Below are 57671 nucleotides of genomic sequence, written 5' to 3' on the forward strand. Positions count from 1 at the left end.
GGAATTTAAAAAAGATGACTCCGGTAGAATACCGGAATCATCTAATCGCTGCTTAAATAGCAAGGTTGCTTTTATTAAACTGTCCAAAATTTAGGGCGCAGTTCACATGGAATTCGTTCTTTTTATTATCAACTAAATGTTTTAATGAATTTCTAGATTACTCATTTTCCATGCTTCCAAGTAGAAGTTTATACACTTTTCGCAGAAGACTTTAAGACTGTAACATTATTAGAAGTTGCTTGTTTCGCATCCGCATAGTCTGCTCGATTTTCACGGATCAGACTCATTGCAATTGCACCGAAAATTGCAGCAATACCAATGGCAAAGAAGTAAAATTGCGGTTGCAAGTTAAATGTTAACAGAATCCCCATATAAGTTGGCGCAACAATCGAACCGATGCGTCCAAAAGCCATTGTACTACCAAGTGCAGCTGCTCGAACCTCTACTGAATAATACTGAGCCACATATGCATTGGACATATTTTGTAAACCAACAGAAGCTGCTCCTATTAAAGCAATTAGCCCGTAAGCAATATATATATTTTCTGAGAAGCCAATTAGTACTAATGATGTTGCCCCTACTAAATAAAGAGGGATAAGGACACGTTTGAAACCTAGGAATTGAATTAAGTTTCCGAATATCATCGTTCCAATTATGGCACCTATTTGAAGTACTGCAACAAATAATAAGCTTGATTTTAAATCATAGCCTGCATTCATCATTAATGTTGGAAGCCATGTATTTAAAGAATACATTAGAATAAATGTACAGAAACAAGATAACCAGAACATCATTGTACTTAAACCAAGTTTGTTTTTGAAAAGATCACGAACCGACGATTTTTGTACCTGTTCCTGTTCGACATACTTAAATTGTACATCCTCCGAAAGATTTGGCTCTATTTTACGAAGGACAGCAACCAGATTTTTTGTATCTTTTTGTCTCACTAATGAACTAATAGATTCTGGGATGATGCGTACAAACAATGGTAACAGAAGGAGTGGAATCCCCCCGAGCCAGTAAACTGGCTGCCACCCAAAGTTTTCGAGTAGTATTTGGCCGCTAAATGATGCACTCATCGCACCAACGGAATAGCCGCAAAAAATTAACGAAATAATGGCAGCACGATGTTTTGCCGGTGCATATTCGGAAATTAATGCAGCGATATTGGGCATAACACCACCAAACCCCAGCCCTGCAATAACACGACAAATAATAAAGAAAATAGGTGATGGTGCAAATCCAGATAATAATGTAAAGAAACTAAATAAGAATGTTGTTAAAATAATTATACGCTTTTTTCCAAAACGATCTGCATATAGACCGAACAAGACTGCTCCGATTGCTGTACCAATCGTCGTATAACTGCTGATCCCTCCTGCTACAATATCGGAAATTCCCCAATCCTCTTTTAAAAAAGGAATTGTCGCACCATAAATAACAACATCATAGCCATCAAACATCATGATAAAGAACAAACAAATAACGAGAATGTAATGGAAACCTTTTAATTTACTCTGATTAACGATTTCAATGGGGTTCACTGTATTCATAGAAACCACTCCGATTCGAATTTTATTTAGTAGATAGAGATCATCATATACTTTTCAAAATGTATAATTTTTAAAAATATATGATGGCTTTAATCTACTATTGTTTTTCTATTTTTCTTGTACGCAGAAGATATGGTTGCGCAAAATAGCTTATTGCCAAACTTCCTCTGCAATTTCTTTCACGAATCGAAGTTTCTCCCATTGTTCTTCTTCCGTTAATATATTGCCTTCTTCTGTTGAAGAAAAGCCGCATTGTGGACTTAAGCAAAGTTGTTCAATCGGTACATAAAATGCCGCTTCTTTAATACGCGCAATAATCTTAGCCTTATCTTCTAATTCTCCTGACTTAGAAGTAATTAATCCTAGTACGATCCTTAAATCTTTACGATTAACAAATTTTAATGGTTCAAAGCTTCCTGAACGCTCGTCGTCAAATTCCAGGAATAATCCATCTACATTCAAGCCACCAAATATCACTTCCGAAGCATAGTCATAACCGCCACTTGAAAAATAATTCGACTTATAATTACCACGGCAAATATGCATTGTCACAATTAAATCTTCTGGTTTATGCGCAATGGATTCATTTATCATAGTTTGCATAACGTTCAGTTCCTCCGCAGGATCTAAACCTTTTTGCCTCAGCTTCTTGTGCCCTTCTTCAGAGAATAAATCTGCCCATGCCGTATCATCTAATTGTAAGTAACGGCAACCAGCATCATAAAATGCTTGAATTGCTTTTTGATAAGCTTTAATTGTATCTTGCAGAAATGCTGCTCTGTCCTGATAAATGTCTTCGTTTAAATCAGCACGATAGACAAGCATATTTGGACTTGGAATGGTTTGTTTAACAATCATGTCACCAGCATGCTGTTTTAAAAATTGGAAATGCTGAATGAATGGATGTTCTGAAAAATCTATTTTTCCGACTACACGAATTCCTTCCTTACGAGTCTCCATATTGTGAAAGTTCAGGCCAGTCTCTTTTTCGTAATATTCAATACCATCAAGCCCACCTAAAAAATCAAAATGCCACCAGCTTCTGCGGAATTCGCCATCTGTAATTGCAAGGACGCCATTCTCTTTTTGCTTTTCAATCAGGCGGATAATTTCACTATTTTCTATATTTGCTAGTTCGTCATTAGTAATTGACCCTGAATTATATTGTTCACGTGCCTGTATTAAATTTTCTGTACGTAATAAGCTTCCTACATGGTCATAGCGAAATGGTAAAGTTGTATTTTTTACTGTCATCGTATATAAATCTCCTCTAATTGTAATGTAAGGAAATTGTATCACGATAATTTTGGTAGCATATAACACATATAATTTATCTCTAGCTATAGTTTTAAACTATGGCTAAACTTGTTCTTCAGCAATTGTTTCTTTTAAATACTCAATATAAATATTCGCCAAAGGTGTATTTTCTATATTTTTGTGTGTGATATACCCAACCGTAATCCGTTCATCTACCCGTAAAGGCACCGAAACAATATCTTTACCATTTAATTTTTGACTAATCACACCCGTAGAAATTGTATAACCATTAAGGCCAATTAATAAATTAAAGAGTGTAGCTCGATCACTAACCCGAATATTTTTAGGTCTAGAGATAGTACTTAATATTTCCTCAGAAAAATAAAAAGAATTATAATCTCCTTGTTCAAAGGAAAGATACGGATAGGGAATTAAATCTGATAACGTCACAAACTCTTGCTTTGCGAGTGGATTTCCCGAACTAATAAATACATGCGGCTTTGCCTCAAAAAGTTCGTGAAAAACGAGATTACCTTCTCTAAGAAATTTATTGATCACGTTGCTATTGAAATCATTTACATATAAAATGCCAATTTCACTTCGCAGATTTTTCACATCCTCAATAATTTCATAGGTCCGTGTTTCTCTTAATGTAAATTCGTACTCATCTCGTTTGTAATCTTTTAGTAGGCGTACAAATGCACTTACTGCAAATGCATAGTGCTGAGCTGATACAGAGAAGTGTTGTTGTATTGATTGAGTATTCGTATATCGATTCTCAAGCAGGGCAACTTGTTCGACGACTTGCCTGGCATAACCTAAAAACTCTTCCCCTTCAGGAGTCAGTATAATGCCTTTATTTGTTCTCATAAAAATCCTGATTCCAATTTCTTTTTCCAATTCTTTTAGTGCATTTGAAAGGCTTGGTTGACTAATAAATAGATTTTGAGCAGCTTTACTGATTGAGCGACTCCTCGCCACCTCAATTACATACTTTAATTGTTGCAGTGTCATCCTTCTTTACTCCAATCTGTAATCGAATTTTACTGTTTATCCTATTATCGAGGACCTTGCAATTTTTCAAAAGGGGTTCGGAATGAATTTAATTCCGAACCCCTTTTCATAATCAAAGAGGATGTATCTTAGCCTAATCCCCTTATGGCGAATAAATTTACAATTCTATTAGAATAAAGCATTGATCATCATTGTTATATTTTTCGAATTTATTTTCTCTATTTTCCAACGCATTTTGAATAATGCCTCTTGTCTCCGCAACAGCATTAGATAACGAATCGTGTAATAGGTAGTTTAAGGTGTTTAACTCAAAAGCTTCAGAGACACCGTCCGTATATAAAAGAATTCTTGTACCACTCGTATAGTTAATCTTTTTTGATTTATAAGAAATGTTCTCAAATGTCCCTAATGGAGGATTCGTTGCAAATATTTCTTGCTGATTCCCCTTTTGATCTTGAAGAATCGCAGGAGGATGTCCAGCATTAATGTATTCTATCGTCTGTATACTTGTATCAATATTAATATAAATAGCAGTGCAATAATGCCAAGCATCTTGTTTATTTCTGAATAATTCGTGTAAGTATTGGTCTAATTCTTGCATGATATTTTCAGCAGCTACTCCTTGTGAAATTAACTTTTGAAACAGCGATTGAAGTGACATGGTAATCAAGGCAGATGAAATCCCATGTCCCATTACATCTAATAAAATAATTCCGTATTTTTCAGGGGTAATCTGATAAAACCCATAAATATCACCCGATAATGCTTTTGAAGCATGGTAATAGGATAGAATTTGTATATTTTCATTTATAATATCTTTTGTTAGAGTTGTTTCCTGAATTTTTTTGGCAAGCTGTAATTCGCGTTCTGTATCCAACTTATATTTAGCATTTTGTTTATTGGCCTCGATGAGCTCCTGTTGTTTGCCCTCTAATGACTTAAGGGCACACTCTAATTCTATAAGTGCCTTTTCTTTTTCACGATAAGCATCTTCAGCCATCTTTTTTGCATGAATAATCTCATCTTCAAATGCATTTCGATTGTGCATTGGTAAGATCACACATACAATTTCATTATTTTCCTGCAGGGATGCATTTAATAATACAGGGATTTCCTCTCCGTTTTCAGTAATTAACGAAACATACATTTCCTCAACATAGTGCTTTGCTTTAATAAGCGGGAAAAAATAAAGCTGAATAAAAATTTGAGCGGAATTAGCTAGTGTTACATTAAAATGTTTCCCTATAAGCAGCTCAGGTGATGGGCATTGTAAGATTTTCAGCAATGTCCCATTAATGGATTGAATTATACCATCCCTCGATAGTGTTAAGAATCCACATGGTGCATTTTCTATTAATTCGTCCATTTAAATTTCACCTACACCCTCCCCAACCAGTGATGTAGATTGATTAGTTAAGTATTTTTTTATAGATTGAATGGTTTCATCAGGATCACTCATATGCGGGCAGTGACCGATAGCCTCCATATATGTCAGTGTACTGTTTGGCATATTCTTATTTAAATACTCGCCAACTTCCTTAGGTGCAATAACATCTTCAGAGCATTGTAAAATAAGAGACGAAACAGGTGCTTTTGCGATATACGGCCGACTATCGGTAAAGAAACATGCCCTTGCAAAAGTATTTACAATTAAAGGATCTGTAGAGCAAAAACGATTTTCCAGGTCTTTTGCAACATCCGAACGTCTATTATTATTTAAAAGGTTCATAGAGAAAATATTAGCCCAACCTATATAGTTTTTCTCCATCATAGCTAATAAATTTTCTAAGTCTTCTTTTTCAAAACCACCATAATACTCAGGAGGATCATTCAAATAACAAGGCGATGGTGCGATCATAATAAGACTTGAAAAATATTCAGGTTTTTGAATTGATGCCAATAAACCAATCATACTACTTACGGAATGTCCGACAAATATTGCATCCTTTAAGTTTAAAGCAGCACAAACATCTAACACGTCCTGTACGTAACCGGTGAGTTCACTATATTTAGTAGGCTCAAAAGCTGAAACATCCGAATTACCTAAACCAACATAATCAAATGATATAACTTGGTATTCATCTTCAAATGCAGGTAAAACATCATTCCAAACTGTTTGGTCGCATCCAAACCCAGGCGCGAAGATAATCGATTTCTCTCCCACGCCACTAATATTTACATTATTACGTTTAATAGTATCTTGGCTCACAGTCCAACTCTCCTTTCAAATGGTACTAACTCTATCAATATCATATCACTTTTTGATTAATTAATTATATTTACACATTTTTTTATATTAATTCTATTAAAGATCAACCGTACAAAAATAAAGTATGTACTCGTGTAATTAAACTCTAACATAATATGTAACTTAATGTTGGTTTTACTTACCTTCACACTAATAAAAGAGCGATTGTTCAAATTGAACAATTGCTCTTTTTGGAATAGGAAATAATTTAAAACTAAGTGTATATAGATATAAAAACAATAGTAAAGCCCTATTTCCTTTTTTATGAATTACCTCTTCTTTTTTCCTTAGAAACATATTTTGCTAGTGCATCCGGCAGCGCCATCAATGCCGGAACAAAGAGCGGCAATAATATAAAGCATAGGACAATCAATCCTGTGATGACTGCAATTGCCAATTCCGTTAACAGTATTATTCCAGCCGGCATCAATGTGGCAAAGGTACCGCCAAGAATAATAACTGCCGAAATGATGACGCCTCCAGTATGCTTAGAAGCTAATACAATTGCTTCTTTTGGCGCTAGCTCCGGATATTCCTTAAAGCGCATCATTAAGAAGATACTATAATCTACTCCAAGGGCAACAATGATGATAAAGGAGAAGAATGGGACAAAGGAAGATATTCCATCGTAACCCAATAGATTCAGGAAAATATATATAGAGTTTGTTTTAAAGCAAAAGAAGGCAACAATCGAAACTCGATGTTACCTTCTTAATTACATTTTATCTATAGATAATCTTATTTGATAATACGTTTTGAAAATAGATAATTCTTCGACCAATAAGGATTTTTCAAGACATTGGTTGTAATCATAACACCCTTTGAAGTAGAGGCGTGAATCATATTTCCATCACCCATATAAATACCAACATGTGCTACTCTTCCATCTGTATAGGTGTCATTCATTGTGAAGAACATTAAATCTCCAGCTTGTAGATTTGAAGCGGAAACCGCCACACCTGTACTTGCTTGATCTCTGGATACTCTCGGTAGCTGAACGCCGGCTTTTCCAAAAACAAATTGCGTATAGGATGAACAGTCAAATAATTTTGGTGCTTCAGCTAATGTTGCTCCGTATTTATATTTTGCTCCAATGTAGTTTTTTGCATCATCAAGAATTTTCTTTACTTGTTGCGCTAAAGTGTCTTGGCTATTGTTCTTGACCGGTTCTTGCTCTTTTGCGGGCTCCATTTCTCCTTTTGATGCGTCTGAGTTAGGTATATTCAGGACTTGCCCATCACGAATCACGTTGGATGTAAGATTGTTTGCTCTTTTTAACTCCTCAACACTCATATGGTGAATGCGAGCAATATTATAGAGTGTATCTCCCTGATGCACTACATATTTTTTGGCAGGATTTTGTATTTGAATAGAGCCATTTTCCTTTTTGAACGTAATGTATGAGTTAAATATCGCTCCACCAGCATGAAGAGTGACATACGCCGTTTCATTAATCCATCTAGGCGGCTCGATATTTATATATTCATTACCCTTTCTAGCCCTTGTTCCACCCATTGTAATCCGTATAGTAGTCGACCCATCCGTGATCTCATAGGTCTTTGTATTTTCTTCAAATTTAATGCTATTATAATTTAAGATTTTGGCAAGTTCTATAAATGGCAAGTAGTACACGCCATTTTCTATAATCGGATTAATTCCGCTAACAACTTTTCCATTGACGAAAACACCCGCATTAGGAACAGGTTGGACTTGGGCATTGGTACTAATCGTTCCACTTATACAAATGCCAAAGACTAACATACATACAATTGCCAATCGTAATAAATTCCTCATCGCTTCCTCCTTATATACTTTTTTTATGACTCACAGGGTTATCTTGGCTTTTCATCATTTTTTTATGCTTCTCAATTTTTCAGTTTCTAATATCGGATAATTTAGCTAAAACAGAAAAACGTATTCCTGTGTGAGGAATACGTCCAGTTCGTCTTACCATTTATTCTGTTATCAAACTGTAAGCAGAGATTTTCTTAATTTTTAAAGAAACAAACATTGAGACAATATAGGCTAAAATAAGGATTCCTGCACAAAGGATTAGAATACTTGGCAAATGCATTGTAAAATCCAAACGTTTCACCCCTGCACTTGATAGCAATACGGATAGCATAGGATTAGTGAAAACTATTCCTAACAAACCACCTATTATAACACCTGAAATGATTACAGGCAGAAAACTGATTGAAATTTGATTCATCAATTGAATCGTTGAATATCCCATTGCTTTCATTACGCCAAACTCTTTCTTGCGTTTTGTGATCATCGTTTTAATGACTAGATATAGAATCATTACAACAACTAGAACATTTATCGTCAAAACCATCACCATAACCGCAAATACTGCAGCTGTATACATACTTGTTTGGCTTTCTATATTCTCATCGATATCTAAGGTTTCAACTATAGAATTCCCGTACTGTTCCTGAACATTCTGAATAAAGTCCTTGTTCGATATTCCGTCTAAATATACATAAAGTGTCGTACCTTTATAGTTTGATTGTAATTGTTGAATACCTTCCATTGTTAATGAACCAATCTGTCCGGAATTACCAATTGATTGACTAAGGCCCGTTACAAGAAAACTAGCTGTTTTATTCCCATATTCAACTTCAACCGTGTCGCCAATTCCTTTATTGATTTGATTTGATATTAACCAAGAGATGGATATTTCATTTTCGTGTTTTGGCTGGCGACCTTCATAGACGATATTATTCTCCAGCTGGTTGTAGTGATCCGTCACATTTGTGTAGACATTTTGATCATCAACCCTAGTCTCGATTGTATCGAATATATTCACTTTCCTAACATAATCCATTTGTTCAATACCGCTCATCAGCACTCTAGTGTCTGCATCCGGCTTAACCGCTATATAGACATTTGCCGGTTCAGATCCAAATAAGTCAACAAATGCGGATTTGTCTGAAGCAATGTTGTAATACAGCACAACTGAGAAAACTGTGGCAAAAGTTAATGCCATCACAATTAAACTAATCATTATATTTTGTTTCGAATTTGAAAGCATTGACTTAATAGCAAGCAGAAAATGAAGACCACCTTTCGCTCTTGCCAAAGGAATATGGTTTTTTCTAAAACTATGGGTTTGGATACCTCCACGAAGTGCGGCAACAGGCAAAATTTTTCGTACACGCAAGGCGGATACTAACGTTACGATGACAACACAAATCGTCACAATTACAATGCCTATTAAGTTAACGACCATATCAAGGTTTTGTGTCCATATTAATCCGGATATGGTTGAAATAATACTTCCAATCAATGGCATGAGCGCGTATGACAATGCTATTCCGATTACACTCGCACAAAGGGCAATAAGATTATATTGAAGAATAATCGATGAAAGAATTTGCCCACTTGTATAGCCAATCGATTTTAGTACTCCGATATTGGCCATTCCATCTTCAATATTATTGGAAACACGGAATTTAATGACAATGAGTGAAACAAGTACGATAATTGCTGCAAAAGCTACTAATATTGTCGCTATGATATTGATAGTCAATGTGTTTACACTTTCAACCATTTCAATATTTATACCAAAAATGTATGGTGTATCTTTCTCCCCTTGAGATTTCCTTACATCTTGGATGAAATCATTTTCCAATCTCGCAGAGTTTGTACTGTCTTTCATCACTGCAGAAAGACTTATCCATTTCGATTGATTTTCTAGTTCATCTACTAATGATTGATAAGAATTTTGCGGCAACATAAATTTCATAACACCAATATTATTTGTACCCATCATGGTTGTTTCGAAAAATCCAGCAACACGATATTCATAATCCTTATCTTGTAATGTGATGGTGAAGTCATCACCTAATTCGTAACCCCCAACCGTTTTAAAGCTGTAAGGAACAAATATATCATTGGCACTCGATGTATTTAATTTTTCTACTAACTTAAGCGGTCCAATATTCCGATTAGCATCTGCATTATACATAACGGCACTGTTCGTTAGCTCACCATTGCCAAATTTATAATTAGCTAGGTTCATATGGATAATCTCTTCTGTTTCCGCCTCTTTTATTCCAGGATAGTTCGCCAAAAACTCTTCATGAGTCGAATTATAATTTGCTTGATCCATCACTATTGTCACATGAGGATCATTTAATTGTTCTGCTTTCTGGTCAAAAAACATATTTAGTTGAGTAATAACCATTAGGCCGATATTAAGAAGAAGCGCCGCAACCAAAATGAAGATAAATAAAGAAACGGTAGCAGATTTACTTTTTTTTATATTCGCCATAGCAAGGTTCATAATTTTCACCCTACCACCCCATTTCTGCCAGGAAAGTCTTAAGTTCATTAAGTCGTTCTACATTCCTTTGTTCGCTGTATCCACCTAACTGTAAATCTCCACAAATGATTCCATCTCGCAAATATAAAATTCGATTTCCGCGCAAGGCGGTTTTAATATCATGCGTGACCATGACAATACTCTGACCGTTTCGATTTATATCTGTTAAAACATCTAACACGCTATCACTAGAAGCAGAGTTTAATGCTCCGGTTGGTTCATCCGCAAAAAGGATTGTTGGGTTGTTTATTAAAGCACGAACAATTCCAACCCGTTGAGCTTCACCACCAGATAGTTGGGTCGGAAATTTAGACCATGCGTTTTCATTGATTCCCACCTGTATCAATAAATCTTTCGCTTTTTGTACGATTTCACGCTTATTCTTATTTACTAAAAGTCCACTTGCCAGTACATTATCGAGTACGCTCATATTGTCTAGTAAATATATTTGTTGAAAGACAAAACCACAATTGTTTCTCCTAAAAATCGCTAGTTGATCGTTATTTAGCTTAGATAAGTTTTTACCGGCAAAATCGATTTCACCTAATGTCGGTTTATCCATCCCACTCATTGCGTAAAGCAGCGTGGATTTCCCTGATCCAGAACTGCCCATTATGATGGTAAAATCCTCTTCTATTAAACTGATATCCAGGTTTTTCAAAACATGCTGTTGAATTCCACCACTGGAAAAGGTTTTACATAGTTTTTCCGTTTTAATAATTGTCTTTGACATATTTTTAAAGCACTCTCCCTTATTTTCAACTCAAAGAAAAAAGACCGTAATGGTGATTACAGTCTTATCATACAAAACGAATTCTTATTAAATCTTTATGCAATTCTTAAATAATTCTTAAATATTGAAGCGGTGGACTTTTGATGATTGAAGTTAATATGCAAGCTTGATTTTCAAGACGACAGTAAAGCCATCCTCCCTGTTGAAACAGCTGATTTGGCCATACATATTTTCCATGAAGTACTTCGATATATAAAGACCAAGACCTGAACCATTCTTGCCTTCGACATTTTTTCCGCGATAATATTTATTGAACAGTAGAGGCATTTCTTCTTCGCTAACTCCTGCTCCGAAGTCTATAATGTGGAGTTCAAGATACCCTTGTATGATTTGAAATTTAATCGTCACATTTGTACCTGCGTATTTATAAGAATTACTGATAATATTGTCTATTACCTGCTGCATACGCACGGAATCCATTAAAATAATACATTGTGGAATTGGATTATGGACGATTTGGTTATCATAATTAACGTTCTCAATCATGTCCGCAAGCACTTCGCTCATTTCTTCAGCTACCGTTAATTTTAATTGTTGAAGTTCTTCTAGTGTGGCGTGAAACATATCCGTAACAAGCAAGTTAATTTGCTCTGCTTTGGTATAGATTGTACTCACTTGCTTAATCACCTTATCGTCTTTTGCCTGCAATAGCATTAGTTCACTAATGGCTTTAATTGAAGCGATTGGCGTCTTAATATCGTGACTTAGAGTGGCAACAAGCTCTTTCTTGCTACGATTGGACTCGTACTCTCGTTGACGAGCAGCACCAAGTTCTTCACGCAATAAATCAAAGCTTTCCGTGAATGCACCAAAGTAATTGTTTTTGTCCATATTTAATGGAATGTCTAAATTCCCTCTAGCCACATTCACTGCGAAACTTTGAAGCTGCTGAAACGGTTTCAATAACGTTCTGTCAATATAAGCAATAATCAGTATAGAAATCATCAAGAATAGTCCGAAAATCAAACTGATGGACGTAATTAGTTCACGTTTCATTTGTTGCATTATTTCTTGTTCGTTGTTACGAATAATTAACTTCCCTACAATTTCGTTATTCTGCCGAAGATCGATGAATGTATCTCTATTTTTTATCGCTTCGTTTATATTGTTAAATTGATTGCCTGGTGTATGGTAAATCACGTTTCCCGAGTGATCGATAATAGAGAATGGTTGTATTATGTCGCTGTTGTGAAAAGTTTCTTCGTTAAGTTTTCCCCAATTTTTTTCAACTGTTTTCACTACATCATTTATGGCTACAAGATCCATTTCAGGAGTATTTTTATTATTAATAATTGTAAATGACATTGTAATTCCAACAGCAAAAAACGCCACAATCATGACCACCAGCAATTTAATTCTCAATGTTCTGCATCCTCTAAAACATATCCTGTTCCCCATACAGTTTTTATAAATTTCGGCTCTTTTGGGTTACGTTCAATTTTCTCACGCAAATGCCGGATATGTACATTTAGGGTTCCATCCCCTACGAAGGAATCTTCCCATACATTTCGAAACAGCTCATCTTTTGAGATGATACGATTTTTATTTTTCGCCAAATAATATAAAAGTTTATATTCCATAGTTTTTAGTTGAATATCAATACCATTTACTCGGACACGATGAAGTTTCGGATCAATTTGAATCTGGCCAAACTCTAAAACTTCTTGCTGTTTGCTGGAACTGCTGCCATATCTTTTGAGTACTGCTTTTACTTTTGCCAATAAGATACTCAGTGTATATGGCTTTTGTATGTAATCATCGCCACCTATGTTAAGCGCGATTAAAACATCGTCATCACTGGAACGGGCACTTATAAATAGTATCGGAATCTGCGTTGTTTTACGCAATTTTTTACACAAGTCAAATCCCGATTCGTTACCCAGATTGATGTCCAGCAGAAGCAATGATGGTTCATGTTCCTCCAAAAAACGTTCGCACTCCACCGCGCTTGCCACAAATGCCGTTTTGACTTCAAACATATTAAAATATTCACAAGTTGTTTCAGCTAAAGCGATTTCGTCATCTACAATTAAACAATCTAATTTCATGGTAAATCTCCTAGAGTAAGACTTCCCTACTGGTTTAACAGGATATTAAAAGTATACAATAAATCGGATAAGTAAGTGTAAATTTATGGATATATGTAGTGATTAAAGAAGCTGAATTTGAAAAATTTCTCGCTCTCATAGCATATCTTTAACCTTCACACAGTTTCATTTCAATTCAAATCTCTTTATTTAAAGTGAAGAGGGGATGCTTTCTATGTGAAGCATCCCCTCTTGAAAATTTGCTTTTAAGCATTTTTTCGAATATCCAGATTTTCTTGCTTCGTAAATAATTGGTTCATAATTGGGTTAGATTTACGATTGATTTTCTTAACAAAAAGCGGATTTAGAATAACAAGTACCAGGACATTTGCTAATAGTCCCCAGAAACCTTCATAAATACCGAATGTCATTCCAGTTCCAGATACAGTAAACGTAACAACTAATCCAACAATTAGCCCAATTATAGTTGCTTCTTTAGTTTGGTTTCTCCAGAACAAACTAAAGACAATGGCAGGGAAGATTTGAACCATTCCAGATACCCCCAGAAGTTGAAGCGATACAAGTGCAGTTGGGAACAACATTCCGAATATCAATGCCAATCCGATAACGACAAATACCATTGAACGTGTAATGAGCGTTAATTTTGCAGGTGCTACCTTCGGATTAATGAAATCACGATAAATATTATTCGCAAACAGATTGGAAGCACCGATTGCCATGATGGAACATGGAATAAGTGACGCGAGTGCAATGGTAGCATAGGCTAGTCCTTGAATCACCCCGCCGTAAGACACTTGAATTAAATTTAATAATGCAAAACGAGGATCGCTCCCCTCTGGCAACACATGAAATGCAGCAAACCCTAGAAAAACAACAAGAATCAACACAATATTATAAAGTGGCAGATAGATGGCATTTTTTCGTAGTGTATCAGCATTTTTCGCCGTGAATACGCCAGTTGCACCATGAGCCCACATAAATAACGCTAGTCCAGAGACAAGTGAAGCAGTCAGGAACCAAGGAATTCCTTTTGGTCCAGTCGTCGGGATAGTGAGAAGTTCAGGAGATTCGACCACAATTTTATTAATCATGGATCCCCAACCGCCAAAATGGATGATTGGAATAGATACAACAAGGAACAACATAATAACCCATATTAAAATATCTTTAATAATAGCCGTATAGGTTGGTCCTTTGATTCCACTAAAGAAAGTATAAAGTGCCACTAATAGGAACGATATGATAACAACAACTTGAACATTAATAAACCCCGTACCAGCTACTCTTAATGTATCTTGTATACCAGCTAACTGTAAATCAATATATGGGATAAGCATTAATACACCTACAACCGCTATAAGAAGGGATAAAAATTTACTGTCAAATCTCCCCTTTGCATAATCGGCAAGTGTGGTAAATTTAAATTCTTTAGAAACCTTCCACAACTTTGGTAAATAGAAATAAGAAATAAAGAAAGCAATAATAGTATAAGGAATAGCAAAAAATGCAAGGCTTCCACCTGTATAGGCTGTACTCGTTAAACCCAGGAAAGTATAGGCTGTATATAAATCAGCACCTACTAAAAGCCAAACGAGCAATGGTCCAAATTTCCTTCCGCCTACTGACCACTCTTCTACAGAACTCCTGCTCGATTTATCTCTTCCAGCTATAAATCCAATTACTACAACTGTAAGTACAATAAAGCTTGTGACTAACAAAGCTGTTAAATTTCCTTGCATTATTCAATGCTCCCTTCGGATTTTTGTATTCGATAAATGAGATATGTACAGACTGGAACAATAATCATACCTAAAAATAGCCAGAAATGAAAAAATGGCAATCCTAGAATAATAGGATGAATCCGATTCACAAAAGGTATGGCCCCTAGCATAATAACAAAAGGTAAAATAATTAAAATTAGAATTATCAGTCTCTTCACTATATATTTCCTCCTTCAAAATTATCGAAATAGTATATTATATTGAAATAGTTAGAATTTAATAATAATAACATAAAGTTCACGTAAAACAAGAAGATGTTTTTTAAAAAAGAAGAATGTGGTCTAAGAAGGCTTATTATTGTTTCCACTTCTACAAAAATAAAAAAAGGCAACTTCCATTTACGGTTAGTTGCCTTCTTTTAAGCTGGTACCTTCAGCTACATATGATATTAAAATTTATGTTGAGTACATTTTATTACTAAGGTTCCGAGATGTTTTTATTCTTTCACATGCATTAAACCCAAGATAGGTTCCATATCTAACCAAACCCATAATGAAAATTAGCTGGAATGAGTCCGGTTCAATACCGAAGTCACACCAGCCAATCTACCGCATAATATAAACTGTAACTTTTTTAGGATTACATTATACAACTCTTCCAGTCCCATCAAGATTCTTTTTCAAAGTTATCAAGTAATGCACGCACTTCATCTGTTGACTTCGTGCTCATCAATTGATTTCTTAGTTCACCAGCTCCTCGGAATCCTTTGACATAAATTTTGAAAAAGCGATGAAGCCCCGTGATTGAACGTGGCAATTCTTCCGCATATTGATCTTGAAGATCAAGCTGATATCGTAGGAGGTCCAAGTACTCCTTACTACTATGCTCTTTCGGCTCTTTTTCAAAAGCAAAAGGATTTTTAAAAATTCCGCGTCCAATCATCACGCCATCTACACCATACTTTTCTACAAGCTCTAGCCCTACTTGACGGTCAGGAATATCTCCATTAATTGTTAATAGAGTGTTTGGTGCGATACGGTCACGCAATTTTTTGATTTCAGGAATCAGTTCCCAATGGGCATCTACTGCGCTCATTTCTTTTCTTGTACGTAAATGAATGGAAAGGTTCGTAATATCTTGTTGTAAAATATGCGTTAGCCACTCCTCCCACTCATTTATATCCTCAAAGCCAAGTCTTGTTTTCACACTTACAGGCAATCCGCCCGCTTTCGCTGCTTGGATAAGTTCTGCCGCTGTATCTGGACGCAGAATAAGGCCACTACCTTTCCCTCTCGATGCCACATTCGGTACAGGGCAGCCCATGTTAATATCAATGCCTTTAAACCCCAGTTCTGCCATGCCAATACTCATTTGACGGAAATAGTCGGGATTATCCCCCCAAATATGCGCCACCATTGGCTGTTCATCTTCTGTAAAATGCAAACGGCCACGAACACTCTTCATTCCCTCTGGATGACAATAGCTATCCGAGTTAGTAAACTCGGTAAAAAATACATCCGGTCGACCGGCTTTACTAACTACATGACGGAAAACAGTATCCGTCACATCTTCCATTGGCGCTAATACAAAAAATGGACGTGGTAAATCACGCCAGAAATTATCTTTCATTCAAATCAAATCCTTTCATGTGCATTTCGGGATAAACTGTCAAACTCCCATCCCAAAATTAAAAGCAATAGGTGCCACATCTATTCTGTTATTATTATTTTATAATAAATACCCAAACCAACAATCAATTTCAGAGGTCCCTGGTTTAAGTAATTCGGTCATTATTATAGTATAACCTAGCTTATTAAGTTTATCTTCACACAGTTTACTCTTCAACTAGAATTTTATTTGAGAATTAGCTATAATTGGCACTTTCGTTCTTATTCTGGAAATTTAGAAGATCAGTAGGTGATCTTGTTTGTTTAGGAACTTTATTATGCTATTATCTTCTCTTATATCTATTAAATGCAAACCAGTATCTCCTGTAGCAAAGATAGTTTTACTGTTGTTTGGCAGATTGAGAACACCCTTTAAGAAATTAGAGATAAGTCCTCCATGTGATACGATTGCTACTCTTTTATACTGTTTATAATCTACAATAATCTTATTAAATACTCTCTCAGCCCTAAAACGTAAATCTAACTCTGATTCACCATCTTTAATCGGCACATGAATTGGCCTTCCTCCATCAGGAAAAGGATATTTAATGGATGCCTCTTTCCTGGACATTCCTGCTAGTACACCATTATTAAACTCCATGAGATCATCTACTTCCACAAGCTCACAACCTATTACTTCTTGCAGGAGATCTGCAGTCTTTTTTGCTCTCTTCAGAGGACTTGTCAGAATAATTTCGGGTCTAACATTCCCTTCTACGTATTGAGCCATTAATCTAGCTTGTTCCTCCCCCAACTCCGTTAAGGGATAATCTGCTCTCCCTCGTGAACTTCTAATATATCCGCTTCAGATTGTCCATGTCTTATGATTAATAATTCCATTCCCTGGCCTCCTTAATTTAGTACTTCCTTTAACTATAAAAATAGAGAGATTTTATATCTCATAATGAAATTTTTGATGACGATTTGGGCATATTTTTCTTCAACTATCCCATATTGTACCAGCCTGCCTCGTTCATTCAATTACTTCAACAAAACTAACTTTATTTCTTTTTAATGTACAACAAGAAAAAAAGAACGAATTTTCCCAACGGGTATTCGTTCATTTCTCATTATACTATTTCTAACCGAGCGACTGCTTCACAATGTGCAGAGTGTATGTGGCAACACAGTATGAGGTACTGGTAAGATTTGAATTTAGTATTTTTAATAATGAATAGTGCAAATGCTGTAGATTGAGTCATTTGTACTTTAATTAAAATTTATTTAAATTTATCTCTATTAATTCTCACCCAAAAATATAATAGCAATTAATATTAACGGACATTACCATATAGCAACCAGTTGGATGAATTACATGAAATAACTTTGTAAACAATCTTCTGGCTAACACCTAAATACGCATCAATGTGCCATTTGGTTTTGGTAACTCTTGAGCTGTGATTTGATTCATTTTACAAAAATGTTTAAAAAATTGTTGTGCCAGCTCTCGCTCCTTCGGGTCACTTTTCAACGAAGCGATATCAAGCAAAATTTGAGCCATCCATAAATTATCAAAATAACGGTGTTTACCTGTATTCCATGTCATTTTGTCGGGGGACTTCTCATTTATATAATACTCCCAGAAAAGCAGCTGATCCGATTCCTGTTCTGTAAGTTGGAGTTTGTATTTTGAATGGGCAGGAACATATCCATCTTCACAAAGTTTTCCGATAAAATCTTCATTCACCATATAGACACCTAAAATACGTCTGTCTTTTTCCGGCATGCGAGAACCTATTGATGTTAGTAGGACAGCGCTATTTTGATGCAAGCGGATAGGTTTGTTGGGTTTCCCCTTGTTATTACCACTTTTTATTACGCCTGAAAAAATCCTCCACTCTGAAAAAACTTTATTCTGTTCTTCTGTGTCACACCAAAAGACCAATTGTGATTCCGGATGCAGTTTATGATTTTTCATTAGTTTTTCGTGTTCTAAGCGAAGTTCCTGGTTTTTTCGTTGCAGTTTTCTATCCTCTTCCTTTTTCCATTCTTCCTCCTTTCGTTCATTTTCCTTTTTTTGTATTATATTTTCGAGTGATATAGCATCACTAGTATCATGAAGTTTTAAGTGCTTTCCGAATACATCCGGAAAAACAAACATTTTGTTTTCCGATGCGAATTGTATTTCAATACTAGAATCATTATGTTTAACTATGCTACCCATGCCAAAAAGCTTGTGTGTAACTTTCTTATTGATTAAGTTCATTATTTTAGTCCTCCTTGTAGAATAAAAATAGGAAATTGATAATTTTATTCAACTAACTTCTTTTATAGCTCACACAAATGTTTGGATTTTTTCCTCGGTTTAAAAAAGGAAATAAAAAAACGCATCCTTAATTCGATCTACAAAAAACAGCGGAATTAAGAATACGATTAAAAACAATTGCAAGTCCATTGTAACACTTTTCTGAAAATAATACAAATTTATTATTGACACTACATTTTATTGTGAGGTAAAATGTAATTTTATTCTTTAGACTACCTCTAAATACTATGAAATAATGGCTTCTTTGATTTAAAATTCTGAATCCCATTACCTGTACTACTAATCATATAAATCCCCTATTTTCACTTGGATTATATTTCTAAAGTCCTGCTACTATATTGATTTTCGGAATAAAAAAACCTTGAAAATTCCGTCAGTAAACATTTTTCAAAGGTTTTGATTATTATTTTAACTCCAGAATCGCGAGTGCTTCACAGGGGGCAGAGTGTATGTGGCAACACAAGGATGTTGGTGGGTTAATTATTTTGATGTACTTTGTCCATCAAATATTCTTCTCTCCAAAGTTATCAAGCAATGAACACATTTCATCTGTTATTTCAATTTTATCCATTACCAGCCCCGCGTTGTTCCACCTCCAAGATATAAATCGTTTCAATAGCCTTATTGCTGGCAATTGGGGCAAAAGTAAGTTTTCCGTGATGAAATTTCTTTTTTTATAATGATAGTATCGCAACGAGAACATTCTTTGCCTTCTTTATCGTAAACATAAAATTGGTAGCCTCCTGTTTTTCCATCGCCCTTATATAACGGATTATCCATATAACCACCTTGTTCTATTCCTTTTTTAAGGATAAATTGAATCGAATGATAAAGCCTGGTTAATTGTTGATCGGCTAGCTCATTGATTTTTTTATCAGGGCGAATCTCTGCATGCCAAAGAATCTCATCAGAATACCCATTCCCTATTCCGGCCAGCACTTCTTGATTGATTAATGTTGTTTTTATCGTTCCTTTTCTTTTTTGCATTAGCTGTTGAAAGGCATCCAATGTAAAATCAGGATGGAGTACTTCAGGTCCCAGTTTTTCTAACTCTTCTTTAACCTCTTCAGGTGATAAAAGATGCAGGTAGCCTAATCGCAGTCCAATGAAATATAAATGCTGTTCCCCAAACGAAAGCTTTACTTGAATGGTCCTGTTTGGTTTATCCTCTTCTTTGCCAAAAAACATCCATCCACCAAGCATTAAGTGTAACAGTAAACATGAATCATCCTGTAGTTGGAAAATTAAATACTTAGCTCTTCTATTAATCGTTTTTATAGCTTGATTTGAAACTTGCGTAGTAAACCGCTCCACTGGTACATTAATAGACTTTTCCCGTCCAATCTCTACATCAGAAATTTTTTGCCCATCTATCAATGACCCCAATAATGTTTTATATGTTTCCATCTCTGGCAATTCAGGCATACTTCCGTCCTCCATTTTACAATCTGTTTTTACAGTATTACCTGCTGGAGGATTATTATGAATAGTGTGGTTAAGGAACGTTACTAAACAATTTAGCCCTGATTAGTTGAAAACACACTCTCCGTAACAAGCAAAAGAACGAATTCCTATATTAAGAATCCGTTCTTGACTAATGTTTATACGATTTCCAACCATGCAACTGCTTCACTGTGCCCAGAGTGTATTTGGCAACACAGAATTTGTTGTTGGGTTTATGTAGTTAAGCAAGATTCCTCTATAGTTTCATCTAGCTTATTCTCATTTATATTTTCTAGTTTGTATTTTCAAGCACTCTGTTTAGTATGCGCCCATAGTTTTTTTCTCCTATCGTAATTGCAATTTCAGTATTCCTATTATAATTATCGATACTTTATCTTCATAGAAAAATTTACTACTATTCTATACGCCCCATTTTAAAATGATGATAATTTATCATTTTATATAAAAAATGCGAAATTTACACTATATTCATATTCTAGTAACCTTATCTATACATTTACTTCCTATAATTCAAACAGTTGGACATCTCACCATTTTAGGAGGAACTTTCAAATGCAAAAAAGAGTAAAAAAAGTAATACCATTAATCGCAACAAGCATTCTTGCCACTGCAGCTTTTTCTACACAAGCTTTTACTACTGATGGAAATAGCCCGACAGTAGCAGCAAAACAATTAACTCAAGAAGAAGTAAAACAAAAGAATAAGACTTGGCTAGCAGGGGATCATCATGTCCATAGTGAATGGAGTGTTGGTTGGGACAACTCTACAAATCCTCCGACACCAATTCAAGGCGGAGATGCTATTTACCCAATAGTGAAAAATGCAGAAAAAGCAACAGAATACGGGCTTGACTGGGTTATGACAACGGATCATGGTGGCCCTAACCATTCAAAGGTAAATTTAGAGCAAGCTTATCCTGAACTATTAAAATCACGTGAAGCATTTCCAGAGCTAATTCAATTCTATGGAATGGAATTTGATACTCCTGCTGCAGACCATAGTACATTGATGATCCCCAAAGTGGATAACGAATCACAAATTCTTTATGATATCGAAAGTCAATTTAATAAACGCGAACCATATCCAAACGATGGTAGCAGGGATACTGAATCTACAATGATTGATGCTTTAAACTATATGTTAACTGAGTTGGATGAGGACGAACAGCCAATTCATATCGCTCACCATCCATCACGTTCAGCAACTGGTGATGGCGAGTGGGGGCAAGATACACCTGAGGAGTTCCGTAATTGGAACGATTTAGCCCCTAATATCTCAATTGGGATGGAAGGTGCTCCGGGCCATCAAGCGGCCGCATTAACTCCTGATGGCGAACTTGATAATGGTGCTCGCGGTTCATATGGCAACTACCCAACAATGGGTGGATTTGATCAAATGGCTGCTAAGGTTGGCGGTCTGTGGGATTCTATGCTTGGTGAAGGAAGACATTGGTGGATTACTGCCACATCCGACTCACATGTCAACTGGCGTGATGGCGGTAGTGACTTCTGGCCTGGCGAATTTTCCAAAACTTATGTAAAAGCTGAAAAAGACTACGATGATATTATGGAAAGTCTTCGCGGCGGAAATGTATTTGTTACTACAGGTGACCTAATTTCTGAACTGGATATGAAAGTTCAAGCAGGTGGGAAATCTCCTTTATTTGCACAATCAAATGGAAATTCAGCAACTTTGGGTGAAACACTTACTTTACCAGGAAAATCCAAGGATGTAACAGTAACGATTCGCATGAAAGATCCAAACGCTGCGAATGCCAATGGGGATAAACCAGAAGTAAAACGCGTTGACTTAATTATGGGAGAAGTTACGGGCGCAGTAGAAGATCGCTCCACTGCGACAAACCCAACTACAAAAGTTGTTGAACGTTTCACGGAAGAAGACTGGACAAAAAATGGAGAATACATTGAAATCACTTATACTTTAGAAAATGTTGAAAAGGACAGCTATATCCGTTTACGTGGTACGAACACAGATCAATTAGAACCAGCAACAGACCCTCGTGGTGAAGACCCATGGACAGATCTTTGGTTCTATTCAAATCCTGTATTTATCAAAACTGATAAGTAATCCAGAAAACAAAAAATAAGACGAGGAGTCACTTCACTCCTTGTCTTTCCATATTTTTAACGCTTGCTAATAATCAATTAAAAACGGAGTAGATTTAATGAAAAAACTATTTTTACTTATTTTGCTAGTACTTTCAATTACCGCTACCGTTCAACTCCCTTCTACATACGCTCATACTAATAATAGTGAAGGTTACTCTCTTATTGAGGTAAATGATCATAATATTAATTATGAACTGAAAGTGGATTTCGCTGAACTCGGGCATGCAATGAATCAAGAATTGGGCAATCAACAGTTATTTAATACTAAAATAGTCCAGAATTATATCAATTCTCGCATCGAACTTTATGCGGATAGCATTAAGATAGAAGGAACAATTGAAAGTTCCGAAGTTGAAACGATTAATAACAAACAGTTTGCTGTCATGAATCTAACTTACGAACTTGGTGATAAACCTCATAAACTGGTACTAAATTATAATATGTTTTTAGATGATTCAGACCCAAGTCATGCTAACTATGCAACGGTTACATTAGATGGTAAACAACAGGAAGAAGTTCTTACCTTTGAATCGAGAGAGCTGGAAATTGGTGAAGTGAATTTCGTTCAATACGTAATACAGTTTCTATTACTTGGATTAAAGCATATCTTTACAGGCTATGATCATATTCTGTTTGTTATCAGCTTATTATTTGGAATAAAGACCTTCAAAAATACTTTCACCCTGGTAACTGCGTTTACGATTGCCCATAGTATCACCTTAGCCCTTGCAACGTTAGATATTGTAGATTTACCAAGTAGATTTGTAGAAGCTGCTATTGCTTTAAGTATAATTTATGTAGCACTTATTAATATTTTTAACCCTGACTCAAAGCATCAGCCATGGCTTGCCCTTGCCTTTGGTCTCGTCCACGGATTTGGTTTTGCAGGAATACTTTCTGAAATGAGACTAGATGCAAGTAACCTAGTCACTTCTCTAATATCTTTCAATATCGGGATTGAAATAGGACAACTTGTTATTGTTGCTATCGTATTCCCTATCCTTCTCTGGCTTAAGACAGTAACTTTCAAACCAGCTAAATGGGTAATTCCGGGAGCTTCAGTAGCAATTTTAGCCTTTGGATTCGTTTGGTTTATTGAAAGAGCTTTTTAATTTCCACGACCGTTTCCTTAAAAAGCATAAAGAACGAATCCTTTCGTCGTCAGGAATTCGTTCTTTTTTGTTATTCCATGCAACTGCTTCACAGTGCAAAAGATGTTTTTTTAAAACTATTTCTAATATTCTATCCCTGCAATCCCAAAGCCTCCAGGTCCAGCATGGGTAGAAATCATTGCACCTGCTTGCATCCATGTTACATTTTGGAAACCTGTTTCTTTTGCAATTTCATCCATTCTTCTTTTAATACTTTCATCAAGTCCTATAGAGTAAATCAAATACAGCTGTTTTCTATCAATGTCGTATTGGTTTAAGTAATCTCGCATAAGTTTTTCAGCAACTGTGCTCATATTCCCACGATACTTTCTAGTTGAAACAAGCTTTCCTTCCTTTAATTCAATGCAGGGCTTTATTTTTAATAATGACCCTCCAATATAAGCAATGTTACTTACCCGTCCACCTGCTCTTAAGAAGTCTAAACTGCCAGGAATGAAAGCCAGCCTTGTTTTAGGAACCACAGATTGTATTTTTTCTATTAAGTGAACATGGCCAATGGAAGGTTCTTCCTCAAGCAGAGTGGCCGCATACATTACGCTTGCAGCTAATCCACCTGTCACGTTTAGCGTATCAATTAAGAAAATATCTTCAAAATCTTCCGCTGCAATTAACGCACTTTGAAAGGAGGCAGATGCTTTTGACGTATAACCAATATGAATAATGATGCTATCAGGATAATCTATTCGTATTTTTGCAAATAAATCATGATACTCATGTACATTCGTTGCGGTTGTAGATGGTATTTTCTTGGTGCGACTATGATATTCAAAAACTTCCTCTACAGATAGCTCACCATCTAAATAATCCTTCCCATCCATAATGACGTGCATCGGTACTACTTGGATTTGATATTTTTCAACCAGGTCTTTCGATAAATCCGCTCCACTCTCTGTCGATAAAATAATCCTTTTCATTGTACATTCCTTCCAATTAACGCAGCCATTCCTGCGTACATATTTATTATGGTTATTCTAAATATACACTAAAAGGAAAAATTATCTATTATAACATTCAGAAAATTCATCCAAGAAATGGGGAATCAAGATTAAACTGGACAAGAATTATTGGGGCTTTTTCTCGAATTCCACAGGTATAGAGGCACACTAAGTTGAATTTGAAGACGTTACTCATGCAATTGAAGATTCAAAAACAGGAATCACAAATTAAACCAATCGGATAAATTGCTAAATAGGTTGAAATATCAACAATAACCCACACAAGCTTACTAGTTTGTGTGGGTTATTATGATAGCTAAAAACCAGAACCAACGAGAATTCTGATATACATTAATTCAATTCCAACCAAGCGACAGCTTCACAATGCGTCGTTTGCGGGAACATGTCCACTGGCTGGATTTCCATTGTTTTGTAGCCGCCATCTTCTAAAATGCGCAAATCGCGAGCGAGTGTAGCAGGGTTACATGACACGTATACTACACGTTTTGGTTTTTGTTCGATGATTGTTGTTAATAATGCTTCGTCGCAGCCTTTACGTGGCGGATCGACTACTAATACGTCTGCCTCTTTGCCATCTGCATACCAGCGTGGGATGACCTCTTCGGCTGGACCAGCTTCAAAGTAGGTGTTGGTGAATCCATTTAATTCCGAATTGCGTTTCGCATCTTCTATTGCTTGCTCGACAATTTCCACACCCATTACGTATTTTGCTTTTTGGGCTAAAAACAATGAAATGGTTCCGATACCACAGTAAGCATCGATCACTCGTTCATTGCCAGTTAGCTGTGCGTAGTCTAGCGCTTGTTTGTACAAGACTTCCGTTTGAACCGGGTTTACTTGATAGAAGGACCGCGCTGAGATTTCAAAGCGTACACCACCAATTGTATCCTCGATAAAGTCTTTACCCCAAAGTGTAACAGTCTCATTTCCAAGAATCACATTAGTTTTTTCAATGTTAATGTTTTGAACTATTGACGTCACATTTGGTACAAGCTTTTGAATTAAGGCAATAGCCTGCTCTTTTTGAGGGAATTTGTGTTTATTTGTGACAAGCACAACCATGACTTCCTCTGTTGCACGACCTTTACGAACGACCACATGGCGGAGCATCCCCTGATGAGATGCTTCGTTATAAGGCTGCAATCCGATTTCCATAAGCTCTTTTTTTAGGTTGGCCATCATCACATCAGCTTCACTCACCTGAATTAAACAACGTTCCATATCCACGATTTCATGAGACTTTGATTTATAAAAACCCGCAATTGGGCCTGTTTCCGTCATTGAAAATGGAATTTGAGACTTGTTTCGGTAATTCCATGGATCCTGCATCCCTTTTACAGGCAGTACAGGCGCATCAATTTTTCCGATTCGCTTCATCACATTGCGAACCATGTTTTCTTTCCATTTTAGCTGTCCTTCATATGATAAATGCTGAACCTGGCAGCCACCACATTCCCCGAAATAAATACAAGGTGCCTTCACTCGGTCCGGCGATTCTTTTATAATGTCTACGATTTTTGCAAATCCATAATTTTTTAATGTCTTTAATACATGAACTTCCACGGTTTCTTCGGGCAATGCGCCTTGGATGAACAAAGGATATCCATCAATTTTTGCAACGCCATTGCCATCATGTGTCAAATCTTCTATATAAACTGTTTTACGATCATTTTTCTTAACTGGTGCTACCATCTTCCGTCCTCCATTTCAGTTACTCTATTGTAGCAAAAATAAAGCCAACTCAACAGTAAGTTGAGTTGGCTTTATTTTCTGCGCCGAAAGCTTGCGGCAGGCGCATAATGACTATTATATGAAACAATCGCCTTATTCAATTCAAATATATATATTCAAAAGATTTTCCACAATCTCAACAGTAAGTTGAGTTGGCTTTATTTTCTGCGCCGAAAGCTTGCGGCAGGCGCACCTTCCACATACGTTTCATCGCCCTCATGAAACGCATCTCAAACAAAATTCACCTCTCACATATGTTTCATCTCTCTTATAACACGTGTCTAGCTTAAAAACCATCATCCAATTGCGTTTTATTTCGCTTATGAAATCCATCTCAAAAAAAATTTGCACTGACTGCACTTTATTCTCTTTTTATGACTACATAAAAAACCCACACAACAGTTAGTCTAGTGCTCTAACTGCCATATGGGTTACAAATCATTTCATTATTCCACTCGGTCCAAATCACGGATATCGTCGATCGGGACGAATACTTCAATATGTCGTTTTAAGTTCGTAAAGGTGACAGGTGCGTCTCCACCGTATTCTCCATCTAGGTTGATGTGGATGTTTTCTTCATCAACTGTTGATGTTACTTTGACCACACTGGCTTTTTGGTAAATCACGTTTGGGTCATTTAGATGTTCTCCGCGTAAAGCCAATGATGCAATTCGAACAAAATCTGCGATATTACATTTTTTTAGAATCATCATGGTGAAGAGACCATCGTTGATGCTTGCGTCAGGAGCAATCTTTTCAAATCCCCCAACCGAATTGGTTAAGCCACATAAGAACATCATCGCTTCTCCTTCGAATACCTCATCATCATATTCGATTCGCATCGTAGTTGCTTTAATCGATGGAATCATCTCAATACCCTTTAAGTAATAAGCAAGTTGTCCTAAAAGGGGTTTCATTTTACTTGGTACTTCGTATGTTAACTCGGTGATTCGANTGTATCGCCTTTTACAATAATATCGATTGCTTCGTCGATTTTTCTAGGAACTCGAATTGCTCGGGCAAAATCGTTTGTTGTTCCCATTGGCACGACACCTAACTTCGGCCTTTTTTCGTAGGGGCTCATCCCAGCTACAACTTCATTTAAAGTACCGTCACCACCAGCTGCAATAATAATATCGAAATCACGTTCAACTGCATGGGCAGCCGCGACTTTAGCATCTCCTTCACAGGTAGTTGCATGACATGATGTTTCATAGCCTGCCGTTTCTAGTTTTTCCAGCACTTCAGGCAGATGCTTCCGGAATAGTTCTCTACCCGACGTTGGATTATAAATGATTCTCGCTCTTTTCATGTCTTTTCCATCCTATACCTTTTATTATGTAAAAACACACTTAGGCGTAAAAAGGTTCCCTTCAATGACAGAAAAACCTATTGAAATTGAAGAGAACTTCACCTAAATCTATATTATGATAACGCTTTTGCAATGACCGTCTTCATATCTTCGTAAACCCATTTAGCACATTGTGGGTCTTTTACATATTTCTCCTGCAAGTTAGTATACATCTCTTTTTGCTTTTCTTCAAATGAAGGATTGTCTTTTTCAGGAAGTTCTGCACGCATATCCATTACTAGTTGTTGTAATTGTTGTGCACGAGGTCCCCATTTCCCAATTACTTCTCCTTGTTCGCTTAAGAAAAGATAAATCGGGATCCCTCGTCCTCCATTTGTTAAATAACGATCGATTAAGTCAGTATCCTCATCACGGAATGCACAACGAATTTCTAAATCCGCTTCTTCGGCAATTTTACGGATGACCGGGTTATTTAACATAGCATCCCCACACCAGTCTTCTGTTATTGCTAAAATGTGAGGTTTATTCGCTTTTAATAATTGAAACACCTCATCTTCTGGATTCACGTTGAAGCTTTCGTAAACCTTAAAGCTTGGCTCTTTTAAGTTTGTAGACATTTGGTCCATATATTCTTCCATTGTCATGGATTCTTCAAAATATTGTTGTTCAGTTTTCATTATGATCCTCCCTTTTCCTTAATAATTCCATTTTGCATCGGATTTAAAAGAATTACAATTTTTCTGTTCGCACTAGAAAAGCCCCTATGAACTAAATTAAATATTTAGCTCACAGAGGCATTTTAAGAACCGTTATGAGTTCTATCTTTTATTAATTTCTTCAAGCAAGATTTTGTTAACCATTGGTGGGTTTGCTTGTCCTTTTGAAGCCTTCATTATTTGGCCTACTAAGAAGCCGATTGCACGGTCTTTCCCGTTTTTAAAGTCTTCAATCGATTGTGGGTTCGCATCTAATACTTCTGTTACTAAGCCAAGTAGAAGAGATGGATCTGAGATTTGAACTAATCCTTTTGCTTTGACGATTTCGTTTGCATCTCCACCATTTTTCACAAGCTCAGTGAATACTTTTTTCGCAATTTTAGATGAAATTGTGCCATCCGCAATAATTTTAACCATACCAGCTAAATTTGCAGGTGTTAATGGTGTATCAGCAAGCTCTTTTTGTTCAGCGTTTAGGTAAGCTGACACATCACCCATTAACCAGTTTGCAGAAAGTTTTGCGTCTGCTCCTTGTGCTACCATTTCATCAAAGAAATCAGAAATTACTTTATTAACAACAAGCACACTTGCATCGTAATTATTTAAGCCAAGTTCTTCAACGTAGCGTTTTTTGCGAGCATCTGGAAGTTCAGGAATTGAAGCTTTTACGCGTTCTAACCATTCATCATCAATATGAAGGTCCACTAAGTCTGGCTCTGGGAAGTAACGGTAATCGTCTGTTCCTTCTTTTACACGCATTAAGATTGTTTTGCCAGTTTTCTCATCAAAACGACGAGTTTCTTGTTTAATTTCTCCGCCGGACATTAAAACTTCTGCTTGGCGTACTTCTTCATACTCAAGACCTTTACGTACAAAGTTGAATGAGTTTAAGTTTTTAAGCTCCGCTTTTGTACCGAATTCTTCTTGACCATAAGGACGGATAGAGATGTTAGCGTCACAACGAAGTGATCCTTCTTCCATACGAACGTCAGAAACACCAGTATATTGAATAATCGCTTTTAACTTTTCAAGATACGCATAAGCTTCTGCCGGTGTGCGGATATCTGGCTCAGAAACGATTTCCACAAGTGGTGTCCCTTGACGGTTAAAGTCAACTAATGAATAGCCATCACCATGTGTTAATTTACCAGCATCTTCTTCCATATGAAGGCGAGTAATGCCGATTTTTTTCGTATAGCCTGGTTGACCCTCTGTAGCTTCGATTTCGATTTCAATCCAACCATTTTCGCCGATTGGTTTATCAAATTGAGAAATTTGATAAGCTTTTGGATTGTCTGGATAGAAATAGTTTTTACGGTCAAATTTTGTTTGTTGGTTGATATCCATGTTAAGTGCAAGTGAAGCTTTCATAGCAAAATCAACAACATTTTTATTTAACACAGGTAATACACCTGGGTAACCAAGGTCAATTACTGTTGTATTTGTATTTGGCTCCGCACCGAAATGATTTGGTGCTGGAGAGAAAATTTTCGAATTTGTTTTTAACTCAACGTGTACTTCTAAACCAATAACTGTTTCAAAGTTCATAATTATTTACCCTCCCAAATTTGAGGAGTTTTTGTATTGAAATCAGTAGCTTGCTCGTAAGCGAAAGCTGTGCGATAAATTGTTTCCTCATCAAAATGTTTTCCGATAATTTGTAAGCCTAATGGCAGTCCGTTATCAAAACCGCAAGGAATTGAAATAGCAGGAACACCCGCAAGGTTAATCGGAATCGTTAAGATGTCGTTCGCGTACATCGTCATTGGATCATCGATATTAGCACCAATTTCGAATGCTGCTGTTGGTGCGGTTGGTCCAATAATAACATCATAGTCTTCGAATACTTTATCGTAATCTTGTTTGATTAACGTACGAGTTTGTTGTGCTTTTTTGTAATAAGCATCGTAAGAACCAGCACTTAGCGAATAAGTACCTAACATGATACGGCGTTTTACTTCATCACCAAAACCTTGTGCACGTGTTTCTTTGTAAAGCTCCATTAAGTTTTTGACACCTTCTGCACGGAAACCGTAACGAATTCCATCAAAACGCGAAAGGTTAGATGAAGCCTCTGAAGATGAAAGAATATAGTAAGCCGCTAAAGCGTATTTCGAGTGAGGAAGTGACACTTCATCAACAGTAGCGCCTAAGCCTTTTAATACTTCAAGTGCTTGCAATACTGAATTTTTCACTTCTTCGTTAACACCTTCACCAAGGTATTCTTTTGGTACCGCAATACGTAAACCTTTAATGTCGCCATTTAACTTAGCCGCATAGTTTGGTACCGGCACGTCTGCCGAAGTAGAGTCGTTAGGGTCTACTCCTGCAATTGCTTCTAAAAGAAGTGCATTATCATAGACGTTTCGTGTGAGTGGCCCAATTTGATCTAGTGAAGAAGCGAATGCTACTAAACCAAAACGAGATACACGACCATATGTTGGTTTCATTCCTACAACACCACAATAAGCTGCTGGTTGACGGATTGAACCACCCGTATCAGACCCTAAAGAGAAAGGTACTTCACCTGCTGCAACTGATGCTGCAGACGCACCTGAAGATCCCCCTGGTACATGATTTAGATTCCATGGATTTTTTGTTGTTTTATATGCAGAGTTTTCATTAGATGAACCCATTGCGAATTCATCCATGTTAAGTTTTCCAACCGTTATCATGCCTGCTTCACGGAGTTTTTTTACTACAGTTGCGTCATAGATTGGCATGAAGCCTTCTAATATTTTAGAAGCACAAGTTGTTTCTAGCCCCTCAGTTACGATGTTGTCTTTCACACCGATAGGTAAACCGAATAGCGGGCCACGTTCTTCAAATGGTACTTGATCCATTTGTGCAGCTTGTTCAGTAGCTTTTTCTTTATTTAAAGCTAAGAAAGCTTGTACATCGTTATCTAGGTTTTCGATACGAGCAAATGCTTCGTTCGTTAAATCAGCGATCTTGAATTCGCCGTTATGTAAGCCTTCTTGTAATTCTTTTGATGATAGTTTGAATAACGTCATAAGGCTACCTCCCTTTGCTCTTGTTTTTAGTCTTCTAAAATTGGTGGTACTTTTACTTGACCGTCCACTTGTTCTTTTACGTTTAGCATCATTGCATTACGATCCAAACCTTTTTGTGCAACGTCTTCACGCATCACATTTACAATTGGTAATACGTGTGATGTTGGTTCCACATTTGTAGTATCCAGTTCATTTAATGTTTGTGCGAAGTCAGTAATTTTCCCTAACTGATCTGCAAATTTTTCTGCCTCTTCATCAGTAATAGCAAGACGAGCTAAATGTGCAACGTGTTTTACTTCTTCTTTTGATAATTTCGCCATGAATTTACACCTCCGATATTCTAAAGCGTGGCAATAATCATTAATTGTACCATCTTTAGTGAAATAAATCATAAATTTGGATAAAAACGCGAACTTTCTTGTCAATATTCGTCACATTAGGTAATGCTTAAATCCCTCTGCCATTTTAATACATTGAATCAAACTCTATTATCGCCTTATGTACTATAAATTCAAACATACGATTGCTAAATTTAGTTAAGATAAATATTTAATAGCAGGCATTTAAGAGAGTTTTATACTAATTAGAACTCTCTTATGCTATACGGTTAACTCCACGAAAAAAAGCGCAGCCGCATGGGCTGCACATTTTTTAGTAGTCGTAGATATGAACAAATGGTTCTTCTTCATTACCTTCTTTAATAATCAGAGCTTCGGCACCATTAATAGATGTAATGCTTACCTCAATATCCACATCAACAGGTAGCTGCTGCATGATAACTCCCGATAAATACTGTGTAAATCCAATAATTTCGGTTGTGCCATAGAATTGAATTGGAACCTCAATCGATAATTTACGAAGTGTATTATTTTGATAGAATCCTCTTCCGATGACACTCGTATAATTTGAGAAGTACTTATCGATATCCTGTTTAAAGTTTTGGAAGCTCGTATTCACCGTTCGATAAAGTTCATCAGGTGAAGACATTGGGAACGTAACATACTTCTCGTCGATGCCTTGCCAATCTCCTAGAGCGTTTTGACCTTTTTCTGAAACGCTATATGAAAAATACGTTCCAGGGACAATGGAGTTATTGGCTGCCTGCTTAAATAGTCCAATGACGATTGGTACATCTTGAAGCTCAGCTCGTTGACGCAGACGGGAAATCACTACTTCGGCAATCTCTTTTCCCTTTTTTTCAAGCTCCGCATCAGGAATAGGTTCTTCAAAGGTATCGCCATATTGTTCTTTTTGGTAGTAGTAGATGGAGTTTAAAGCAAGTCCAATGGATATGCCACCAAGCTTTACTTTGTTATCCTCTGTTTTAACAAGGTAATTTTGTTCAATTACATGAGCTAAATAAATTGGCGCTTCTTTCGCTCTTGTTACGGGATCCAAAGTTGCACCATTCGCATCAACGTCAGCTGGATTTAACCCGCGCAGTTCCTCTGGTTGATCCTTATTCTGATTACTTCTTGCTAGCCAGTTACTAATTGTATCAGTATCTAAATACTGACCTTCCTGAAAGTAATAATTTTCTGTATCATAAACATTTTGTGAGAGCCGCATTAAACCTTCTTCTACTTCTTTTATGTCGTATTTTGTATATAAATTTGACACGACTAATCCACGGCTAGCACTTTCCTTGTATGGCACTAGCGTTCTATAATAACTATCATTCAATTGCATACTTGGGATGATTGTCGTTTCAACTACGCTTTCAGTTTCATCTGTATCTTTTAACACTTCTGTATCTTCTTTAAATGAAGGCACACAACCTGCTAGCATTGCAACAACGACCACCGCCGGAATCCAGCGAAATCGGTTCATCGTTTGTAGCTCCTTTACTGTTGTAATTGTTCTACTAGGCGGTCTTCGTCCCAAACTTCGATACCTAGTTCTGTTGCTTTTGCTAGCTTAGAACCAGCATCTTCACCTGCAATTAACAGGTCTGTTTTTTTACTAACACTACCTGTTACGGTTCCGCCCAACTCTTCTATTTTCGCTTTTGCTTCATTGCGTGTCAATTGAGATAATTTACCTGTTAATACAATTGTCTTCCCTGCAAATGGATTTTCCCCAGCTTCGACCTGTACTTTTTTCCCTTTATACATCATATTAACGCCAGCTGCTTTCAGTCGATCAATCAGATTTTTAACTTCATCTTTATCAAAGTAAGTTACGATTGAATCGGCCATTTTATCTCCAATTTCATGAACCGCTGTAATGTCTTCCTCTTTTGCAAGCATAAGAGCATCCATTGATTCAAACTGTTCTGCTAAAAGTTTGGCAGCCTTTTCACCAACATGGCGAATTCCTAAGCCAAATAGCAGCCGTTCCACTGAGTTATCTTTTGAACGTCCAATTGCTTCAACTAATTTTGTCGCGGATTTTTCGCCCATACGTTCCAGCTTAATCAGTTGGTCTTTTTCTAAATGATAAAGGTCGGCAACATCACGAATATATTCTGCACGAAGTAGTTGCTGTACTACTTTTTCGCCAAGGCTATCAATATTCATCGCATTTCGAGAGACAAAGTGTTTAATTCCTTCTGCTATTTGTGCAGGGCATGTCGGATTTACACAGCGTAAAGCTACTTCCCCTTCAATACGGACTAACTCGCTCTCACACGCGATACAATTTGTCGGCATTTCAAAGGGAACAGAATTCTCAGGTCGCTGTTCGAGAATAACGCCGATCACTTCCGGTATAATATCGCCGGCCTTATGAATAATGACTGAATCGCCGATTCTGATATCTTTTTCCCGAATTAAGTCTTCGTTGTGTAGAGAGGCTCTTCCCACTGTAGTCCCAGCTACTTGCACCGGGTTTAAAATCGCTGTTGGCGTAATGACACCTGTACGCCCTACTGTAAGTTCGATAGCTGTGATGGTTGTTACAACCTCTTCTGCCGGGAACTTATAAGCAATAGCCCAGCGTGGACTTTTTGCAGTAAACCCAAGTTCATCTTGATGGGCATAGCGATTTACTTTTACGACAATACCATCAATTTCATACTGTAGATTTGGGCGATTTTCAATCCACTTATTTATAAACGCTAGAACGTCTTCAATTGTTTCGCAAAACTCACGCTCTTTATTCGATGGGAAACCCAACGTCTCCAAATAATCAAGCATTTCTGCATGAGAATCGATTCCGTATGCTTCACCATCTCCACCGACTGAATAAATAAAAGTAGAAAGATTACGGCTTGCAGCGATTTTTGGATCTAGTTGACGGAGTGAGCCAGCCGCTGCGTTACGCGGGTTGGCAAAAAGATCCTCTCCTTTTTCGGCGCGAGCAAGATTCAATGCTTCAAAGGATTTTTTCGGCATATACGCCTCACCACGAACTTCAATTGTTACAGGTTCCTTTAGCCGAAGAGGGATGGCACGGATTGTTCTTAAGTTTGCTGTTATGTCCTCTCCTACCGTTCCATCACCGCGTGTAGCACCTTGTACAAACACACCGTTTTCATAGCGTAACGAAATGGCAAGCCCATCAATTTTCAATTCACACACATAAGAAAAGTTATCGCCTATTGCTTGGCGAATTTTCCGGTCGAAATCTCTTAGGTCCTCTTCACCAAAAGCATTCGATAAACTTAGCATCGGATAGGTATGCGTCACCTTTTTAAATCCTTGAAGCGGTGAGCCCCCGACACGGTTTGTCGGAGAATCAGGATAAATCAAGGATGGATTTGCTTTTTCTAGAGCAATCAATTCATGTAAAAGCTGGTCATAGACAGCGTCTGGAACAAGTGGATTATCTAACACATAATAGGCATGCCCATACTCATGAAGCAGTTTATTCAGCTCGGCAATTCGTTTTTCGATTTCGTTCATGTTATTCCTCCGTCATTAAATCTATAACTTTAACGTTTATCATCTGTGCTCTGATAGAGCTTAAATTAACCTTTTGTAATAGGGGCAAATTTTGCCAACAAACGCTTAATCCCAACATTCGGGAATGCAATATCCAGTTCAAGGCCATCACCTTCACCCTTGACACTTACTACCGTTCCAGTGCCCCACTTGCCGTGAACTGCTTTATCTCCAGCTTTCCATTCCATCTGGTTGCCACCAGTTGATTGCAGGTTTGCGATCTGAGGCTTGGTTTGGACATTGCCAATAGTTCGACGTCTTTGACTTTGAATTCTATTTCTACCTGCACCAAAAGGTAATTCTTCTTCGTCAAATCGATTTCCCGATTTAGAAATTTGCTCAATCACATCATCCGAGATTTCTTGCAGGAAACGAGATGGCATATTGTAACTCGAACGCCCATAGAGTGTTCGGGAACCGGCACAAGTTAAATACAGTTTTTGCTCTGCACGGGTAATTCCAACATAGGCTAATCGTCGCTCTTCCTCCATTTCAGCAGCATCATCCAATGAACGTGAATGAGGGAAGATATTCTCCTCCATCCCAATAATGAATACTACCGGGAATTCCAATCCTTTTGCAGAGTGCATTGTCATTAGAATAATGCTTCCTTTTGAAGTATCTTCTTTATCTAAAGAATCAATGTCCGCTACTAAGCTTAGGTCTGTTAAAAAGGCAATAAGCGTTTTGTCTTCACTGCGCTCTTCGAAGGCTTTCGTAACAGATAAAAACTCTTCAATATTTTCTAACCGACTTTCTGCTTCTATCGTCTTTTCATTTTCAAGCATTGCACGATAGCCAGACTTCTCAATCACTTGCTCAACAAGCTCCGTTACGGACAGATAGTCTTGCATCTTAGTGAAGTCTTCAATTAACTGATGAAACTTCTCGACGCTGCTTGCAGCTCTTCCTGTAATACCCATGAATAAAACTTCCTTCATGGCATCAAAGATGGAACGATCTTGTCCAATCGCATAAGATGCAATCTTTTCAAAAGAAGTTGCGCCAATACTTCGTTTTGGTTCATTAATAATCCTTGCTAAAGATAAGTCATCATCATTATTTGCTATCAGACGTAAGTAAGCTAATAAATCTTTAATTTCTTTACGATCATAGAACTTTGTACCACCCACAATTTGGTAGGTCATATTCGATTTTACGAGTACTTCCTCCATTACACGTGACTGGGCGTTTGTACGATATAGGATAGCAAAATCATCTAATGTACGATTTTCCTTCTCCATTAGTTTTTGAATCGTTTGGACTACAAATTGCGCCTCATCTTGTTCATGTGAAGCTTTATAAAGAACCAGCTTTTCACCATCTAGATTTTCTGTCCTTAATTTTTTGGGATAGCGGCTTTCGTTATGTTCAATTACATCATTGGCAGCTTGGAGGATCCGTTTTGTAGAACGGTAATTTTGCTCAAGCAGGATAACTTTTGCGTTAGGATAATCTTTTTCAAATGATAAGATATTGCCTATATCTGCACCACGCCAACGATAAATTGATTGGTCCGAATCCCCTACTACACATATATTTTTAAATTTTTGTGCAAGCATTTGAACAAGCTTATATTGAGAATGATTGGTATCTTGATACTCATCTACATGTATGTATTGGAATTTATTTTGATAGAAATCCAATACCTCTGGTACACGCTCAAAAAGTGTAATGGTTGTCATAATCAAATCATCAAAGTCTAATGATTGATTTCGACGAAGTCTTTTTTCGTATCCTTCATATACTTGTGAAATTACTTTTTCATATGGATTGTTCGGATTACTGTTTGCTTTGAACATATCTGCTGTAATACATTCATTTTTTGCAGAGCTGATGGCATTTAAAATTGCTCTTGGCTCAAAACGTTTTGAATCTATGTTTAACTCTTTTAATACATTTTTAACGACGGATAATTGGTCACTTGAATCTAAAATGGAAAAGTTTTTTGAAATGCCGATTCGATCGATATTACGTCTTAAAATACGGACACACATTGAGTGGAATGTAGATACCCACATACTTTCTGTTGTACCGTTTCCTAGTAGGTTATCGATTCTTTCACGCATTTCCCGTGCCGCTTTATTTGTAAATGTAATGGCTAAAATCTTGGAAGGGTAGACTTCCTTTTCGACAACTAAATACGCAATTCGGTGAGTTAAAACACGCGTTTTCCCTGATCCGGCTCCCGCCATGATCAGCAGTGGTCCATCTGTTGTTTTAACCGCTTCGGATTGTTGCGGATTCATGCCATTAAGTAAATTTTTTGTTATTTGTTCCATGATGCACCGCCTTCTATACAAACATTTGTTCCATTTTTATTATAACGAACTTTTCTGAACTTGTGAAATCAATATTCATCAAGCGTTTTTTACAGCCTCGACTGTTTTTAATGCTTGCTTCAAATCATCATAAATAATGTTTCCTACGACAACTGTATCGGCCAATCGAGCCATTTCAGCGGCCTGATCAGGACCAGTAATTCCCCCACCATAGAAAAGACGAGTCTCACTTAAAACGTCTTTGACAGAAGCGACAATCTCTTTGTCGCCATAAGCACCACTATATTCAAGATAGAAAATCGGCAATTTAAAATAGTTTTCAGCTAAGCGTGCATAAGCGATTACATCTTCTTTTGTTAAGTCTGTTTTCGCATCAGTTACCTCTGCCACCTTACAATCCGGATTTAATACGCAGTATCCTTCTGCCACTAGCTCGTCCCATACTAAAATATCACCATATTCTTTTATTGCTTCGTGGTGGAGATCCTTTACCCATTTTGTATCCTGGCTGTTTAATACACTTGGAATAAAGTAGTAATCAAAGCCTGCTAATATTGACTCTACATTGGAGATTTCTAATGCTACCGGCACTGAAAAGCGTCTTACTCGCAGTAAAATATCTATTACATTATCTATGGTTACATCATCTGTTCCGCCAACTAAAATAACATCTGTTCCAGATTCACATACCTTTTCCAATGCTTCCTCTGAAATTTCTTTTGCTGGGTCAATTTTGAACACATGTCGCCAATTTCTATAATCCATTCGTTGCTTCCCACCTATCAGTGCTAATTTTTCTATTTTTAAGTATCTATATTCGTTTACAAGTATAACGTAAACTAAACTAAAGCGAAAAAGTTTTCATTCTTCTAAATCTATTTTATAGAGATGGTGGAACAAAACAAAAAACTCAATTTTCTCTATGGAAATTTGATATTTTTTTGCTTGAAGGAAAAATAAAAAGGCGTTTAGCAAGTCTTGTTCGTTCGACTAACTAAACAGCCTATTTTGTTCTAGATTGCTTTTTATTATTTTGATGCTTGGAACGGTTTTTCGTCTGGATAAAGGCGACCCAACATTTCATCATAAGTATCATTTCCATAATCAAAACAGCGTCGTACACGTGAAATGGTTGCAGTTGATGCTCCCGTTTCCTTTTTGATAGATTCATACGTTTTCTTTAGGCGTAATAAATGGGCTACTTCAAAACGTTGGGCTAACGATTGAATTTCGCTGATTGTACATAAGTCATCAAAAAACTTGTAACATTCTTCTATATCTTTTAATTCTAATACTGCTTTAAATAATTGTTCGGTTTGGTGCCCACGAATTTTTTCGATCTGCATATAGTATTCATCCTTTCACATTTGCTAAGTATATTTTACCGATGTCATCATTCCTGGATTTGCAGGGACAAAGTGAATCCACGTTTTCCCTGGAACTAATTTCACTTCACTACCATCCATTTCTACTGCTTTTAATACGCCATCAATATTTTCCCAACGAACCTCTCGCATAAACCCTTGTTGGAACACATAAGCTGTGCCTCCAGAAGTTAAATCAATTTCTCTGCGACCTTCACTATCGATAACAGAATGATGCATTTCAAAAAATAAGACATTTGAAAGTGCAAGCGGTTCATTTGTCAATTCATCTATTGTTAATACATTACCTGATTGCCTTGTATAAGTGTTATGCTCTCTTCCATAGGTATATAAGCTATTAAATGAATCATTATGGCTATATTTAATAGCTACTGATTCAGCCTCAGTCCCTATATTAACACTTTCATCTTCTTTATAAAAAGTATACGACACTTTTTTCTGATAAAGAAGTGAAGTGCTCATTTTCTCTGCTGCCATTTCGATATTCTTACCTGGAAAATAGGAATTATGTGGTGCGACTCGATTAGAAGAACGTTGAAATAGGATTCCGTCGTATTGCATACCGTTCACATGATCAACTATATTATTTGCTAAGAGTTGCTGTGCCTCGGGACTGTAGCCATGAGCAATGTAAAAAGCATCTAGCCCTGCAGCCAGCTCAATGAAGTAATCCCTCGCACTGCGAATTGGTCCAATATCCTCAGGAATCTCTGATTGAAATAATGCTAGAAATCGTGTGACATCCCCCTCTGCCAACATCTCGTAAATTACATCGGCTGCTGCAATTCCAGATTGTGGACGGGCATCTGGATAATTATTAATTGTTGCTAGAATCGGGCGCCGTGTTACCTCGCTTGCAATTACCTCACCTGTAAATGGTGTAACGTATGGTAAATCAATATCTCCTGTTACTGGCATTACTTCTTCTGTTGTAGATTTGTTTTCTTCAGTGACTTCCTCTTTGTTCCCACATCCACCCAGTAAACAAATACAGGCTAACGCTGTTAGAAATCCATTAATACGCATAGAATTCGCTCCTTTAGCGCATCACAGCAGGCAACATCACTTTCTTTTTCATGACATCATATATCCCTTGTGGTGTGATACGAATATAAGGTAAATGTGTGGATTGCAAGAAGAATAGGGTATAAATTGCATCTGAGTGACTATATCCTCTTTCCTTTAAAGCCTTCGTAAGCAGCTTTTCATGCTCGATTAACTGTTCAACATCGCCATCAAAAAGCTTGCCATTAATTTTGAGAGGGATAGACGCAACTACTTCTTTATTTTCTGCTAGAACAATTCCACCATTTAATCTCTTTAACTCATTAAATGCAAACTTCATATCTTCTATGCTTTTTCCTATTAAAATTATTTCTCCAGTATTTGAGTAAGAGGAAGCAAATCCTTTTATATGCGTATCAAATCCTTTAAGCATTGTGTTAACTCGCCATTTCCCTTTTCGATCGATTAGCATAAGATAGCTTTCATCATTTCCAAGGGGAAGTTCTTTTTTACTAAATTGAAGATTAATAGAGAAAGGTTTGGTAATGACCTCGTTTGTTAGATGGATTCCAATCGGCATAGAAAATTGAAAATCATCATCAGTAATATCGAAAGGTATCGTAAAGTGGTTGAACTGATTCCAACTAATTTTAGGCAGACCTTTCACTTTCTTCATATCACGCTTTAACCAAATTCCTTTAGATAAAACAGATTCGGGATCAGGGGTCGATTCATTTTTCAGAATATTCAAGGTAGCAAAACGCCCAGTAGCAATAAGCCCATGCAAGTGTGATTTATTATAATAGCGAGCAATATTGTATGAGGCCATATTATAGGCATCAATCGGAGAAACACCCTCCTCTAGCGCGACGCGAATACATTTATCCATCACACCATCCTCATGGAATGCTGGAGTAGACCCGTCTGTTGTCATCATTAAATGATCAAAAATATCTAGCTCTTTCTCTAAGATGCCTTTTAATAATTGCGGTAAGTCCGGACGAATGGAAGAATGCCGTAGCGTTACATCAAAACCATGCAAAATTCTTCTTTCTACTTCTTCTGCCGTCATGGCTTCATGATCACTATCTGCTCCAAAAATCTTCATGCGTGCAAGTGTTTTTTCAGATGCTCCCGGGAAGTGTCCTTCCACCTTTTTTCCTTTAAGTTTCGCTGCCTGCATCCAATGCAGCATTAGATCATCTCCATGAATCAAGCGTGGCCATCCCGTTAATTCCCCGCCAAGAAGTACATCATCCCTTCCCAGCCATTCCAAAACAGATTTATTATTAAAGATTTCATCCTCATTTTGAAGCTCAGATTGGGAATCAAACCGAGCCCACCAATAAAATGAAAACGGCAACTTTTTCAATTGGTCCAAAAATGTAAACGCTTTCTGATTTGGCAATGAAAGGGCAAATGTCATGTTATCCGCAATGAAAGTTGTTGTTCCTCTTTGTGCAGCAAAGTCTGCAAATGAATGCGGGTTATATAGCTGAGTCGGATGAACATGCGGCTCGATGTATCCGGGTACCACTACTTTATCTTCCAAATCAATGACTTCCGTTCCAGAAAGGTCTGTCGGCATTTCATTTCCAACATAAACGATACGGTCCCCTAGTATCCAAATGTTTCCTACCAGCCATTTTTTTAGCACACTATGTAGAAAGCGAGCATTTTTTAAAACCATTGATGGTGCTAATTGCCCGTCGATTACAGCAACTTGTTTTCGGATTTCGTGAATTTTCCAGGTAGACTCTGGCATTATTAACACTCCTTTCTATTACTTATAATATTTATTTTGGTTAATTGATTTTTATACGCACATACTAACTTTGCTCAAAAATTGTTCAATTATTTATTGAGTATTTAGAAAAAAATAGTTGACTTTATCGTATCACAGCATTTTTTTAAAGAAAAGACATTTATTTGGTATTAATTTCACTTTGACAAAGGAGGACTTTACATGCAAGAGAATATTTCAGAAAAAAGTGGTTTTGTTCGATTGGCTCTGGGAACTGGGTTGACAGCATGTGGAATTGCTCATCTTGCAAAGGAGTCGGGCAACCGTGGTTTAGGTACTCTATTCATAGCAGCAGGTGCCATGAAAGTGGCAGAAGGAATTTTTCTTTATTGTCCAATGAAAGCTTTAATCAATTCCAATGTAAAACAAGCTGTTGCTACGACATTTGAAGAGTATTTGGATGGGGATAGCATTATGAACGCTTATAATGAGTTCTATACAGAAAAATGGGGCTCTGGAACTTCCCCAAATAGTTCTGGTTCTAACTATTCTCAGAACAGTTCTTCTCAGGCAACTGGCAGTTCTGGTGGTAGTGTTGAAAAAGCTGCCTCTGAAGTTGGGCAAATTGTCTCGAATGCGACACAAAGTGATTCATTGAAAAATGCGGCAACTCAAGCTGTGAAAACTGCTGCTGGTACGAATTCAGGCAAACAAAACAAGTAAAAAACATTCCTTAAAATAACGGATGCTTTAAGTCCGATTAAATAAATTAGGCAAGAGGGGGAATCCCTCTTGCCATTTTATTATTGGAAAGTTCTCCACCCAATATCTTTACGATAGAAAAATTTATCCCATTGCTGTTGTTCAATACCATTGTATACTTTTTCTTGTGCTTCTTTTAATGTGTTGGCTTTAGCAGCAACTAAAAGAACACGGCCACCATTCCCTACAAACTGTTCATCGACAAGCTTTGTACCGGCATGGTATACATCATAATTTTCAGTTAGGATATTTAGGTCTGGAAGTGGGTTTCCTTTTTCTACATCTCCTGGATAACCCTCTGCTGCAATAACAACACCTAACACGGCTTCGTCAGTCCACTGGAGATCAAAATAGTTCTCTTCCATTAATGCCTTCATAAATAAACCAAAATCAGACGCCATACGCGGGAGAACCACTTGTGTTTCAGGATCACCGAAACGTGCATTAAATTCAATTACTTTTGGCCCTTGCTTCGTTAAAATTAAGCCCGCATAAAGGATTCCCGTAAAGGAAACACCCTCTTCTTCCATCGCTTTAACTGTTGGTTCAACGATTTCGATATACGCTCTTGAAATATATTCTTGCGGAATTTGAGGTACAGGTGAATAGGCACCCATGCCACCAGTATTCGGTCCATTATCTCCATCATATGCACGCTTATGATCTTGTGCAATGACCATCGGATAAATTTGACCCTTATGAACGAATGACATAAAGGAGAATTCTTCCCCGTCTAAAAACTCCTCGATTACCACACGAGAAGAAGATTCCCCGAAGCGTTGATTACCGATCATATCATTAATCGCATCGATTGCTTCTTGTTCCGTCATAGCAACAATTACTCCCTTACCCGCTGCCAATCCGTCAGCTTTTACTACGATTGGTGCACCCTGTTGTTCAATATATGCGATGGCTTTCGAAGCATCCGTGAACGTTTCATAAGCAGCTGTTGGGATATTATACTTTTTCATAATCTCTTTTGCATACGATTTACTACCTTCGATTTGAGCAGCTGCTTTCATCGGCCCAAAAACTTGCAGTCCTCTTGCTTGGAAAAAGTCAACGATTCCACCAGCCAGAGGTTGTTCAGGTCCCACAAAAGTTAGATCCACTTCATTTTCCTTAGCAAATTGGGCAAGTCCCGCAAAATCCATTGCATCCAAAGCAACGATTTCCGCATCTTGCCTCATCCCATCATTACCAGGGGCAACAAATACCTTGCTTACAGAAGGAGAATCATTAAATTTCTTTGCAATAGCATGTTCACGTCCACCACTACCAATAACTAGAATGTTCATGTGAAATGCCTCCTATATTTTTATTGTTGAGATTTTGATACTGTTTGGTTACGAGCGGGTTGCACTTGTTTACGAGCGCTTTTCTCCCTATTACGAGCGACTCGACAACTTACTCGCAAGTTCAACCCGTTTACTTGCGAGTTTCACTAGTTTATTTGCCATTTGCGCATGTTCCCAAACCACAAATCCTAAAAAACGCCCGGCTCATCGCCGAGCGTCTTAAACCACTTCATACTGTATTCAAAATTAGTGTTTAAAATGACGTACGCCTGTAAATACCATAGCAATTCCGTATTCATTGGCCTTGTCGATGGAATCTTGATCTTTTATAGAACCACCTGGTTGAATGATTGCTGTAATACCGGCTGCTGCTGCTGTTTCCACAGTGTCGTTCATTGGGAAGAATGCGTCCGATGCTAAAGCTGCACCTTTCGCTTTCGTACCAGCTTGTTCTAGGGCGATTTTTGCAGAGCCGACACGGTTCATTTGACCTGCCCCAACGCCTAATGTCATCTGTGCATCCGTTACAACGATTGCGTTTGATTTCACATGTTTTACTACTGCCCAGCCTAATTTTAAGGCTTCCCATTCTTCGTTAGTAGGCTCGCGATCCGTTACCACTTTTACATCTGCTTCGGCAAATCCAAAAGTATCATCTTCCTGTACTAACAAACCACCTTCAACAGATACGACTTTCAGTTTATCTTGGTTCTCTTGTGCGAAGCTGATTGTCATTAAACGGATATTTTTCTTTTGTGTTAAGATTGCTAGGGCTTCTTTTGTAAATGATGGAGCAATAATAATTTCTAAGAAAATACCGCTTAATTTTTCAGCAGTAGCGATATCTACTTCACGGTTTAATGCAATAATTCCACCGAAAATAGAAGTTGGATCCGCTTCGTATGCTTTATCGAATGCTTCTTCGATACTAGCACCAGTACCTACTCCACATGGATTCATATGTTTTACTGCAACAGCAGCTGGAATTTCAAATTCCTTTACAATTTGAAGGGCAGCATTTCCATCTTGAATGTTATTGTAAGATAATTCTTTCCCATGCAATTGAGTCGCATAAGCTAATGAAAAATCCGAACCTAAACGCTTTTGATAGAAAGCGGCTTTTTGATGAGGATTTTCACCGTAACGTAACGTTTGTTTTAATTCATATGTCATTGTTAAATTTTCCGGGAACTCTTCTTCTGTCAAATAATTCGAGATGTATGAATCGTAAGCCGCTGTGTGACGGAATACTTTTGCCGCTAGGCGCTTACGTGTTTCAAGAGTTGTTGTCCCTTGAGCCTGTAGCTCTTCAAGAACATTTACGTAGTCATTAGAGTCTACAATTACTGTTACATACTGATGGTTCTTCGCTGCAGAACGCAACATTGTTGGACCGCCGATATCAATATTTTCAATTGCATCGTCCCATGTTACATTCGGTTTTGAAATTGTTTCTACAAACGGATACAGATTTACACAAACAATTTCAATCGGTTCGATTCCATGTTCATTCATTTGTGCTTGGTGAGAAGGATCGTCAAATTTGCCTAAAAGACCCCCATGAATGAATGGATTTAATGTTTTCACACGGCCATCTAGAATTTCAGGGAATTTAGTTACTTCATCAACAGCAGTTACCGGAACATTGTTATCTTGCAACATTTTTTTCGTCCCGCCAGTTGATAAAATCTCGTAATCTAATGCTACTAATTCTTTTGCAAATTCTAAAATTCCATCTTTGTTAGAAACACTAATAAGTGCACGTTTCGTCACGAAAAGACCTCCAATTATGTAAATAAATTTATGTATTAAATTTCGAGAGCATCACAAATCTATATGATGCTCGACTCGAAACTAACAAACTACCCAAAGAGCCCATTTTCAATGAACTAATTTAATTTCATTTTTAAATAGCTTTTGCAATGTATTTGTATAAAGCTCATGTTCAACCGCATGAATACGCGCTTCCGTTGCCGCACGATCCCCTTCGACTACTTCCACTGCCGCCTGGCTTAGAATCGGACCTGTATCCATTCCTTCATCCACAAAATGAACCGTTACTCCCGTAACCTTTACACCATGCTCCATTGCTTGTCCAATCGCATCCTTACCTGGAAAGGAAGGCAGTAAGGACGGATGAATATTGACGATTCGATTCGAATATATCGACAACAAGGTGCTGCCAATCAAACGCATGTATCCAGCAAGAATTATCCACTCTACTTCAAGCTCTTTCAAAGTATTAATGATTTCCTGCTCATAAGCTGCTTTTGTTTCATATTGTTTGGCAGTGAATGAAAATACAGGGATATTAAAGTTTTCTGCTCGTCTCACAACGAAAGCATCTGGCTTATCTGTTACAACAATTTGAATTTGAGCATCCAGATCTCCATTTTCAATTGCTTGTTGGATTGCTTGAAAATTACTTCCGCTACCAGAAGCAAAGATGGCAATTTTCGCTGTCATTATTTCAAGCTCCCATCATGTTGTCCGTTAAATACGACACCTTCCCCTTTAACGACACGACCAATCTTGTATGCTTTTTCCCCATTTTCTAAAGCAACATCTATAACTTTATCTGCCTCAGAAGCCGGTACAGAAAGAACAAATCCAATCCCCATATTAAAAACGTTATATAAATCTTTATCAGCTAACGCACCTTTGTCTTTTAAAAATTCAAAGACAGGTAGTACCGGCCACGATTCCAGGTCGATTTCAGTTGCTAATCCTTCTGGCATCATACGAGGAAGGTTTTCGTAGAAACCGCCGCCCGTTACATGAGCCATACCATGGATATCTGCTTGTTTCAAGATTTCCAGAACAGGTTTTGCATAGATTTTAGTTGGTACAAGTAGTGCTTCTCCGATCGGGCCAAGATCTTCGTAACCTTCCACCACATCATCAACTGCAAAGCCATTATCAGCAAAGACAATTTTACGAACTAGTGAATAACCGTTGGAATGAACACCGCTTGAAGCAAGACCAATAAGCACGTCGCCTTCTGCAATTTTTTCACCTGTGACCACATTCGCTTTTTCACAAGCACCCACTGCAAAACCAGCTAAATCGTATTCATCTTCATCATAAAGACCAGGCATTTCAGCAGTTTCCCCGCCAATTAATGCACTACCTGCTTGTACGCATCCATCTGCCACACCTTTTACAATCTGTTCAATTTTTGCAGGTTCAGCTTTCCCAACTGCAACATAATCTAAGAAATACAGGGGCTCTGCACCTTGAGCTACGATATCATTGACACACATTGCAACACAATCCACGCCAATTGTATCGTGTTTGTCGACCATAAAAGCGAGTTTTAATTTTGTCCCAACACCATCAGTACCTGAAATAAGGACCGGTTCTTTTAAGTTTAGAGAGGACAAGTCAAACATGCCTCCGAAGCCGCCAAACGTTCCCATGACACCTAAACGATTTGTACGTTCAACATGGGATTTCATTCGGTTCACTGCTTCGTAACCAGCTTCTATATTAACGCCCGCTTGTTCATATGCTTTTGACATGACTTTTGAATCCTCCTCTTATCGATTCGCCTTGGCGTAATTGCGTTTACGCCCAAAGCTTTAATGCTGCAATTCCTTCACATGTGGTAAAACTGTATCCGGGAAAATTTCTGTTGGATATTCGCCTGTAAAGCAAGCCATGCAAAGTCCACGAGTTTCATCGTTAAATGCACGAGCAGTAGCTTCTATAAGTCCGTCAGCAGAAAGGAATGTTAACGTATCCGCTCCGATAGCTTCACGAATATCTTCTACACTCATACTAGATGCAATCAGTTCCTCACTTGTTGATGTATCAATCCCATAGAAACAAGGATTTTTCATTGGCGGTGACGAAATGACAACATGTACTTCTGTGGCACCAGCTTCTTTTAACATATTAACAATTCTACGTGAAGTCGTACCGCGGACAATGGAATCATCCACCATCACGACACGTTTACCTTTCACCACTTGGACAACTGGTGAAAGCTTCATTTTCACTCCACGTTCACGCAGTTCTTGTGTTGGTTGAATGAAAGTACGACCAGTATAGCGATTTTTAATTAAACCAAGCTCATAAGGGATGCCACTTTCTTCAGCAAAACCAATTGCCGCGGAGATTGAAGAGTCCGGAACACCTGTGACAACGTCCGCCTCAATTCCAAAACACTCTTTTGCCAACTGTTTACCCATACGTTTACGTGCTGCATGAATGTTAATTTCGTCGATGTTGGAATCAGGACGGGCAAAGTAAACATATTCCATAGCACACATTGCACGTTTTTCCATTTCAACAAAACGATCCTCTTCAATGCCCTGGTCAGTAATAACTAATAACTCACCTGGTTCTACTTCACGAACAAACTCTGCACCGATTAAATCAAATGCACAGGTTTCCGAAGCAACAACATATGCATCTCCTAATCTACCAAGAGATAGTGGGCGTAATCCGTTACGATCACGAGCCACCATCATCCCTTCTTTCGTAATGATCAAGAAAGAAAAGGCACCTTTTAATAAAGAAAGAGATTCTTTCACTTGTGCACGGAAGCCTGGCTTTTTACTTTTTTTAATCAAGTGAACCACAACTTCTGTATCCGATGTGGATTGGAAAATGCTGCCTGAACGTTCTAAATGTTGTTTTAGATGATTTGCATTTACTAAGTTCCCATTATGGGCAATAGCTAATGTACCTGTAGAGGATCGGAATAATAAAGGCTGTACATTTTCAATACCGCCGCCGCCAGCAGTCGTATACCTGGCATGTGCAATTGCTCCGAAACCTTTGGCATTGCTTAAGTTTTCTTCATTAAAAACGTCATTTACGAGTCCTTCACCCTTTACCGCACGAAGAACATGGCCGTCTGTTACGACGATCCCAGCTCCTTCTTGACCACGGTGTTGAAGTGCATGTAGACCATAATAGCTTAATTGTGCAGCATCAGAATGTCCCCAAATGCCGAATACGCCACATTCTTCGTTTAAGCCTCTGATTTCACCAAGCATGGGATAGCTCCTTTCCAAGCAGAACGGAATTCCTCCACTGTACCTTCTAAAAGAATGCCAGTATCACCGTTAATTGAAATTAGTGCATCATCTGTTACGATACCGATTTTCTTCGCTTCTGGAAGTACTTTTTCGAATGCAGCTGCATTCTCCTCTTTCACGGTTACAATGAAACGTGATTGAGATTCACTGAATAAAGCTGTTACAGCAGAGCCTTCTAATGTTACGTGAACACCTAGGTCCTGCGCTCCGAAAGTTTTTTCAGCTAAAGCTACTGCTGCACCGCCTTCTGAAATGTCATGTGCAGATTGTAATAAGCCTTCACGGATTGCAATTGAAATTGCTTTTTGACGGCTTGCTTCTATCTCTAAATCGATGTGAGGTGCTTTACCGAAAATTTTACCGAAAACAAGCTTTTGAAGCTCAGAACCACCGAATTCAGTAGCTGTTTCACCTACTAGGTAAACTACATCTCCAGCAGCTTTAACTTGCTGAGTTGTAACATGGGCTAAATCTTCTACTAAGCCAACCATACCGATTGTTGGCGTTGGATACACTGCTTCACCAGAACGTTCGTTATAAAGGGAAACGTTCCCGCCGATTACTGGTGCATTAAGTGCCGTACATGCTGCTGAAATGCCGTCAGCTGATTTTTCAATTTGCCAGAAGATTTCTGGTTTCTCTGGGTTTCCAAAGTTTAAGCAATCTGTAATCGCTAGTGGTCTACCACCAGAAGCGACAATGTTACGTGCAGCTTCAGCTACTGCAATTTTCCCACCCATTTCAGGATCTAGGAAAATATAACGAGAATTACAGTCAGTTGTCATGGCAAGACCTTTATTAGTACCGCGTACACGTAATACAGCTGCATCAGAACCAGGTGCAACAATCGTATTCGTACGTACTTGATAGTCATATTGATCATAAACCCACTCTTTCGAAGCAACGGTTGGTGCCTGAAGTAATCCTAGTAAAGTTTCTTTATAGTTATCAACTTCCGGTTCACTGTTTTCGATTGCTTGGAACTCTGCAAAGTATGCAGGTTCTTTCGAAGGCTTATTGTAAACAGGTGCATCTTCTGCAAGTGCATCTGCTGGAACTTCTGCAACAACTTCCCCTTTATGTACTAGGCGAAGCATCTTGTCATCTGTAACGCGGCCAATCGCCACAGCATCTAAACCGTATTTATCAAAGATGGCTTTAATTTCATCTTCGCGTCCCTTTTTCACAACAAGCAGCATACGTTCTTGTGATTCGGATAACATCATTTCATAAGCTGTCATTCCTGTTTCACGTTGAGGTACTAAGTCTAAATTCATTTCTACACCAGAACCAGCTTTCGAAGCCATTTCTGCTGATGATGAAGTAAGACCTGCTGCACCCATATCCTGAATTCCTACAAGGGCATCTGATTTTACAACCTCTAGACATGCTTCAAGTAAAAGTTTTTCCATGAATGGATCCCCTACTTGAACTGCAGGGCGCTTTTCTTCAGAAGCTTCTGAAAGTTCTTCCGATGCGAATGTCGCACCATGAATACCATCACGGCCGGTTTTGGCACCAACGTACATCACTGTATTGCCTACACCGGCTGCAATCCCGCGCTGAATATCTTTATGGTCAATTAATCCTACACACATAGCGTTAACAAGGGGATTTCCTTCATAGCAAGGATCAAATTGAATTTCTCCACCTACTGTTGGAATACCGATACAGTTTCCGTAACCAGCAATCCCTGCAACCACTTCTTCAAATAAATATTTGCCGCGCTTAGATTGTAATTCGCCAAAGCGTAGGGAGTTTAACATGGCAATCGGACGGGCACCCATCGAGAAAACGTCACGGATAATCCCACCGACACCAGTTGCTGCCCCTTGATAAGGCTCAATTGCCGAAGGGTGATTATGAGATTCCATTTTGAAAACAACCGCTTGTTCATCACCGATGTCAACAATCCCTGCTCCTTCTCCAGGACCTTGCAGCACTTGCGGACCTTTTGTCGGGAACTTGCGTAATACTGGTTTTGAATTTTTATAAGAACAGTGTTCAGACCACATAACAGAAAATAGACCCGTTTCAGTCCAGTTTGGAAGACGACCTATGATGTTCTCCACCATGGCAAATTCTTCATCTGACATCCCCATAGAAGCATATAGCTTTTGTTCTTTGATTTGCTCTTGTGTTGGTTCTAAACTAGCTGACATGTGATTCCCTCCACATTTTTACAATAGATTTGAATACTTTCAGACCGTCGTCACTGCCTAGTAATGCATCCACCGCACGCTCCGGGTGAGGCATCATTCCAAGTACATTACCGCGTTCATTTATGATACCAGCGATATCTTCAAGACTGCCGTTTGGATTTTCACCTGAATATGTAAAGACAATTTGATTGTTTGCTTTTAATTCTGCAAGCGTTTTGTCATCACAGAAGTAGTTTCCTTCTCCATGTGCAATTGGGATGTTGATGATTTGGCCAGCTTCATATTGATTTGTAAATAAAGTATCGTTGTTTTCTACTTTCAACCCAACTGTACGACACATGAATTTCAAGTTTTTGTTTCGAAGTAATGCTCCTGGAAGTAATCCTGCTTCAGTTAAAATTTGGAATCCGTTACATACACCAAGCACTGGTTTGCCTTCTTGGGCGAACTTTTTCACTTCGGCCATTACGTTTGATTGGTTTGCCATTGCACCACAACGTAAATAGTCACCGTAAGAGAACCCACCCGGTACTAAAACGCCATCAAATTCGCTTAAATCTGTTGTGTCATGCCATACGTATTCTACTTCTTCACCCAGCTCGTCTTTAATCGCATGATACATATCGATGTCACAGTTTGACCCAGGGAAAACGAGTACTGCGAATTTCATGATTAGTTAGCCTCCTCGACTTCGTAGCGGTAATCTTCAATAACTGTATTTGCAAGAAGCTTTTCACACATTTCTTTTACTAGGGAATCAAGATCACGCTCTGTATCACCAATGACAACTTCCAAATATTTTCCGATACGGATGTCTTGTACTTCGTTATAACCCATTTTCACTAATGAGCCTTGCACAGCTGAACCTTGTGGATCAAGCACACTTTCGCGTAATGTAACGTAAATTTTAACTTTAGTCATTTCTATTTTCCTCCAAGTCTAGCAAGAATAATTTCATATACATCTGTTAAATTACCTAAATCGCGTCGGAACACGTCTTTATCAAGCTTTTGTTTTGTTTCTGCATCCCATAGACGGCAAGTATCCGGTGAGATTTCATCCGCCAGCAATACATTTCCATCCTTATCACGGCCGAATTCAAGCTTAAAGTCTACTAAAATAACGCCGACTTCTTCAAAAATTGGTTGAAGAACACTATTAACCTTTAAACCTTGTTCATATAAAGTTTCGACTTCTTCCTTCGTAGCAATCCCCATAATATCGATATGATCGTTATTAATGATTGGATCCCCTAAAGCATCATCTTTATAATAAAACTCTACAATTGTACGATTTAGCGGTGTTCCTTCTTCAAGCCCAAGTCGTTTCGCAAGACTGCCCGCAGCGATATTACGAACCACTACCTCGATCGGAATAATCTCTACTTTACGAACAAGCTGTTGATTTTCAGAGATTCGCTCCACAAAGTGTGAATCAATACCTAGCGTTTTTAATTTTTCGAAAATTACTGTTGTAATGCGGTTGTTTAGTATACCTTTTCCATCAATTTCTGCTTTCTTTTCACCATTAAATGCAGTAGCACTGTTTTTATACTCTACGAACAAAATATCCTCTTGTTCTGTTTGGTATAAACGTTTTGCTTTTCCTTCATACAAAAGCTGCCCTTTATTCATGACGTGTGCCTCCAATTATTTTACATTCATCTCCCACAGCTGTGAGAGATGAATGATATTTATCAAATTGTTACTAGCGAGAATGGATTAATTGTTTAAACCAAGACGTTCGAAAATCATATCTACATTTTTAATGTGGTAGTTATAATCGAAGCAATCTTCAATTTCTTCTTTTGATAAAAGAGATGTAATTTTTTCATTTCCTTCTACTAATGGTCGGAATTGTTTTTGTTCATCCCATGCAATTGCCGTAAGCGGCTGAACTGTATCATAGGCTTCCTCACGCACTAAACCTTTTTCGATTAGGGCAAGTAAAATTCGTTGCGAGTAAATCAAGCCAAATGTACGATCCATGTTCCGTTTCATGTTCTCTGGGAATACCGTCAAGTTTTTCACGATGTTGCCGAAACGATTTAACATGTAGTTTAATCCGATTGTTGCATCAGGGATAATGACACGTTCTGCAGATGAATGTGAAATATCACGCTCATGCCATAACGATACATTTTCATAAGCTGTTACCATATATCCGCGTAATAAACGTGCAATACCTGTCATGTTTTCAGAGCCGATTGGGTTACGCTTATGCGGCATTGCAGATGACCCTTTTTGTCCTTTTGCAAATGCTTCTTCTACTTCGCGAGTTTCTGATTTTTGCAGACCACGTACTTCAGTCGCAAATTTTTCGATAGATGTTGCGATTAACGCTAGTGTTGAGAAGTATTGTGCATGACGATCACGTTGTAATGTTTGTGTTGAAATTGGTGCCGCTTGTAAGCCTAATTTCTCGCAAACATATTGTTCAACGAATGGATCTATGTTGGCATAAGTTCCAACTGCTCCTGACATTTTACCAGTCTCAATCACATTTGCAGCCGTATCAAAACGCTCAAGGTTACGTTTCATTTCTTCGCGCCATAATGCAAGCTTTAGACCAAATGTTGTCGGCTCAGCATGTACACCATGAGTACGCCCCATCATAACAGTGTATTTATATTCTTTTGCTTTTTCAGTTAAGATGTCGATAAAGTTCACGATATCTTTACGTAAAATCACGTTCGCTTGTTTGATTAAATAAGATAGTGCTGTATCAACTACGTCTGTTGAAGTTAAACCGTAGTGAACCCATTTGCGTTCTTCTCCACAAGTTTCAGAAACTGCACGAGTGAATGCTACTACATCATGACGAGTTTCTTGCTCGATTTCATAGATGCGATTAATATCGAATGAAGCGTTTTGACGAAGTAATGCTACGTCTTCTTTTGGAATCTCGCCAAGTTCAGCCCATGCCTCACAAGCTAAAATTTCAACCTCTAACCAAGCTTTAAATTTGTTTTCTTCTGTCCAAATTGCGCCCATCTCCGGACGTGTATAACGTTCGATCATGTTTTCTTCTCCTTTTATTCTGACCAGATGCCAGAATGTTCGATTTCATAAAGAGTGTCATCAATATTATCTGTCAAAATTGTTACATGACCCATTTTACGATTCACTTTTGCCTCAGTTTTCCCATAAAGATGGATTGACCAATCAGCATGCTTAGAAATTGAATTGCTTAACGGCACTACATGTTGACCTAATACATTCACCATAATAGAAGGTTGCATGAGCTTCGGTACACGAAGCGGCCATCCACAAACAGCCCGAATATGTTGACCAAATTGAGAAACATTACAAGCTTCCATTGAATAATGTCCAGAATTATGTGGTCTAGGTGCAAGCTCATTAATGATAATTTCACCATTCTCTAACACGAACATTTCTACTGCCAGGGTTCCGACAAGCTTTAGGTGATCTGCTATTTTCTTGGCAGCCTCAACAGCCTTGCTATAAGTTTCATCAGCAATACGTGCAGGAACAATTGTTTCATGTAAAATGTGATGGACATGGATATTCTCACCAACCGGTAGACAATATGTTTCCCCTTGTCCATTTCGTTGAACAATGACAGATATCTCTTTTTCAAAAGGAACGAACCCCTCAACAACACATTGAGAATGCTCAATTAGTTTTTTTGCTAAAGGTAAGTCTTCTTTTGAATTTAATTGTTGTTGACCCTTACCATCATAGCCACCACGTGCGGTTTTCACAATACTTGGATAGCCAATTTTGTCGATTTGCTCTACTAATTCATCATAATTATCTGCTACTATGTACGGTGCAACAGGACAACCTGCTTCAACAATCGCTGCCTTTTCTGTTACACGATTTTGAGTGATGCGGACTAATTCAGCCCCCTGCGGAACGTATGCAATTTCTGCTAATCTCTTTAAACCTTCATAATCTATGTTTTCAAATTCAAAAGTGATTACGTCACTAACATCCGCTAATTCCTCTAATGCCGCCTCATCATCATATGGGGCTACAATTCGGATATCTGCCACTTGCCCACAGGGAGAATCCATGGATGGCTCAAGAACAGCGATTTTATAACCCGCTTCTTTTGCTGAAAGGGCCATCATGCGACCTAATTGGCCGCCACCGATGATTCCAATCGTCTGTCCAGGGAAAATCATCTTTGTCATGACAGATCACCTGAGCTTTCCAACACTTGCTCCTTTATGCTCTCGCGTCGTGCTTCAAGTTTGTTAGCTAATTCATTATCTGTAATCGATAGTATTTGAGCAGCTAGCAACCCTGCATTCGTTGACCCTGCTTTCCCAATGGCAACAGTTGCAACTGGTACTCCACCGGGCATTTGTACGATTGACAACAATGAATCCAATCCATTTAACGCTTTTGATTGAACTGGTACACCAATAACTGGAAGAGTTGTTTTAGCAGCTACCATTCCAGGTAAATGAGCTGCTCCCCCAGCACCTGCAATAATCACTTGGATTCCTCTTGAACGAGCATTTTCCGCATATTCAAACATAAGATCTGGTGTACGATGTGCAGAAACAACTTGTTTTTCATAAGGAACCTGTAATTCATCAAGAATATCGCATGCATGTTTCATCGTTTCCCAGTCACTAGAACTTCCCATAATGACACCGATTTTTGGATTCATACCAATCTCTCCTTCAATCTTCGTCCCGTTATTAACGACACGCTTTACTGTCTTAAAAAATCAATCTATACCAATCTTTTTTTCCATGGAACTAAGAACTCATTATCCTAGGATAGGACTCGTCTTCAGCTAGCAGGATGCCTTACATCAATTTGTCAGGATCACAGCAACCACGGAAACCTATTTTCAATTAAACACTATTTTAAACAATAAAATAGTCCTCAAATACTCCACTCTCTCTTATGCAAAGAAAGCAGAATACTTGAGGACATAAGATTGAAAGAGAATGAAGTGAACATAATACACGCCACACCTTTCTTTATACACCAAAAGTTTGCTTTCCCGCATAGTCCAACATTTTCGGTGTCGGGTAGAGACACTAGAGCCATATTCTCTAGCATATATGTGGGATATCGTATTTACTGATACAGTACCTTCTTAGTCCGGCAACCAGGTTACTTCATAAGCTGCCAAACAAGAGGTAAAAGTTTATTATTTATTTCCTAATCATATTTTAACAATCCCTCAGTAGAAAATCAATGATAAAATGCGAACGATAAATTTTCAGAAAACGGGAATGTTCGGTTTTTGGTTAGAACCATTTCATTCTTCCAATAAAATTCCTTTGAATTTTACTTTTTGACGCAAATACGTTGGCTCGCCATTTACCACATGGAAAACGGGCTCTTCTTTTCGTCCCATAGCCATGTAACCCTCTTTTTTCATCCGTTCTAGACATTGTTCAATTGTTTCATTTTCTTCTACTTCAAACCAAATTTGTTTTTTTCCCATATAAAATTCCTTTCGACTATTGTGCTACTTATCATATCAAATATTAAAACATTAAAATAACATTCTTATAAAGTATTTATTACCTTCTGCCAATTCCTGTGGCTACCAAAATAATTACCTGATATTAAATTCCTGATCTTAGTATTGCAAAAAATAGTTGGTCCAAATATTATGTCGAATTATTTTTTTTGAAGAGAAGGGTTTTCTCATTAATTTCTAATAAAGATTTTGTATCATTCTATATAAGAAGAAAAAAAAGTGAGTTGATTAAATGACCTATAAAATTTTAATTGTTGAAGATGAAGAGAATATTGCCCGTGTCCTGCAGCTGGAGTTAGAGTTCGAGGGTTATGAAACAGAAGTTGCTTATACAGGAACGAGTGGCCTAATCAAATACAGGGAAGGAAGCTTTGATTTAATTCTCCTTGATTTAATGTTACCTGAGATGCATGGCTTAGATGTATTAAAGCGAATACGTGCTACAGAACAAAACACACCTGTCATTTTGCTAACTGCCAAAAGTGAAGTTGAAGATAAGGTAAAGGGTTTAGACCTTGGTGCAAACGATTATGTAACAAAGCCATTTGAAATCGACGAATTATTGGCACGTATTCGTAATTCTATTCGCTTTGCTAAACCGAATGCAGAAGCAAAAATCGAAGAAATAGACAATCATCTATTAAGCTATGGACAGCTTTCTATTCATGAACAAACCCGTGAGGTGCTTTACTTTGAAAAGTCAGTGGATTTAACACCCCGAGAATATGATTTACTTCTGTATTTACTCAAACACCCAAAACAAGTACTCGCTCGGGAACAGATTTTAGAAGCTGTGTGGGGCTTTGATTACTTTGGCGACACCAATGTAGTGGATGTTTATATTCGTTATATTCGCCAAAAGCTTGAAACGGCGAATTCTGCATCTATTATTAAAACTGTAAGAGGTGTTGGTTATGTACTAAAGGAGTCCACTCATGAAACTTAGGACGAAAATCCACCTTTTTACAACCTTGCTTATGCTCATCTTATTAGCATTAATGAACACAGGTGTTTACGTGCTTTATGAGCAACTTGCTATCAACACAGAATATAAGCAGCTAAAAACGCGTAGTGAGGAACTTTTAACTTCTTTAAACCAAATAACAGATGCAACAGCAACAGACCCAAATTTTATCTTGCGAGCTTATATGCCCTCCGATGGTGCAGTTCGGGTATTAAATGGGTCAGGAAAACAAATTAGTTCAGTGTATGCATCTCTAGAAATAGAGAATATC

At 37.7% G+C, this 57671-nt stretch carries 48 protein-coding genes, 1 pseudogene and 1 riboswitch (1 of these 50 running past the window's edge); of the genes and pseudogenes, 5 read left to right on the top strand and 44 right to left on the bottom strand.

Annotation, left to right across the window (positions count from 1 at the left end; genetic code table 11):
- Positions 1 to 188: 188 nt before the first annotated feature.
- The 17 genes from ACFQU5_RS15665 to mutM all read right to left on the bottom strand — a co-directional run bounded on the left by ACFQU5_RS15665 (position 189) and on the right by mutM (position 20322).
- On the bottom strand, positions 189 to 1553 hold the full coding sequence (locus ACFQU5_RS15665) for an MFS transporter (RefSeq protein WP_390289765.1): 1365 nt from the start codon (positions 1551 to 1553) through the stop codon (positions 189 to 191).
- 150 nt (positions 1554 to 1703) lie between these two features.
- Positions 1704 to 2807 carry a 5-methyltetrahydropteroyltriglutamate--homocysteine S-methyltransferase gene (locus tag ACFQU5_RS15670; RefSeq protein ID WP_390289768.1) on the bottom strand — a complete coding sequence of 368 codons (1104 nt, stop codon included), beginning with the start codon at positions 2805 to 2807 and terminating at the stop codon, positions 1704 to 1706.
- 105 nt (positions 2808 to 2912) lie between these two features.
- Positions 2913 to 3824, bottom strand: a complete 912-nt coding sequence (locus ACFQU5_RS15675; protein WP_390289771.1) for a LysR family transcriptional regulator — start codon at positions 3822 to 3824, stop codon at positions 2913 to 2915.
- A gap of 157 nt (positions 3825 to 3981) precedes the next feature.
- Positions 3982 to 5190, bottom strand: a complete 1209-nt coding sequence (locus tag ACFQU5_RS15680; protein WP_390289774.1) for a SpoIIE family protein phosphatase — start codon at positions 5188 to 5190, stop codon at positions 3982 to 3984.
- On the bottom strand, positions 5191 to 6033 hold the full coding sequence (locus tag ACFQU5_RS15685; RefSeq protein WP_390289777.1) for an alpha/beta fold hydrolase: 843 nt from the start codon (positions 6031 to 6033) through the stop codon (positions 5191 to 5193).
- A 301-nt stretch (positions 6034 to 6334) separates the two neighbouring features.
- Positions 6335 to 6763: an MMPL family transporter gene (locus ACFQU5_RS15690; RefSeq protein ID WP_390289907.1), complete on the bottom strand. Its 429-nt coding sequence runs from the start codon at positions 6761 to 6763 to the stop codon at positions 6335 to 6337.
- A 47-nt stretch (positions 6764 to 6810) separates the two neighbouring features.
- Positions 6811 to 7866: a C40 family peptidase gene (locus tag ACFQU5_RS15695; protein WP_390289780.1), complete on the bottom strand. Its 1056-nt coding sequence runs from the start codon at positions 7864 to 7866 to the stop codon at positions 6811 to 6813.
- A gap of 160 nt (positions 7867 to 8026) precedes the next feature.
- Positions 8027 to 10363: an ABC transporter permease gene (locus ACFQU5_RS15700; RefSeq protein WP_390289910.1), complete on the bottom strand. Its 2337-nt coding sequence runs from the start codon at positions 10361 to 10363 to the stop codon at positions 8027 to 8029.
- A gap of 10 nt (positions 10364 to 10373) precedes the next feature.
- The gene (locus ACFQU5_RS15705; RefSeq protein ID WP_390289783.1) at positions 10374 to 11135 is read right to left on the bottom strand and encodes an ABC transporter ATP-binding protein; all 762 of its coding nucleotides are present in this window, start codon (positions 11133 to 11135) and stop codon (positions 10374 to 10376) included.
- A 153-nt stretch (positions 11136 to 11288) separates the two neighbouring features.
- The gene (locus ACFQU5_RS15710; RefSeq protein WP_390289787.1) at positions 11289 to 12557 is read right to left on the bottom strand and encodes a HAMP domain-containing sensor histidine kinase; all 1269 of its coding nucleotides are present in this window, start codon (positions 12555 to 12557) and stop codon (positions 11289 to 11291) included.
- The gene (locus ACFQU5_RS15715) at positions 12554 to 13243 is read right to left on the bottom strand and encodes a response regulator transcription factor (protein WP_390289790.1); all 690 of its coding nucleotides are present in this window, start codon (positions 13241 to 13243) and stop codon (positions 12554 to 12556) included. Before ACFQU5_RS15715 ends, ACFQU5_RS15710 begins: the two co-directional genes overlap by 4 nt.
- A gap of 245 nt (positions 13244 to 13488) precedes the next feature.
- Positions 13489 to 14982, bottom strand: coding sequence for a sodium:solute symporter family protein (locus tag ACFQU5_RS15720; protein WP_390289793.1), 1494 nt, complete (start codon positions 14980 to 14982; stop codon positions 13489 to 13491).
- A complete protein-coding gene (locus ACFQU5_RS15725; RefSeq protein ID WP_390289912.1) occupies positions 14982 to 15134 on the bottom strand; it encodes a DUF3311 domain-containing protein in 153 nt (50 codons plus the stop codon). The genes ACFQU5_RS15720 and ACFQU5_RS15725 overlap by 1 nt, the downstream gene beginning before the upstream one ends.
- A gap of 496 nt (positions 15135 to 15630) precedes the next feature.
- Positions 15631 to 16593 carry a tRNA dihydrouridine synthase gene (locus tag ACFQU5_RS15730; protein ID WP_390289796.1) on the bottom strand — a complete coding sequence of 321 codons (963 nt, stop codon included), beginning with the start codon at positions 16591 to 16593 and terminating at the stop codon, positions 15631 to 15633.
- A 273-nt stretch (positions 16594 to 16866) separates the two neighbouring features.
- The gene (locus tag ACFQU5_RS15735; RefSeq protein WP_390289799.1) at positions 16867 to 17361 is read right to left on the bottom strand and encodes a histidine phosphatase family protein; all 495 of its coding nucleotides are present in this window, start codon (positions 17359 to 17361) and stop codon (positions 16867 to 16869) included.
- A gap of 621 nt (positions 17362 to 17982) precedes the next feature.
- Positions 17983 to 18837: a malate synthase gene (locus ACFQU5_RS15740; protein WP_390289802.1), complete on the bottom strand. Its 855-nt coding sequence runs from the start codon at positions 18835 to 18837 to the stop codon at positions 17983 to 17985.
- A gap of 681 nt (positions 18838 to 19518) precedes the next feature.
- Positions 19519 to 20322, bottom strand: coding sequence for a bifunctional DNA-formamidopyrimidine glycosylase/DNA-(apurinic or apyrimidinic site) lyase (gene mutM / locus ACFQU5_RS15745; RefSeq protein WP_390289805.1), 804 nt, complete (start codon positions 20320 to 20322; stop codon positions 19519 to 19521).
- 591 nt (positions 20323 to 20913) lie between these two features.
- Between mutM and ACFQU5_RS15750 the strand changes: the two genes are divergently transcribed.
- Together ACFQU5_RS15750 and ACFQU5_RS15755 are read left to right on the top strand one after the other, a co-directional pair.
- Positions 20914 to 22449: a CehA/McbA family metallohydrolase domain-containing protein gene (locus tag ACFQU5_RS15750; protein ID WP_390289808.1), complete on the top strand. Its 1536-nt coding sequence runs from the start codon at positions 20914 to 20916 to the stop codon at positions 22447 to 22449.
- A gap of 97 nt (positions 22450 to 22546) precedes the next feature.
- The gene (locus tag ACFQU5_RS15755) at positions 22547 to 23602 is read left to right on the top strand and encodes a HupE/UreJ family protein (RefSeq protein ID WP_390289811.1); all 1056 of its coding nucleotides are present in this window, start codon (positions 22547 to 22549) and stop codon (positions 23600 to 23602) included.
- 122 nt (positions 23603 to 23724) lie between these two features.
- Here the strand turns inward: ACFQU5_RS15755 and ACFQU5_RS15760 are convergent, their stop codons facing one another.
- The 14 genes and pseudogenes from ACFQU5_RS15760 to ACFQU5_RS15825 form a co-directional block, all read right to left on the bottom strand.
- Positions 23725 to 24576 carry a DegV family protein gene (locus tag ACFQU5_RS15760; protein ID WP_390289814.1) on the bottom strand — a complete coding sequence of 284 codons (852 nt, stop codon included), beginning with the start codon at positions 24574 to 24576 and terminating at the stop codon, positions 23725 to 23727.
- A gap of 372 nt (positions 24577 to 24948) precedes the next feature.
- Positions 24949 to 26310, bottom strand: coding sequence for a 23S rRNA (uracil(1939)-C(5))-methyltransferase RlmD (rlmD, locus tag ACFQU5_RS15765; protein WP_390289817.1), 1362 nt, complete (start codon positions 26308 to 26310; stop codon positions 24949 to 24951).
- Between the two features lie 485 nt (positions 26311 to 26795).
- Positions 26796 to 27661: pseudogene (locus ACFQU5_RS15770) on the bottom strand (diacylglycerol kinase family lipid kinase).
- Positions 27662 to 27774: 113 nt separating this feature from the next.
- Positions 27775 to 28338, bottom strand: coding sequence for a thioredoxin family protein (locus ACFQU5_RS15775; RefSeq protein ID WP_390289821.1), 564 nt, complete (start codon positions 28336 to 28338; stop codon positions 27775 to 27777).
- Between the two features lie 141 nt (positions 28339 to 28479).
- On the bottom strand, positions 28480 to 29925 hold the full coding sequence (gene gatB, locus ACFQU5_RS15780) for an Asp-tRNA(Asn)/Glu-tRNA(Gln) amidotransferase subunit GatB (protein ID WP_390289824.1): 1446 nt from the start codon (positions 29923 to 29925) through the stop codon (positions 28480 to 28482).
- A gap of 2 nt (positions 29926 to 29927) precedes the next feature.
- Positions 29928 to 31391 (bottom strand): Asp-tRNA(Asn)/Glu-tRNA(Gln) amidotransferase subunit GatA, encoded by a 1464-nt coding sequence (gene gatA / locus ACFQU5_RS15785; RefSeq protein WP_390289827.1) that lies wholly within the window; start codon positions 31389 to 31391, stop codon positions 29928 to 29930.
- Between the two features lie 26 nt (positions 31392 to 31417).
- Complete coding sequence (gene gatC, locus ACFQU5_RS15790) at positions 31418 to 31711, bottom strand: Asp-tRNA(Asn)/Glu-tRNA(Gln) amidotransferase subunit GatC (protein ID WP_390289830.1); 294 nt, start codon at positions 31709 to 31711, stop codon at positions 31418 to 31420.
- 331 nt (positions 31712 to 32042) lie between these two features.
- Entirely contained in the window at positions 32043 to 33221 is a 1179-nt protein-coding gene (locus ACFQU5_RS15795; protein WP_390289833.1) for a CamS family sex pheromone protein, read from the bottom strand.
- 14 nt (positions 33222 to 33235) lie between these two features.
- On the bottom strand, positions 33236 to 35236 hold the full coding sequence (gene ligA / locus ACFQU5_RS15800) for an NAD-dependent DNA ligase LigA (RefSeq protein WP_390289836.1): 2001 nt from the start codon (positions 35234 to 35236) through the stop codon (positions 33236 to 33238).
- Positions 35237 to 35301: 65 nt separating this feature from the next.
- Positions 35302 to 37557: a DNA helicase PcrA gene (pcrA, locus tag ACFQU5_RS15805; RefSeq protein ID WP_390289839.1), complete on the bottom strand. Its 2256-nt coding sequence runs from the start codon at positions 37555 to 37557 to the stop codon at positions 35302 to 35304.
- A gap of 78 nt (positions 37558 to 37635) precedes the next feature.
- A complete protein-coding gene (pcrB, locus tag ACFQU5_RS15810; RefSeq protein WP_390289842.1) occupies positions 37636 to 38322 on the bottom strand; it encodes a heptaprenylglyceryl phosphate synthase in 687 nt (228 codons plus the stop codon).
- A 263-nt stretch (positions 38323 to 38585) separates the two neighbouring features.
- Entirely contained in the window at positions 38586 to 38903 is a 318-nt protein-coding gene (locus ACFQU5_RS15815) for a YerC/YecD family TrpR-related protein (RefSeq protein WP_390289845.1), read from the bottom strand.
- Positions 38904 to 38927: 24 nt separating this feature from the next.
- The gene (locus tag ACFQU5_RS15820; RefSeq protein WP_390289848.1) at positions 38928 to 39968 is read right to left on the bottom strand and encodes a DUF3048 domain-containing protein; all 1041 of its coding nucleotides are present in this window, start codon (positions 39966 to 39968) and stop codon (positions 38928 to 38930) included.
- 13 nt (positions 39969 to 39981) lie between these two features.
- A complete protein-coding gene (locus ACFQU5_RS15825; RefSeq protein ID WP_390289851.1) occupies positions 39982 to 41712 on the bottom strand; it encodes an adenine deaminase C-terminal domain-containing protein in 1731 nt (576 codons plus the stop codon).
- A gap of 201 nt (positions 41713 to 41913) precedes the next feature.
- Here ACFQU5_RS15825 and ACFQU5_RS15830 point away from each other — a divergent pair, with 201 nt between their 5' ends.
- On the top strand, positions 41914 to 42414 hold the full coding sequence (locus tag ACFQU5_RS15830) for a YgaP family membrane protein (RefSeq protein WP_390289854.1): 501 nt from the start codon (positions 41914 to 41916) through the stop codon (positions 42412 to 42414).
- 80 nt (positions 42415 to 42494) lie between these two features.
- Here the strand turns inward: ACFQU5_RS15830 and purD are convergent, their stop codons facing one another.
- From purD to ACFQU5_RS15895, 13 genes are all read right to left on the bottom strand, one after another.
- Entirely contained in the window at positions 42495 to 43751 is a 1257-nt protein-coding gene (gene purD / locus ACFQU5_RS15835; protein ID WP_390289857.1) for a phosphoribosylamine--glycine ligase, read from the bottom strand.
- A 246-nt stretch (positions 43752 to 43997) separates the two neighbouring features.
- The gene (gene purH, locus ACFQU5_RS15840) at positions 43998 to 45524 is read right to left on the bottom strand and encodes a bifunctional phosphoribosylaminoimidazolecarboxamide formyltransferase/IMP cyclohydrolase (protein ID WP_390289860.1); all 1527 of its coding nucleotides are present in this window, start codon (positions 45522 to 45524) and stop codon (positions 43998 to 44000) included.
- Positions 45525 to 45632: 108 nt separating this feature from the next.
- Complete coding sequence (gene purN, locus ACFQU5_RS15845; protein ID WP_390289863.1) at positions 45633 to 46217, bottom strand: phosphoribosylglycinamide formyltransferase; 585 nt, start codon at positions 46215 to 46217, stop codon at positions 45633 to 45635.
- Positions 46217 to 47272: a phosphoribosylformylglycinamidine cyclo-ligase gene (purM, locus tag ACFQU5_RS15850; protein WP_390289866.1), complete on the bottom strand. Its 1056-nt coding sequence runs from the start codon at positions 47270 to 47272 to the stop codon at positions 46217 to 46219. The genes purN and purM overlap by 1 nt, the downstream gene beginning before the upstream one ends.
- Before the next feature lie 60 nt (positions 47273 to 47332).
- Positions 47333 to 48757 (bottom strand): amidophosphoribosyltransferase, encoded by a 1425-nt coding sequence (gene purF, locus ACFQU5_RS15855; protein WP_390289868.1) that lies wholly within the window; start codon positions 48755 to 48757, stop codon positions 47333 to 47335.
- On the bottom strand, positions 48733 to 50961 hold the full coding sequence (gene purL / locus ACFQU5_RS15860) for a phosphoribosylformylglycinamidine synthase subunit PurL (protein ID WP_390289872.1): 2229 nt from the start codon (positions 50959 to 50961) through the stop codon (positions 48733 to 48735). The genes purF and purL overlap by 25 nt, the downstream gene beginning before the upstream one ends.
- Positions 50951 to 51631, bottom strand: a complete 681-nt coding sequence (gene purQ, locus ACFQU5_RS15865; RefSeq protein ID WP_390289875.1) for a phosphoribosylformylglycinamidine synthase subunit PurQ — start codon at positions 51629 to 51631, stop codon at positions 50951 to 50953. Before purQ ends, purL begins: the two co-directional genes overlap by 11 nt.
- 2 nt (positions 51632 to 51633) lie before the next feature.
- A complete protein-coding gene (gene purS, locus ACFQU5_RS15870; protein WP_107935917.1) occupies positions 51634 to 51882 on the bottom strand; it encodes a phosphoribosylformylglycinamidine synthase subunit PurS in 249 nt (82 codons plus the stop codon).
- Between the two features lie 2 nt (positions 51883 to 51884).
- Positions 51885 to 52595, bottom strand: a complete 711-nt coding sequence (purC, locus tag ACFQU5_RS15875; protein ID WP_390289878.1) for a phosphoribosylaminoimidazolesuccinocarboxamide synthase — start codon at positions 52593 to 52595, stop codon at positions 51885 to 51887.
- 87 nt (positions 52596 to 52682) lie between these two features.
- Positions 52683 to 53981, bottom strand: a complete 1299-nt coding sequence (gene purB / locus ACFQU5_RS15880) for an adenylosuccinate lyase (protein WP_390289881.1) — start codon at positions 53979 to 53981, stop codon at positions 52683 to 52685.
- Between the two features lie 14 nt (positions 53982 to 53995).
- A complete protein-coding gene (gene purK / locus ACFQU5_RS15885; protein WP_390289883.1) occupies positions 53996 to 55120 on the bottom strand; it encodes a 5-(carboxyamino)imidazole ribonucleotide synthase in 1125 nt (374 codons plus the stop codon).
- The gene (purE, locus tag ACFQU5_RS15890) at positions 55117 to 55605 is read right to left on the bottom strand and encodes a 5-(carboxyamino)imidazole ribonucleotide mutase (protein WP_390289886.1); all 489 of its coding nucleotides are present in this window, start codon (positions 55603 to 55605) and stop codon (positions 55117 to 55119) included. The genes purK and purE overlap by 4 nt, the downstream gene beginning before the upstream one ends.
- Before the next feature lie 327 nt (positions 55606 to 55932).
- A riboswitch (purine riboswitch) is annotated at positions 55933 to 56032 on the bottom strand.
- A 176-nt stretch (positions 56033 to 56208) separates the two neighbouring features.
- The gene (locus tag ACFQU5_RS15895; RefSeq protein WP_390289889.1) at positions 56209 to 56397 is read right to left on the bottom strand and encodes an NETI motif-containing protein; all 189 of its coding nucleotides are present in this window, start codon (positions 56395 to 56397) and stop codon (positions 56209 to 56211) included.
- A gap of 271 nt (positions 56398 to 56668) precedes the next feature.
- On the opposite strand from ACFQU5_RS15895, the gene ACFQU5_RS15900 reads away from it, so the two are divergent.
- Both ACFQU5_RS15900 and ACFQU5_RS15905 read left to right on the top strand, forming a co-directional pair.
- On the top strand, positions 56669 to 57382 hold the full coding sequence (locus ACFQU5_RS15900) for a response regulator transcription factor (protein ID WP_390289892.1): 714 nt from the start codon (positions 56669 to 56671) through the stop codon (positions 57380 to 57382).
- Positions 57372 to 57671, top strand: partial view of a sensor histidine kinase gene (locus ACFQU5_RS15905; RefSeq protein ID WP_390289895.1) — the beginning only. Its footprint extends 1077 nt past the window's final position; 300 of the gene's 1377 nt are visible here — the first part of the coding sequence; its start codon is at positions 57372 to 57374; its stop codon lies beyond the right edge, outside the window. The genes ACFQU5_RS15900 and ACFQU5_RS15905 overlap by 11 nt, the downstream gene beginning before the upstream one ends.

The organism is Ureibacillus sp. GCM10028918, assembly GCF_042666115.1.
Classification (GTDB): Bacteria; Bacillota; Bacilli; order Bacillales_A; family Planococcaceae; genus Ureibacillus.

Bases quoted from the DNA above. Each gene is read 5' to 3' on its own strand.
- ACFQU5_RS15815 (WP_390289845.1), bottom strand. From the start codon at position 38,903: ATGCAGATCGAAAAAATTCGTGGGCACCAAACCGAACAATTATTTAAA.
- ACFQU5_RS15750 (WP_390289808.1), top strand. From the start codon at position 20,914: ATGCAAAAAAGAGTAAAAAAAGTAATACCATTAATCGCAACAAGCATT.
- purF (WP_390289868.1), bottom strand. From the start codon at position 48,757: ATGCTTGGTGAAATCAGAGGCTTAAACGAAGAATGTGGCGTATTCGGC.
- pcrA (WP_390289839.1), bottom strand. From the start codon at position 37,557: ATGGAACAAATAACAAAAAATTTACTTAATGGCATGAATCCGCAACAA.
- ACFQU5_RS15830 (WP_390289854.1), top strand. From the start codon at position 41,914: ATGCAAGAGAATATTTCAGAAAAAAGTGGTTTTGTTCGATTGGCTCTG.
- purC (WP_390289878.1), bottom strand. From the start codon at position 52,595: ATGAATAAAGGGCAGCTTTTGTATGAAGGAAAAGCAAAACGTTTATAC.
- ACFQU5_RS15895 (WP_390289889.1), bottom strand. From the start codon at position 56,397: ATGGGAAAAAAACAAATTTGGTTTGAAGTAGAAGAAAATGAAACAATT.
- ligA (WP_390289836.1), bottom strand. From the start codon at position 35,236: ATGAACGAAATCGAAAAACGAATTGCCGAGCTGAATAAACTGCTTCAT.
- ACFQU5_RS15675 (WP_390289771.1), bottom strand. From the start codon at position 3,824: ATGACACTGCAACAATTAAAGTATGTAATTGAGGTGGCGAGGAGTCGC.
- purK (WP_390289883.1), bottom strand. From the start codon at position 55,120: ATGACAAAGATGATTTTCCCTGGACAGACGATTGGAATCATCGGTGGC.
- ACFQU5_RS15700 (WP_390289910.1), bottom strand. From the start codon at position 10,363: ATGAACCTTGCTATGGCGAATATAAAAAAAAGTAAATCTGCTACCGTT.
- ACFQU5_RS15680 (WP_390289774.1), bottom strand. From the start codon at position 5,190: ATGGACGAATTAATAGAAAATGCACCATGTGGATTCTTAACACTATCG.
- purD (WP_390289857.1), bottom strand. From the start codon at position 43,751: ATGAACATTCTAGTTATTGGTAGTGGTGGACGTGAACATGCTATTGCA.
- purE (WP_390289886.1), bottom strand. From the start codon at position 55,605: ATGAATCCAAAAATCGGTGTCATTATGGGAAGTTCTAGTGACTGGGAA.
- ACFQU5_RS15670 (WP_390289768.1), bottom strand. From the start codon at position 2,807: ATGACAGTAAAAAATACAACTTTACCATTTCGCTATGACCATGTAGGA.
- ACFQU5_RS15820 (WP_390289848.1), bottom strand. From the start codon at position 39,968: ATGCGTATTAATGGATTTCTAACAGCGTTAGCCTGTATTTGTTTACTG.
- ACFQU5_RS15825 (WP_390289851.1), bottom strand. From the start codon at position 41,712: ATGCCAGAGTCTACCTGGAAAATTCACGAAATCCGAAAACAAGTTGCT.
- ACFQU5_RS15720 (WP_390289793.1), bottom strand. From the start codon at position 14,982: ATGCAAGGAAATTTAACAGCTTTGTTAGTCACAAGCTTTATTGTACTT.
- purM (WP_390289866.1), bottom strand. From the start codon at position 47,272: ATGTCAAAAGCATATGAACAAGCGGGCGTTAATATAGAAGCTGGTTAC.
- gatB (WP_390289824.1), bottom strand. From the start codon at position 29,925: ATGAACTTTGAAACAGTTATTGGTTTAGAAGTACACGTTGAGTTAAAA.
- purL (WP_390289872.1), bottom strand. From the start codon at position 50,961: ATGTCAGCTAGTTTAGAACCAACACAAGAGCAAATCAAAGAACAAAAG.
- ACFQU5_RS15665 (WP_390289765.1), bottom strand. From the start codon at position 1,553: ATGAATACAGTGAACCCCATTGAAATCGTTAATCAGAGTAAATTAAAA.
- ACFQU5_RS15730 (WP_390289796.1), bottom strand. From the start codon at position 16,593: ATGAAAGATAATTTCTGGCGTGATTTACCACGTCCATTTTTTGTATTA.
- ACFQU5_RS15755 (WP_390289811.1), top strand. From the start codon at position 22,547: ATGAAAAAACTATTTTTACTTATTTTGCTAGTACTTTCAATTACCGCT.
- purN (WP_390289863.1), bottom strand. From the start codon at position 46,217: ATGACAGCGAAAATTGCCATCTTTGCTTCTGGTAGCGGAAGTAATTTT.
- pcrB (WP_390289842.1), bottom strand. From the start codon at position 38,322: ATGGATTATAGAAATTGGCGACATGTGTTCAAAATTGACCCAGCAAAA.
- ACFQU5_RS15795 (WP_390289833.1), bottom strand. From the start codon at position 33,221: ATGAACCGATTTCGCTGGATTCCGGCGGTGGTCGTTGTTGCAATGCTA.
- ACFQU5_RS15725 (WP_390289912.1), bottom strand. From the start codon at position 15,134: ATGCTAGGGGCCATACCTTTTGTGAATCGGATTCATCCTATTATTCTA.
- ACFQU5_RS15900 (WP_390289892.1), top strand. From the start codon at position 56,669: ATGACCTATAAAATTTTAATTGTTGAAGATGAAGAGAATATTGCCCGT.
- gatC (WP_390289830.1), bottom strand. From the start codon at position 31,711: ATGGCGAAATTATCAAAAGAAGAAGTAAAACACGTTGCACATTTAGCT.
- ACFQU5_RS15740 (WP_390289802.1), bottom strand. From the start codon at position 18,837: ATGAACTTAATCAATAAGAAAGTTACACACAAGCTTTTTGGCATGGGT.
- gatA (WP_390289827.1), bottom strand. From the start codon at position 31,391: ATGACGTTATTCAAACTATCATCAAAAGAATTACAAGAAGGCTTACAT.
- purS (WP_107935917.1), bottom strand. From the start codon at position 51,882: ATGACTAAAGTTAAAATTTACGTTACATTACGCGAAAGTGTGCTTGAT.
- ACFQU5_RS15760 (WP_390289814.1), bottom strand. From the start codon at position 24,576: ATGAAAAGGATTATTTTATCGACAGAGAGTGGAGCGGATTTATCGAAA.
- rlmD (WP_390289817.1), bottom strand. From the start codon at position 26,310: ATGGTAGCACCAGTTAAGAAAAATGATCGTAAAACAGTTTATATAGAA.
- ACFQU5_RS15715 (WP_390289790.1), bottom strand. From the start codon at position 13,243: ATGAAATTAGATTGTTTAATTGTAGATGACGAAATCGCTTTAGCTGAA.
- purQ (WP_390289875.1), bottom strand. From the start codon at position 51,631: ATGAAATTCGCAGTACTCGTTTTCCCTGGGTCAAACTGTGACATCGAT.
- ACFQU5_RS15735 (WP_390289799.1), bottom strand. From the start codon at position 17,361: ATGGCTCAATACGTAGAAGGGAATGTTAGACCCGAAATTATTCTGACA.
- ACFQU5_RS15775 (WP_390289821.1), bottom strand. From the start codon at position 28,338: ATGAAAACTGAACAACAATATTTTGAAGAATCCATGACAATGGAAGAA.
- purB (WP_390289881.1), bottom strand. From the start codon at position 53,981: ATGATCGAACGTTATACACGTCCGGAGATGGGCGCAATTTGGACAGAA.
- mutM (WP_390289805.1), bottom strand. From the start codon at position 20,322: ATGCCTGAATTGCCAGAGATGGAAACATATAAAACATTATTGGGGTCA.
- ACFQU5_RS15705 (WP_390289783.1), bottom strand. From the start codon at position 11,135: ATGTCAAAGACAATTATTAAAACGGAAAAACTATGTAAAACCTTTTCC.
- ACFQU5_RS15695 (WP_390289780.1), bottom strand. From the start codon at position 7,866: ATGAGGAATTTATTACGATTGGCAATTGTATGTATGTTAGTCTTTGGC.